Origin of the sequence: Enterococcus canintestini, assembly GCF_001885735.1 — a bacterium.
GTDB lineage: Bacteria > Bacillota > Bacilli > Lactobacillales > Enterococcaceae > Enterococcus_C > Enterococcus_C canintestini.
Window position 1 is genome coordinate 1 of sequence record NZ_JXKG01000014.1, and the last position, 57,671, is coordinate 57,671.

Genomic DNA, 57,671 nt, shown 5'->3' on the forward strand with positions numbered 1-57,671 from the left:
AACTCTTATATCTTATCAGCTGATGTTTTTTTTGTCAACTATTTTTTTTAAAAAGTTTTAAAAACTTTTTGAAATGATATTTCATAAAAGTGCCGCTCACTAAGCAACTTCGTTAGTTTACCAGTCGTTTTGACGACTGTCAACAAGTTTTTTTGTTTTTTTCAAAACTTTTTTTCTTGCTGCGTTTAAATTTCTACGTCGCTAACGGACAAGTAATAATATACCAACTAAATCTTATCAGGTCAACGATTTTATTGATATTTTTTCACTTTTTTTCATATCCGATTAATGTATAGACATACTAGCAAAATCATTCGGCAATAAAGCTTTTTCAGTTTTATTATCTTGCTATTTTTTCATTTCATAAGCAAAAAAAATAGATGTAGAAAAACCAATATTTATCGGCTTTTCTACATCTAGACTTTTTAACGCATCGTTGGGAATAATAAAACATCACGAATTGATTGCGCATCGGTTAAAAGCATCACCAAACGGTCAATACCGATACCTAAACCACCAGTTGGCGGCATACCGTATTCTAAAGCTTCTAAGAAGTCTTCGTCTACACCATGTGCCTCATCATCGCCAGCTTCTCGTTGTTTTTCTTGATCTTCAAAACGAGCCCGTTGATCGATTGGGTCGTTTAATTCAGTAAAGGCATTCGCAAATTCACGACCGACAATAAATAACTCAAAACGGTCAGTAAAACGTCCATCTTCTGGATTTTTCTTCGCTAGTGGGGATACTTCAACTGGATGACCATAAATGAACGTTGGTTGAATTAAAGTATCTTCGACAAATGTTTCAAAGAACTCATTAATAATATGGCCAACTTCCATTGCATCCGTAATCTCAACATTATGTTTTTTTGCTAAAGCACGGGCATCTTCTAGTGACATTTCTTGCCAGAAATCTACACCAGTTTGTTCCTTAATAGCATCTAGCATGTGCATCCGTTTGAATTCAGTATCCAAATCAATAGCTTGACCATCATAGTTAATTTTGCCTGTACCTAAAACTTTTTGGGCAGCGTTACGAATGATGCCTTCTGTTAAATCCATAACATCGCGATAATCTGTATATGCCGTATAGACTTCAATCATCGTAAATTCTGGGTTATGGGTTGTATCGATCCCTTCATTACGGAAGACACGACCGATTTCATAGACTTTCTCCATACCACCAACAATTAAACGTTTCAAGTGTAATTCTAAAGCAATTCGTAGATATAAATCCATATCTAACGCATTATGGTGCGTAATAAATGGACGTGCAGCAGCACCGCCGGCTTGATTGTGTAAAACAGGCGTTTCCACTTCTAAATAGCCTAAGCCATCTAAATAGCGACGAATTTCACTGATAATTTGGCTTCGTTTGGTAAAACGTTCAAAACTTTCGCGATTTGAAACTAAATCCAAATAACGTTGACGGTAACGTTGTTCAACATTGGTTAGACCATGATATTTGTCTGGTAAAGGACGCAACGCTTTTGATAACAAAATAAATTCACGCGCTTTAATAGAAACTTCACCAGTGTTAGTTTTCATGATTTGACCTACAACACCATAAAAGTCACCTAAATCAGCATGTTTAAATAATTCATAGGCCTCTTCACCGACTTCATCTTTACGTACATAAATTTGCACTTGGCCTTCGCGGTCTTGTAAATGGGCAAAACCAGCTTTACCTTTGCCTCGTTTAGTCATCATTCGACCTGCTACACTAGCAGATAAATTCATTTCGCTTAGTTCTTCTTTAGTCCGTTGATCAAACATTTCATGTAGTTCTGCGGAATTATGAGTGCGTTCGAAACGTTTTCCGAAAGGATCGATTCCATCGGCTTGCAGTGCTTCCATCTTCTGGCGACGCACCAGCATTTGATCGTTCAATTCTTCTTGGGTTTGTTGCTGTTGTTCCTCAGTCACGCGTTTTCCTCCTTGATTTTTAGTTGAAGTAGCTATTAATAAACATCGCCATGAAACTTCGATTCTGCTAGCTACTATAACTCTCTAGTCTATTCTTCCTTATAATGCCAATGAAACCAAAAAAAAGCAAGCCGAAAATCAGCTTCGGCTTGAAAAAAAGCTTTAATTCTGTGCGTTTGCCACCAGATTTTGCTCTTTTGTTTTTGCAATAAAATCATCCAAAATTGTTACAATCGTTGCCTGGTCTTCAGCTTGGTTAATGGCGACTTTGGTTTTAGCCGCTCGTGAAATACCTTTTAAGTAATAGGCAGCATGTTGGCGAAACTCTCTAGCTGCCACCATTTCACCTTTTAAATCAACTAAACGTTGCAGGTGAACTTTGGCTGTTTCAATTTTTTCAACCGGTGTGGGCTCATCGATTAATTCTCCAGTTGCTAAATAGCGTTCAGTTCGGTGAATCATCCAGGGATTACCTAAAGCCGCTCTACCAATCATCACACCGTCTGCCCCGACTTCATCTAGCATTCGTTTTGCATCTTGCGGTGTTTTCACATCACCATTTCCCATAAATGGAATGCTGATATTTTTCTTCACTTCTTTTAAAATATCCCAGTTGGCTTTACCTTCGTACATTTGCACGCGCGTACGCCCATGCATCGCAATGGCAGCTGCCCCACCAGCTTCTGCGGCTTTAGCATTTTCCACTGCAAAAACATGTTCATCATCCCAACCAATTCGCATCTTAACTGTAACAGGGATATCTACTGCACTTGTGACAGCAGATACCATTTCATGCACTTTATTAGGATCTAACAGCCACTTGGCTCCAGCTTCTGCTTTAATGACCTTATTTACTGGACAGCCCATATTAATATCAATAATATCTGCCGTGGTGTTTGCTGCGACAAATTGGGCAGCTTCAACTAATGAATCTTTATTGCCACCAAAAATTTGTACACTTAAAGGATGTTCCTTTTCATCAATATAAAGCATCTCCAATGTTTTCTTATTGCGAAAATGAATACCTTGATCACTAATCATCTCACAAACAACTAAACCAGCACCAAATTCTTTGACGGTAACCCGAAAAGCTGCATTGGTAATGCCTGCCATTGGCGCTACCACCACACGGTTAGGAATTTTGATATTTCCAATTTGCCACGTTTGATCTTGCATTATTTTGTTGCCTCCTGCATTAAAGCAGTTAAATCCGCTTCGGTATATTCGTATTTATTGCCACAAAAAGCACAGACTGCTTCTGCACCGTGATCTTCTTTAATCATCGCTTCAATTTCAGCTGGCCCTAACGCAATAATTGCTTCAGCAAACTTATCTTTTGAGCAATCACATTTAAATTGGACCGGTTTTTCTTCTAAAATCATTAAATCAGTATCCGGCAATAATGTATCCAAAATTTCTTCTGGCTTTTTACCAGCGTCTAATAAATCAGAAACTTTAGGCATATTGGCCAAATTCGTTTCAATTGCAGTCACAATTTCTTCAGTTGCTCCTGGCATCATTTGTAACATAAAGCCACCAGCAGTTTTAATGCTATCATCAGTATCTACTAATACACTTAAGCCCACCGCTGAAGGAATTTGTTCTGAAACTGCTAAATAGTAGGTGAAATCCTCACCTAATTCACCAGAAACAATGGGGGTTTGTCCAGAAAATGGTTCTTTTAAACCTAAGTCTTTAATAACTGTGAACATCCCGTTTGTGCCGACTGCTCCGCGGACATCAATTTTCCCTGCCTCATTTAAAGGCAAACTCAAATGTGGGTTTTTAATGTAACCTTTAACATCCCCATGACCATTACTATCAACAATAATCGCCCCGGCCGGACCATCGCCTTCTACTTTGACGGTTAATTTATCATCACCTTTTAAAGTGGCTCCAAGCAACAAACTCCCCACCAACGTTCGGCCTAATGCAGCAGAAGATGTATTCCAAGTATCGTGTCGTTTTTGCGCTTCTGTTACTGTTTGGGTAGCATCCACTGCGTAAGCCCGCACTAAACCACCATATGCTAATGCCTTAATTAAATAATCACTCATGATTTTGCTCCTTTTATCGTTTCATATTCGCAACAAGCTAAAGATAATCTCTCACTTAGATCAGCCAACAACGGCTAACATTGCATTCATTTTTGAATCATACAAGGAAGTTTCATTTTTTTCAACTTTCTGTGGTTGAATTAATAAAAAAGTATGAAAACTCAAATAAAAAAGAGACTACAACAAATCCTAATTTTGTCATAGTCCCTTTATTAATTTAGCTTATTAAGTAGAAGCTGAGGCGGCCGTAGCATCATCGTCTGCTTTCACGCAATCAATCGCTACTACTAAGGCAATGATCATTTTTTCATAACGCTCATCTTGAATCGTAACCTCATAAGTATCTCCAAAAGAAACCCAACGTTTATGAATCTCCGCAATTTGCAGGCCGTCTTTTACCACCTCAAAATCCATATCCCACCAGTTTCCTTGTACACTAATACCTTCTACTTCAATGTGATAGCGGGCTTTAAACAAGGTCAATTCTTTTTTGATGACAATATCAGAGTAACCGTCAATTGTAACGGTAAATTGGGGCAAAAGTGCTAATATTTTTTTAGTAATCTCACCAATAATTTGATCATTTCGATCATAAATCGTAAATTGCTTAGGGATCTTCAAAAAGCTGCCTTGAACGTGATAAATCATTTCTTGATTTGCATCGGTCACGTTAAATTTTTCGCCGATACTAAAAACTTTTTGCTTAATATAAAGCTTACGCATAACAACATCTCCTTTTCAAAGTTTTTAGACTAAAGGGTTTTAATCGCCAAAATTAGGATGAAAAAAGACGCAATAGCCAAAAACTATCACGTCTTATTTTTTAATAAAGATTACGCATCTTTATCTGTTTCATCTTTTTCTTCTTTTAATTCATCCTGCACTTCTTTTGTTTCTTCTTCAGGATGAAGTTTTGTTTCTTTAGCCTCAGCATCAAAGTAATCTTTCGCTTCTTTGAAATCTTGTTTTTCTTCTGCTTGTTTTTGTGCATCTTTTTCTTCTAAAGCACGTTTTGCTTCTTCGAAGGTTTGCGCTTTTTCAGAAGGATATTCTTCTGTTTCAGTTCCTTCTGGCATTTTGCCTTCTTCAAACAATGATTTAATCGCTTTGGCATCTAATGTTTCATATTCTAATAATTTTTCAGCAATCAATTTATGTTGCGCCCGGTGTGCTTCAATAATTTCATGGGCTTTTTGATGTGCTTCGTTTAAAATTCGACGTACTTCTTGGTCGATTTCATAAGCCACTTGTTCAGAGTAGGCTTTAGTCTGACCATAGTCACGACCAACAAAGACTTGATGGTTTCCTTCGTATTGAACAGGACCTAATTTATCACTCATACCATATTCAGTTACCATACTACGAGCAAGACCAGTTGCTTGTTCAAAGTCATTGGAAGCTCCGGTAGATTTCACGCCGAAGATGATTTCTTCTGCTGTTCGTCCCCCTAAAAGGCCAACGATTTGTTCAAACATATCGTCTTTTGTCATTAGCATTTGATCTTCTTTTGGTAAAGCGATCATGTAACCACCAGCGCGGCCACGTGGGATAATCGTTACTTTATGGACGATACGCGCACGAGATAGCACTAAGCCTACAATTGTATGCCCAGCTTCATGGTAAGCCACCATTTCTCTTTCACGTTTGCTGATGACTTTGTCTTTTTTGGCAGGTCCAGCAATGACGCGGTCTTCTGCTTCATCGACATCGGAAGCATCAATTTTTTTCTTGTTACGACGAGCTGCCACTAAAGCTGCTTCATTTAATACATTTTCCAAATCAGCACCGGCAAAACCTGGTGTTTGTTGGGCCACAACTTTTAAGTCTACATCGTCAGCTAGCGGTTTGTTCCGTGCGTGAACCCGTAAAATGGCTTCACGTCCTTTGACATCAGGACGTCCAACTAAAATTTGACGGTCAAAACGACCTGGACGTAACAAGGCTGGATCTAAGACATCAGAACGGTTGGTTGCAGCAATAACGATAACACCTTCATTGCCATCAAAACCATCCATTTCAACTAACAATTGGTTTAAGGTTTGTTCACGTTCATCGTGACCGCCCCCCATACCTGCGCCACGTTGACGACCGACAGCATCGATTTCATCAATAAAGATAATCGCAGGTGCATTTTTCTTGGCGGTTTCAAACAAGTCACGTACGCGTGATGCCCCAACACCGACGAACATTTCAACAAAGTCAGAACCAGAAATAGAATAAAACGGTACGCCCGCTTCACCAGCTACGGCTTTAGCAAGTAATGTTTTACCAGTTCCGGGAGGTCCTTCTAATAATACCCCTGCTGGAATTCTAGCGCCTAGTTCCACAAAACGCCGTGGATCTTTTAGAAATTCAACGACTTCAACTAATTCTTGTTTTTCTTCTTCGGCACCGGCTACGTCAGAAAAACGCACACGGTTAGCTTTTTTATCTGCTTCTTTGGCTTTTGATTTACCAAAGTTCATGACACGGCCGCCACCGCCGCCACCGCCGCCTTGTTGTCCCATCATCATATAAAAGAAGAAAATGATGATTACAAGAGGCAAGAAGGTCATTAATAATGAAATCCAAAGACCACTATTGGACTCTTCTTTGATTACTGTTTTCACGTCTTCTTGATCCGCTAGGGCAGTAACTTCTTTTAGTGTATTGTCGTTAGGTAAAATCGTTGTGGCAAAGTGTGTTGATTCACTACTTGTTTCGCCCCAAACTGTTAACCCACTGTTGTTTTCTACTTTTTGTTTGTCTTTGTATTCCCCGGTAATCTTATACACTCCATTAACCGGTTGTACACTAAACGACTTCACTTTGCCGTCTGCTAGTTGTTGACGGAAAGTAGAGTACTCGATATCTGGCGACTGTTGGCTATTATTTCCAAATAAGAAATAAACCACCGTAATCATGGCCAAAAGCACGAGTACATAGTATAAGGTATTTTTTAACATACCATTATTACCTTTTTTGTTCATGCTTGCCCTCCTTAATTAATTGAAAGCTTTTTTTATGATAAAACGTTATTTCAAAACGACGATTAACCAATAAAAAAAGGTCTTTCAAATACTTTTTGTGTGATTTTTATCAATCCTGACCATTTTATTGTATCACAAGTCATTTCAATTAGCGGATTAATTTGATTCATAAACGCTAGGTTTTAAAACGCCTACATAAGGCAAGTTCCGATACTGCTCCATGTAGTCTAAACCATAGCCGACGACAAATTCATTTGGCACGTCAAAGCCAACATAATCCGCTTCAATATCGACTACGCGGCCTTCTGGTTTGTCTAACAAGGTTACAATTTTAACTGAGTTGGCTTTGCGGTATTTAAACAAATCCACCAAGTAAGCTAAAGTACGACCACTGTCGATAATATCTTCGACAATTAAAAGGTCACGCCCTTCAACATTTGTATCCAAGTCTTTTAAAATTTTGACTTCCCCAGAAGATACGGTTGCATTTCCATAACTTGAAACGTCCATAAAATCTAATTCCAAATAGCAATCCATTTCACGACAAATATCTGCCATAAAATTAATTGAACCTTTTAAAACGCCAATCACAAGTGGATTTTTATCCTGATATTCCATAGCGAGTTGTTCCCCTAGCTCTTTACAGCGGGCGTTGATTTCTTCTCGTGTTACAAGCACTTTTTCAATATCTTTTGCTAACATATCGGTCTCCTTATTTACTATCACCAAAGATAGATTATTGGTATTTATAAAGCAGTCTGTAGTGTATTTTATCAGTTTCTACAGCAATACTCAAATAAGAAAAAGCAATTGACAATACTGCCAAAACGTGATTGTTCACATCGGTTATAACCCAGGTTTTCTCGCGGATATCATTTGGGACTTTTTTATCAATTAAAATCCGACTAACCTTTTTGCGTAAACTTTTAGTCAGTTGGATCCGATCCCCATCAACTCGTTTTCTGATAATCACCTCATTGGGGAAGTTTAATGCCAAAGGTTGACTGATTTCTGACCAAAGTTTGACTTTTTCGGGAAGATTGACTTTTTCTGTTATTGGCACAATGGCTAGCCACTCATTTTCCGATAAAAAACCACTCTCACCTACTTTAAAATGAAAAGTTTTAGCGCTATGATTGCTAATTTTTTTACCAATCGTCAGTTTTTCATACATTTTTACCACCCGCCAGCCAGCCGCTATATCTAATTGCCACTGGGCTTTGTCTTCTCCTAGTAGTTTTACAATTTTTTGTAAATTATCTTCACTAATGGATACATCATATTCCCGTTTGATTTTTTGGGCTAAATATTGCAACGTAAAATAGCGCTCTCTTTTTGGTAAGATCAAAAAATCTTTAACAGCAAAACTTATCGTCGCTTCTTGCTCGGTTAGATATTCAGAACACCACTTGCGCGCCTTTTCTTCAATTATCTCTTCAGCCCAAATTAACTGTTGTGAAAACTGTTGGAAATGAGCTAAGATTTGAGGATTTTCACTTTTCAACAAAGGCACCACTTGTTGGCGGAGTCGATTGCGTTGGACATCTAAATAGTAGTTACTTTCGTCTTCAAAATAAGGCAAGTTTTCTAAGCTAGCATAACTATAAATTTCTTCTTTACTAAAAGATAATAATGGACGAATTAATTTTCCTCCAGCAAAAGCCTGGCGCATTTTAATTCCCATTGCGTTTTTTAATTGACCATCACGAATCATCTTCATTAACATTGTCTCTAATTGATCATCCGCATGGTGGGCTGTCATCAGTGTATCAAAATAATAATCTTGCATCAGTTCTTCAAAAAAAGCATAGCGAAAAGTCCGGGCTGCCTCTTCAACGCCCGCATGGGGAACATCTTCCCATTTGCGTTCATAAAAAGCAATCGCATGTTCTTGGCAATACTGAGCCAAATCTTGCGCTTCTTTAGTTGAACTTGGCCTTAGTTGATGATTGATATGGGCCACCCCGATGAAAAAATCATATTTTATGCGCATCTTTTCCATCAGCCGCAAAAGAACAAAAGAATCCGCCCCACCAGAAACCGCCAATAAAATTCTACTGCCTTGTTGCCAAAAGCTGTTCTTATTGCCTAGTTGTTCAAATTCTCTTTCCATCTTTGACTCCTTTATATTTACAAAATTCACCCTTTAAATAAACCCCACTAAAAAGTGTCTATTTGCTAATTGAAGAAAAACTTTTCATTCTTGTCAAAAAGCAATTACAAAAAAGATATAAAATCATAAATAAAATAAGAAAAGCTGCACAGCCAGATTGGCGGTACAGCTTTTAACTAAAAATTAACTGCGACGGCCGCCACGACCACCACGTTTGCCTTCTGTGTTACGTCGTAGTGAAGATAGGCGATCATCACTATCTTTTAAAAACGAACTCATTAATGAATCGAAGTCTTCTTTTTTATTGGCGTTTGCACTTGGCCCTTTAGAAAATGGCTTCTTAGGAGCTGGACGACGATTTGGTTCTTTTTTGAATTCTTTTTTCTCTGTTTGTGGTTTATCTAAAGCTTTCCGAATGGATAAACCAATCTTGCCGTCATCCCCCACAGATGTTACCAACACCGTTACTTCATCACCGACTTTTAAGACATCATTAATATCTTTTACAAAGCCATCTGATACTTCACTGATATGCACCAAACCAGTTTTACGGTTGCCCAAATCAATAAAAGCACCAAAATTGGTAATCCCCGACACTTTTCCTTGCAGCTTAGCTCCTACTTCGATTGACATAAAAGAATTGTTCCTCCTAGTTTAAACCTGAAATTTATATTTACTACTCTTCAGCAGTAGATGACCCATTAGTACGATCGATGGCTTTTTCCACTTTGGCATCTTCTTGCTCGTTTGTATTTTGATTTTGGCCGGCAATTGGATAAACTTTCTCACCATCTTTCGAGTAGTAAAAACGGCTACGGGCAAGTTTTGCTACGTAGTCTTCATCTTTTAATAATGCCACCTCTTTTTTTAGTTGTGAAACATTATCTGAGACGACTTTATTATCAGCTACAGCCTCTTGTTTAATTTCTTCTAACTTCACCAGTCGTTGATGATCTGAAAAAAGTTGAAAGCCTACAAAAATAAAAATTAAGCAAGTAATTGTTAAAAGCAACGTTAACCGACGACGTTTAAAAACCACTTGACGATGTTGTTCTTGATATTTAGCGATTTGTTTTTTGACATACTCGTTATCAAGCTGTTCAACATTTTTATCGCGGCCATTTATCACGTCTGTCACGCCCCTTCTCATACCTTAGCAAAATGGATAATCCAAAATTAATTATAGCAACTTAAACTAGGCTTGTCTAATGAATTTCTAGACATTTTCAATTCTTGTTTCGCTTATAATTTCATACATTTGTGCAGCATCTTCTTTTTTAGTTGATTCGTGTAATTCCAAGACTTTAATTTCTAAAGTTTTATTACCAAAACCAATTTTTAAAATATCGCCAACTTTTACCGTACTAGAAGATTTTGCTAACTTGCCATTTACTTGAATACGGCCTTTATCTGCAACTTCTTTGGCGACAGAACGCCGTTTAATGATTCGTGAAATTTTTAAAAATTTGTCTAAACGCATAACTTTTTCCTCATCTTCTTCCCACAAAATTTTTTCGTTTATTTTTTTAATTGTAATAATTTTTTACCAAAAGGCAGTAAAAGCCACTCTCTTAAGGTGAAAAGATCAAATTTTATCGCAGCTTTTAGAAAAGCAAAACCGCCCACCACAACTGCCAGTAACGTGACAAAAAGCGCACCAAAACGCGTATTAAAGCCACCTAAGAAAGCTACACCCAAATAAAAGAGCATCACTGCCCCACTCATAACCAATAGACACTTACAAATAATTTTAATAAATGCCCGTTCTTTCCAAAATAGATTAATCTTTTGATTTTCTGCTTTAATTAAACGCCACAACGTCGCCGCCAAGCCCAAAAGAGTACCTAAACTTGCGCCTAAAGTGCCCATTGAAGCTGTTAAAATAATGGTCGTGCCCAATTTGACGACTAAACCTAAAACAGCTGCTTTTAAAGCCGGACGGAAATGATTTTGACTTTGAGCGACAGCTTGATAGGCTTGAATTACGGCCATTAAAAAGACCGAAAAAACAAAAACTTGTAAGACGTCATTTCCCGCTTGATCTTTAAATAATGCATAGTTTAAAGAAGGCATCACTAGTGCTAACCCAAATGAAGCAGCCAGAGAAATACTTGTCGTTAGACGCAAATAGATTTTAGCTGAATTTTGAAAGAGGCGCTCGTTACGCGCTACTAAATATTTGGTTAATGCTGGTAAGAATGTTGAACTTAAGGCAGCCGCCACCACTAAGCCTAATTGTACCATGGGTTGCCCTCTATCATAAACACCCTTAGCAACTTGAGCTGCTTGTGTGTTAAGCCCAAACGTTTGTAACTCATTTGCAATCACAAAAGAGTCAATTAATTGAAATAAAATTAAAAAGCCCGTATAAATCGACAACAAGCCGCCTTCAATGACAAAACGGCGCAGTAATTTTTTGTCCACTTTACCAAAGTGAAAATCTTTTAATAGGTTCAAACTGACACCACTGATTTTCTTTTGGTAATAAACTAACAGTATCACCGCACCCAATCCGCCTGCGACAGCGCCACTCATTGCGACAGTTCCCGTTTCATACACATCTAAAAAGCCATCTTGAAACAATAAGGCTGCAGCAATGATTACACCGACACGCACAAACTGTTCTGCCACTTGTGAAACGGCACTTGGTACCATTTGAAGTTGACCTTGGAAGTTACCGCGATAAAAGGCTAAAAAAGGCATTAGTAAAAAAGTAAAGGAGACTACCCGAATTAAAGGTGCCAAAAGATTATTACCCATAAGAGCGGCAATAATCTCTGCGCCAAAAAAGGTCCCGCCCCATAAAATCACACCACAATAAAAGACAACCGGAATTAATTTTTGAATCGCTGTTTTCTGTAGCTTTATGCTGTTAATTTCCGCGATATATTTGGAGATAAACTGGGGTAAACCTGATAACGCTAGCGTCATGGCTAAGCCGTAAATTGGATAGACTTGTTGGTATACATAAAAGCCTTGATCGCCCACTAAATTTTGTAACGGCACGCGATAAATCGCACTTAAAACTTTGGCGATAAAAGAAGCGACAGTTAGTACAAAAGCTCCTTGCATCATTTTTTGCATTTGATTTTTATTATCCTTTGTACTTTCTGTCTTCATCTTTTCACCTCTTTAGCTTGACGTTTTTTATAGTGTGCCTGACTTTTTCTTTAAAAAACATAAAAATTCAATTTCTTTAGCGAAAATAAAGCAATTTTAAACTTTACTAATTTATTTTTCGACAATCGCTTGTTTATATTTTTCTTCTCGTAACGCTTTGATGAATTCTTGAATTTCGTGGAGCCAGATTGCCTGAGTCATTTTAGGACCAATCGTTAAGGTAATAGTCATTTTTTCTTGATTAACTGCCATAGCAGCTTTCATTTTAGTAGCAGACAACGCTTCAAATAATTGTTCTACAGTATACGTTTTAGTTCCAACTTTACTCAATGTAACTTTTATTTGTTGGCCGATTTTACGAATACTGTCCAATAAAGCACGATCGCCATCCATTTTAATTTGCCCAATGGTCAATAAGTGGGCAACTTCATCGGGATATTCACCAAAACGATCCAGTAAATCATCTTGTAATTCATCCAGTTGTTCTTCATTTTCTAATTCACGAATACGTTTATACACTTCAATTTTTTGCCGTTCATCGGTGATGTAAGTTCCTGGTAAGTAGGCATCAATCCCTAAATCAATCTCCACTGATGTCTTCTCACTTTGAATATTTTTGCCTTGTTTGCGCGCTACTGCTTCTTCTAACATTTGCGAATACATGTCAAAACCAACCGCATCAATAAAGCCATGTTGTTGCGCCCCTAGTAGATTTCCTGCCCCGCGAATCGATAAATCTCGCATAGCAATCTTAAAACCTGAGCCAAGTTCGGTAAAATCTTTAATCGCTTGCAGTCGTTTTTCACTGACCTCATTTAAAATCTTTTGCGGTTCATACATAAAATAAGCATACGCTACGCGATTACTCCGACCCACACGTCCCCGCAATTGGTATAAAGTCGATAACCCCATGTAATCCGCATTTTCGACAAACAGTGTATTTACATTAGGAATATCTACACCTGTTTCAATAATGGTGGTGGTGACTAAAATATCGTATTGTCCTTCAATAAAGTCTAACAAAGTGTTTTCCAATTGAATTTCAGTCATTTGCCCATGGGCATAACCAATTCGTGCTTCTGGAACGAGGGCTTGTAATTCATCCACCTTTTTCTCAATCGTCTCCACCCGATTATACAAATAAAAAACTTGCCCATCCCGCGCTAATTCCCGCTGAATTGCTTCTCGAATAGCACCAGGATTTTTTTCCATCACATAAGTTTGAATTGGATAACGATTTTCCGGTGGGGTTTCAATGACAGATAAATCTCGTACTCCCAACATGGACATGTGTAACGTTCTAGGAATTGGGGTTGCCGTCAAGGTTAAAACGTCTACTTGTGAGCGCAATTGTTTTAAGCGCTCTTTATGTTTTACGCCAAAACGTTGCTCTTCATCAATCACTAATAAGCCCAAATCAGAAAATTTCACGTCTTGTGATAATAAACGATGCGTTCCTACCACAATATCCACTTGCCCGGTGCGAATTTGTTCTAATGTTTCTGCTTGTTGTTTTTTAGTCCGAAAACGGCTAAGTAAGCCAATATTGACCGGAAAACCTTCAAATCTATCTAGCATCGTTTCATAATGCTGTTGCGCCAAAATTGTAGTTGGCACTAAAAACGCAACTTGCTTACTTTCTTTAATTGACTTAAACGCGGCGCGTAACGCCACTTCTGTTTTGCCAAAGCCAACATCTCCGACTAGTAGGCGATCCATCGGCTTTGGTTTTTCCATATCCCGTTTGATTTCAGCCGCACTTCTTAGCTGATCATCTGTTTCAGTATAAGGAAAAGCATCTTCAAATTGTTTTTGATATGCGTCATCTGGCCCAAAAGCAAAGCCCTTTTCTGACTCTCGTTTGGCGTATAGTGCAATTAAATCGTCTGCGATATCTTCAATTTTACCGGAAACTTTCCGTTTAGTTTTACTCCATTCACTGCCACCTAATTTATTAATTTTTGGTGTTTTTGATTCAGAAGCCACATATTTTTGAATTAGATTTAATTGCGTGACTGGGATAAATAATTTGTCATCATTTTGGTATAAAATCGTGATGTAATCCTGGTGAACGCCATCCACTTCTAGCGTTTCCATGCCAATGTATTTACCAATCCCGTGATTAGCGTGAACGACATAGTCCCCTGGTTTTAATTCGTTATAACTTTTTAGACGTTCCGCGTTAGTAATAGTTTGGCGACGAGCCCGTTTACGTTTTACTTTTTGAAAAATTTCTTTTTCTGTTACCACGACTAAGTGATCTTGTGGCATTTCAAATCCGCTTTGTAAGCTGCCAACGACAATTTGGCTGCGACCGGTAATCAATTTATCAGCTTTAGTGACTGGCGCATAAATCTCATGGTCACGAAAATTATGATCTAATTTTTTGGCCCGTTCATCATCTGCCACTAAAAAAAGGACGGTCTGTTGTTGTTTTTCCCACCGATCCAATTCGGCCTTTAACAAGCCCATCTGACTGAAAAATTGTTGCATTGGGCGATATTGAAAATTCCAAATTGCGCCAAAACGCAAATTGCCCATTCCCTTTTGAAATAAGGCAAAAAAGCTGGTGGTAAACAGTTCTTTTTGGAAAAATTGATGCACATCAATGCCGAATTTTTGTTCACTAAAAACCCGCAACTCGCTGATTTTTTGAACTTGCCACTCGCCTTCTTCTCGTTCAATCTCGCGATTGGTTTCCATAATACGCGGATAATCATCCACCATTAATAGTGTATCTTTATTAAAGTAATCCACAATCGTTGTGGGTGTGTCATAAATTAAATCGAGATAAAAATTGACATTTTCCCCCGGTTCGCCTTTTAGCCATTCATTTTGTAATTGACCAAAATACTCGCTTAAAAATTCTTGGTCTGTTTTTTCCTTGGTAACTGCCAAGCGTTTTTCTAAGACCGTTTGTAAATTTTTGGCACCATTTGCTAACTCTTCTGGGGTAAAAACCAACTCACTGGTCGGACTAATAGCAACTTTTTTGACATTTCCTAATGAACGTTGGGTCTCCACGTCAAAATAGCGCATGGAATCAATTTCAACATCAAATAGTTCCATCCGCACCGGATATTCTGCATTTAAAGGATAAATATCAACAATACTGCCACGAATACTAAACTCGCCAGGTTTTGCAATCATACTTTCTCTTTGATAGCCCATTAAAACTAACTGCGCTGGCAGTTGGGCCAAATCCAGTTCGTCGCCGATTTGCCAATGTAGTTGGTAGTCTTTCCAAGTCTTAGGCGCAGGTAAATATTTGCGTAATGCCGCAACTGGCATAACATAAATTCCCAGTTCATTTTGCGAAATCGCATTTAGCGTTTGGACGCGTTCTGCTTTGGCTTCTGGCGAGGCAAAGGCCATTTCTGCTGACAATACTTCATCAACCGGAAAAGCAAAGACCGCTTCTGTCAAATTACGTAAATCTTCGACTAACTGATTGGTATAATATAAATTCGGTGTTACAACTAAAATCGACTTTTGCAATTTTTTAAAAGTACTAACAAGCGCTAAAGTTTTAGCCGATCCAGAAAGACCTGTTAACAACTGGCGTTTGCTATTTTTTTCTAACTGTTCTTGCCATTGGTCGATTTGGGCTACTTTATCAAACAAACCCAGCAAATCCATTTTTTTGCCTCCTTAAGCAGTTTTAACTAATCATTTTATAAGCAGGATCAGACAAATTAACTTTCATTTTTTAATTGAAGCTATTGTCATTCACAGCTAGATTAGCTTAAAACTCGTTTTTTTGCTCCACATTAAAAGATTGCCTATAAAGCCACAAGACCCTATCCTTATTACTTCTGCACTACTCTATTTAGCTTTAGGTTACTTGTAACACTTTATCGCGAGTGAGCAAATCTTTTTAAACTTATTTTGCTGAATTAAATTTATTCATCGTGTTAATAAAATCATCGGTTTTTAAATAGTCTTCTAATGCAGCGACAGCTTGGTCAATACTTGTTTCAATTAAAGGTAAGTCAGTTTGTGAAAAAGGACTTAGTACATGATTAACAACTGTCATATTTTGTGGCGGTCTACCAATGCCAATTTTAATTCTATCAAAAATTTGGCTTCCTTTTAAATGTGAAATAATGCTCTTAATACCATTATGACCTCCGGCTCCTCCTTTTTGGCGCAAGCGAATTTTTCCCACCGCTAAATCCAAATCATCATAAACCACAACTAATTCTGCTGGTAAGACCCCCAAATAAGTCATTAGTGGTCCTACTGCTCGACCAGAATCATTCATAAAAGTTTGGGGTTTTAACAAAATAATTTTTTCGCCCCCAACAAAAAACTCCCCTTGTTCTGCTTCAAAACTATTCCGCTTAAACGTTACGTTGTATTTTTCCGCCAAACGATCCACAGTCATAAAACCGACGTTGTGTTTTGTTTTTGCATATTTTCCCCCAGGATTTCCCAGGCCTACAATCATCTTCATTTTTATTCCTCACTTTACTTTTACGAGTAAAACACGCCAAAAGGCCAGGCGATAACTTATCCCCTAGTCTCACTTAGCATTTAAATTGCAATAATCAAACTGCAAATCATTTCGTTAATACTACATTAATTAAAAAGTTTTTATTACTGTACTGTTTTAGTATTATAACACAAACCAAAAAATTCACTAAAAGATGCAAGCGCTCTTTAGCTTTTTTTAGAGATATTTCGTTTAAAACCCTTTGCTCAAATTAAAACAAACTTTTCGTTTAATGTAAGTGCTCACAAAAAGAAACAGGCAAAAAAACTGTATTATATCGAGCTAAAATGGATGACAAACGCAAGATGAAATGATAGGATTGCTTGTGAAGGAAATAATCTGAGAAGGGATGAAACAAACATGACAGAAAAAAGTGCTTTATTGAAAGACCACCAAAAAGTTATCTTAGTAGGTGACGGTGCTGTTGGTTCTAGTTATGCTTTTGCACTTGTAACTCAAAATATCGCCCAAGAAGTTGGGATTGTCGATATTAACGTCAAAAAAACTGAAGGCGATGCATTGGATTTAACTGATGCCCTAGCTTGGACTTCTCCTAAGAAAATTTATTCAGCTACTTACGCAGACGCACACGATGCCGATTTAGTTGTAATTACTGCTGGCGCACCTCAAAAACCAGGTGAAACTCGCTTAGATTTAGTTCATAAAAACTTAAAAATTAACCGCGATGTTGTTACTCAAATCGTCGCTTCAGGCTTTAACGGTATCTTCTTAGTTGCCGCTAACCCGGTTGATATCTTAACTTACTCAACATGGAAATTCTCAGGTTTTCCAAAAGAACGCGTAATCGGTTCTGGTACTTCACTAGACTCTGCTCGTTTCCGTCAAAAAATTGCGGAATTGGTTCATGTTGACGCACGTAACGTTCACGCCTACATCTTAGGTGAACATGGTGACTCTGAATTTCCAGTTTGGTCTCATGCCAACGTTGCCGGCTTACAAATTTACGAATGGATCAAAAATAATCCAGACGTCGATGAAGAAGCAATGGTTAACTTATTCTTTAGCGTTCGTGATGCTGCCTATACTATTATCGATAAAAAAGGTGCAACCTTCTACGGTATCGCAACAGCCTTAGCTCGTATCACTCGCGCAATCTTAGATGACGAAAATGCCGTCTTCCCATTATCTGTTTACTTAGAAGGACAATATGGCTTAAACGACATTTATATCGGTGCTCCAGCTGTTATTAACGCACAAGGGATTCAACAAGTAATTGAAATTCCATTAACTGATTCTGAACAAGATCGTATGAACGCTTCTGCGGCTCAATTGAAAAATATTGTCGATGAAGCATTCAAAAAATTAGAAGAAGAAGATGCAGCTAAATAATTTCTCATAAAAAATATATTTTTTATTTTGCCTGACGATATTTTTTCGTCAGGCTTTTTTTAGCTTCATTTCAACGTCCCCCTTCTGTTTTATTTAAGGGTCTTTATTTATTTTATTAAAGGTAGACTTAATAAAAAATATATTTCTAAATTTTTTATTGTCTTTTAAGCATAATCTTCGCTTTTTTCACAATCTATGCTATGATATTCTCGATATAAATTATACATTTATTATAAAATAAACGCTTTAAGGAGATATCTGATGACTAGAGCTTCTCGCCACAAAAAACATACTAAAGTGATTCTTGCTATTTTTTTAGCCTTGCTCGTTATTGCCGGCGGTGCTTATGCCGTGCGCAGCTTCCATTATAGCGATCACTTCTTACCCAATACTAAAATTAATGAAACAGATATTGCCAATCTGACTGTCAAACAGGCCAATGAAAAACTAAAAGGTGCTGCCGATGAACAGACTTTTGACATTCAAGACAATGGGCAAAATTGGCAATCCATCAAAAAAGTGGATCTCGGCTTAAAAACAGATTACACCAAAGATTTAGAAAAAATCAAAGACGCCCAAAACCGTTGGAAATGGGGCGTAGCTTATGTTTTTGCCGATAGCGATGACAAATTAGATGGAATCGCAGTCGACCAGACGCAACTAGATAGCGCCATAAAAACAATAGAGACCCAATTAAATGATTTAAATAAAAATCGGACAAAAACCAAAGATGCCACTTTAACAAAAGAAGCAGACGGCTTTACCATTACTCCAGAAGTAGAAGGTAATTCCATTAATGTTGCAGCGGTGGTAGCAGATATCAAAAAATCAGTCAGCAGCAATAAAGACAATCTCGAGTTGACTGATTACACCGAAAAACCAAAAGTTACCGCTAATGATACGAATTTACAAGATGAACTTAACGCGCTAAATAAAGTGGCCCAAGTTCAGGCAAACTACTCCATTAACGGCACAGATTTTCAAATTCCGACTGAAACAATTATGGACTGGTTAGAATATAAAGACGGAAAAGTTACTTTAAATAAGGAAAAAGTTACTAATTATGTTACTGATCTTGGCAAGCAATACAATACAAGTAGTAATCCTACAACTTTCAAAAGTACGCGCCGAGGTAATGTCACTGTGCCAGATGGTACTTTAAGTTGGACTATTCAAACCGATCAAGAAGTCGCTGCTTTAACTGAACAACTAATGAAAGGTGAAGACTTTACCCGTTCACCAATTGTTCAAGGTAGTGCAACAGCTGATAAACCCCTTGTGGGCAATACGTATATCGAAGTCGATTTAGAAAATCAACATATGTGGTATTACAAAGATGGTGCAGTAGCACTGGAAACAGATATTGTTTCTGGTAAACCAAAAACACCTACCCCAGCTGGTGTTTTCTATGTTTGGGATAAAGCCCGCGATGAAACATTGCGAGGTAAAAATGATGATGGCACCAAATATGCGAGCCCGGTTGATTACTGGATGCCAATTGATTGGACTGGTGTTGGCATTCACGATTCTGATTGGCAACCTGCCTATGGTGGCGACCTTTGGAAAACTCGTGGTTCCCACGGTTGTATCAACACACCACCTGATGTTATGGCAAAACTTTACAATATGGTGGAAACTGGGACACCTGTCCTTGTCTTCTAGTAAAAAAAACCTCTTCTATTTTAAGAAGAGGTTTTTTAATCGAGAAAAATAAAACAACAACTTTATATTATAAGCGCCAAACTAAGCTCACTTTAGAAGCAGTTTCTAAAGTGGGCTTAGTTTATTCCTGATGATAAATCGTCAGCCCCAATACACCAAATAATAATAGTGCAACGAGCCAGATAGCTTTGCCTGCAAAAAAAGTAGCAGAAAGCGTGCTTAAAATCGCTCCGAAACAAAAAGAAAAAACAATCGTAGCAGTATATTTGATTTTAAAACTGGCCGTCGGATCTTTTTTGAAAAGATATTGGTAAAGGTAATCTGCTATCGAACGCAAATTTCCTGTTGTCATGGTTGTGGCGTAAGGTAAACCCGCCAAACGACGATAAGTCGCAAATTGAATCGCCGCAAAAAATGACAACGCAGCGTTAATAAATAAATTATGAGCAGAGTCTGAAAAAACACCGACACAAAATATCCCCACCGCTTCAATTGCCACCGCAACATTTTGCCAAACGAGGCGCTTATGGGCAAAACGAAATTTCAAGATATTAGTAAAAAAAATCCCCAGTAAAAACATGGCAATGGGAAGGACATAACGTAAAATACGGCTAAAATTACCTTGTGCTAAATTTAGGCCTAGCAAAATTACATTTCCTGATTGCATACTTGCAAAAACTTCTCCGTGAAATAAATACGTATAGGCATCTAAAAAACCGCCAGCCATCGCTAACATTACCCCAACCGGTAAACTTTCATGAATTGCAATGCGATCGTCTAGAAGTTTAAATTTTGGCAACTGCATCTTTAATTTTCCAAACTGGTAAAGACTTCTGAAACATCGTCATCATCTTCTAATTTCTCAACTAATTGTTCTAATTTGGCTTTTTGTTCATCGTTTAAAACAATCGTCGTCTGAGGTACCATGGTCAATTCCGCTTGCGCTAGAGTGAAACCGTCTTTTTCTAATTGATCGCGCACAGTTGTAAAATCTTCTGGTGCAGTATAAATTTCAAATACTTCTGGTGAGGAAATCAAATCTTCTGCCCCTGCTTCTAATACATCTTCAAACATCGTCTCTTCACTGACTGCTAAACCTTCACGTTCAATGGCAATGTAGCCTTTGCGATCAAATAAATAATTTACTGAACCCGTTTCACCTAAATTGCCACCATTGCGGGTAAAGGCAACCCGAACATTGGTCGCTGTACGATTTCTGTTATCCGTTAAAGCGTGTACTAAAATAGCGACGCCGCCCGGACCATATCCTTCATACGTTACTTCGTCATAATTGGCTTCATCAGCAGAACTAGTCGCTTTTTTTATCGCCCGCTCGACGTTATCATTAGGCATATTAGCAGCTTTAGCCTTATCTACTGCTAAGCGCAAAGCAGGATTCAGCGCTACTTCACCACCACCGGCTTTTGCTGCCATATAAATTTCTCGTGATAATTTTTGGAAAATCTTGCCTCGTTTTGCATCTTGGGCATTTTTTCTACCTTGAATATTATTCCATTTACTATGTCCAGACATTCTTACTCCTCCTTATCCATCTTGACCTAACTTACTAGGCTCACCTCTTTATTGTAGTCTTTTCCTTTTAATTTTCAAATTCAAACCCACTGCAAGCAATAAACAAACTTTCTAAAGCAAAATTGTGGCTCAAATTTTTACGAAATTTCAGCTTATTTAAAAATCAGCTGCTTCTTTAACACTGTTTGTAAAAAAGAAGAAGTTGTGACAGAAGCGATTAGCTGCAAGAAAGAAGACAGAACTCCCGAAAATGTTTTTAAAATTTTTGGGGAATTCCGCCTTATTTCCAAAGAGAAGCCGTTTCTGCCATACCGTTTATTCGTAAAAAAAGGTGTAACAAACTTTTTGCCACACCTTTTGTCTGATTTAACTTAAGCGTTTTTTAGTCAATAATAGGTAACCTAAAATAATAAGTGCTGCTGTAAAAGCCCCAGTCATATCCAAGATGACATCTTGAAAAAGTGGCGTTCTATCTCCTGTCAACATTTGATGAAATTCATCTAAAGCCGCATACCCTGTCGCGCTTAAAACGCCAAAAAAACTCCCCCACCAAAAATTTTTCTGTTTATAATATAGCGCTAGCGTAAAACTGCCGCCCAAAATAAAATACGTAATAAAGTGCGCGCCTTTACGAATAAAAAATTCCACAAAAGAAAAGTAACCTTTAGCGGCAATACTGACCTCACTACCAGCATAGTTAAAAGCAATATTGTGCAAACTGTTTTTCAGTGGTTCATTTTTCAATAATTTTTCTAACAACCCCACTTGCGATTGTTGCTGATAGGTCTGAGAAGAGCTGATAAATAAAACAGCCATGGTCGCTAAACCAATCAAAAGATATAAATACGGATTTTTAAAATTGCGCTTCATTTGACTTACCTCCAGTTCAATTTTTTATTTTACCATAGATTCTAAAGCATAAGCGCATTCTGCTTTACTCTCTTTATTTCCAATTTTAGAATCATAAGGACGTTAAAATTGTAAAATTCAAAGCTCTCAGAAGGTTCTGAATACTTTTAGTGTGCTATACTAAAAAAGATAAAATGAATAGAAAGAAGTGTTGTCAATGTACGCATTAACCTGGGATTTAGACAGTATTTTCCCCGGCGGTAGCCAATCAAAAGAACTTACTGCGCGGATGGATCTTTTGGCAGAACAATTAAACGAGTACCAAACCAAAGTTAAAAACTTTGCTGTAAAAGATGACGCAGTAGCAGAAAACCTAACGAATCTCTTAAATTTACGAGAAAAAATCGCCAACGGTTTTTCACAATGCAGTTCGTTTTTAAACGCCTTGATGTCTGCTGATGTTACAGATGTCGATGCCAAAATCCGTTACAGCAAATTAACAACTTTGTCTCCAATTTTTCAATTAAGTGAAACCATTTTAGCTAAAAAATTCACCGAAATTGACGATGAAAACTGGGCATCACTTTTAGAAAAAGATACTTTAAAAACGGTCGCTTTTCGTTTAAGCGAAATTCGTCGCGACGGTAACGAATTATTATCAGAAGAAGCAGAAAACATTATTAACACCTTATCTTTAGACGGCTTAAATGCTTGGAGTCAACACTACGACACCTTAGTTGCGACTATTGAAATTCCATTTACTGATGAAAATGGTAAATTGCAACAATTATCTGCAGGACAAGCATTCAATAAAATGATGGGAGATCCTAATCCTGAGGTGCGGGCAACATTATTTGCCACTTGGGAAAAGGTCTGGGGTGAAAAAGCCGAATTATTTGGCGACACTTTAAATCACTTAGATGGTTTCCGTTTATCTACCTATAAATTACACGGCATAACTGATTATTTAAAACAACCTTTGGAATATAACCGCATGTCAAAAGCAACTTTAGATGCAATGTGGTCTACGATTCAAAAAAATAAACAACCAATCGTCGACTTTTTAACACGTAAAGCGCAATTATTCGGCAAAGAAAAAATGGAATGGCAAGATCAAGATGCACCAATTATTTTAGATGGTATGAAAGAACGTACTTTCACCTATGACGAAGCTGCGGCTTTCATCTTGGAAAATTTCCGCAAATTTAGTCCTAAAATGGCAGATTTTGCTCAAATGGCATTTGAAAAAAGTTGGATTGAAGCAGAAGATCGCCCCGGCAAACGTCCTGGTGGTTACTGTACTGAATTACCTGAAACACAAGAATCACGTATTTTCATGACATACAGTAACTCCATTAATGAAGTTGCTACTTTAGCCCACGAATTAGGCCATGCTTTTCATAGCAGTGTTTTATGGGACATCCCTCGTCTAAACCAAGATTACGCGATGAATGTTGCCGAAACTGCCAGCACTTTTGCGGAATTAATCGTAGCCGACGCTACATTAAAAGGAGCCACTTCAAAAGCAGAAAAAATCAATTTATTAGACGCTAAAATGCAAAACGCGATTGCAATGTTTATGAACATTCACGCTCGTTTTATTTTTGAAAATGATTTTTACACTGCTCGTCAACAAGGGCTAGTCGCACCAGAAAAAATTACCGAAATGATGACTGCAGCTCAAAAAGAAGCCTATGCCGACGGTCTAGCAACATATCACCCTCATTTTTGGGCCGCAAAATTGCACTTCTTTATTGATGATGTGCCATTTTATAATTTCCCTTATACTTTTGGCTATTTATTCAGCATGGGAATTTACGCTCAAGCAATGAAAAGCGATGGCAATTTTGAAGATCAATACATTGCATTATTACGTGATACAGCAGCCATGACCACTGAAGAATTGGCGCAAAAACATTTAAACGTCGATTTAACCAAACCAGACTTTTGGCAAGCAGGAATTGATATGGTCTTACATGATATTGCTGACTTTATGGACTTAACTAAAGAATATGTAGAATAATGATGATTACTTTTCTTTTACACACGCCTTTTTGGGCGTGTGTTTTTTTCCATCAAAAAAGCAGACCTTCAATCATGTCTGCTAAAATAGTAATTATTTCGTTAAATCGATTTTTTGTCCTACTTGATACAAGATAATACCGCCAATTGCCATCGATAAGAATTCACCGACAGCAATATATCCCCAATTAAGCCAAAATGGCATTTGATATAAAATCGTCAGTTGTCCTGCAACTGTAAACATGGAAAAAGCAAATAAAAGCGTCGTGATGGCTATTTTTACCCTCATGTCAGTAAAACGCGCAGATACTTTGCGACAAATAAGCAACACGAAAAACGTGCAGACACTCCCGACAACAACATCGATGATCCCATTTGGCGAGGCAATATTGGCAATGGCGCATCCAATCGTCACCGACCATACATAGCGTTTGTTGTATAAAGCCAAAAAGTTGAACATTTCAGCTACGCGTAACTGCACTTGTCCAAAACTAAAGGGAGCTAAAAAAACCGTAATGACCACATACAATGCCGCGACCATCGCCATTTTAGCAATTTCATCTGTTGTCCAGTGAACTGAACGTATTTTTTTAATTTGATTATCCATTTTTTCTCTCCTTTACAAGGTATAAGACCTTGGTAATAAGCTGCACCCAAAGGATTGAAGTGGTGCAGTGGGAAATCTTCCCTGACTCTAACTATAGCAAATACTCCCCGTAATGCAATACTAATTTTAGCAGGAGTTAACTGCCAATAAATTTTTATTTCAATAACCAACCGCCATCAATTGGTACGATATTCCCTTGTAAATAACGCGCTTTAGCACTAGCTAAAAATAAGGTCAAATCAGCAACTTCTTCTGGTTGAGCCCAGCGTTTTACGGGCGTTTCGTTGGCTACCCAAGTTGCCATTTTACCATCACCGGCAAAGTCGGCAGCATTCATCGGTGTTTGAATCGCCCCTGGCGCAATCCCGACAACGTGCACATTTTCAGCATAATCTAAAGCGAGTTGTTTTGTAAAACCCGCAATCGCGTGTTTACTACTGGTATAACTAATCCCGCCTCCACCTGCGATTAAACTTGCAATCGAACACATATTAATAACAGTGCCTTTGGTTGCAATTAAAGTTGGTAAAACAGCTTTGGTAATATAGTAAATACTATTTAAGTTAGTTGCAAAAATTTCTTGCCATAATGCATCATCTGTTTCAAGTAAAGGTTTATAGTCATCCAATTTACCCGTAGTATTTAATAAAATATCAATTTTACCAAAATTATCTAAACATTTTTCTACGGCTTTTAAGCAGTCAGCTTTTTGGGCGACATCTCCTACAAAACCAATAAAACGACTGCCAAACCTCGTGAACTGACTAGAAAAATCCGGCTGGATATCCATACCAAACACCTGAGCGCCAGCCTGTAAAAATGCTTGTGCCTGCGCGCGACCAATCCCAGAAGCTGCGCCTGTCACAAAAACCACTTGATCTACAAATTCACTTTGACTATAGTCTGTCATTTTACAATTGCCCAATCATTAGCCAAAATATCACATACAGTCGGTGCAAAACTTGAAAAACCTTCGTCTGCTGTTTTAATCAAAAAATAAGGTGTCACAGGTGCTCCATCATAAGTCTGCTCTTCCACCAAAGTCACATACAACTCAAAACCACTCCAGCCTTTGCGAATAATTTTTTCACCTTTTTTTAAATGCGGTAAAATTTCTTCAAATGTCATAATCCATCTCTCCGTATCTTAATCTTTTGAACTTTTCCGTAAGTGATAATCCAGCAAAATACGCGGGTTTACTCCTTCAAGCAACCACTATAACGCTTAAAGCTACTTCATAAGCGAATAAATAATTATCTTGCAATAAATCAAACCTACTGTAAAAGTTCATGTCAAATTTTCCCTTTTTACTTTAGCACGCTTTATACCACTTGACTACTAGAAAAGCGAAATGAACTCGCCCAGCTCTCAAGCAATAAGACGAAATCGGAATAAATTTTCTCTTTAATTTCTTACGATTTTGGCTTATTGCCGTAGAGAGCTAGTTCATGAAGCTAGATCTAAAGAAAAGCAAAACAAACGTGGGTAACTCTCAAGTAATAAGATGGAATTTTAATAAATTGCTTTCCAAATTTCTTCAAATTTCAGCTTATTACCGTAGAGAGTTCGTTTGTGTGCTAGATCAAAGAAAAGCTAAAGGCAGTGGGTAACTCTTTGGAAAAATCTCAGAAATTTGATTTCTGGTGCTCTTTGCCAGAAACTAATTTTTGAATTTTTCCCGAAGAGTTGCTGACTGTGCTGGATCACAGAAAAGCGAAATGAACTCGCCCAGCTCTCAAGCAATAAGACGAAATCGGAATAAATTTTCTTTTTAATTTCTTACGATTTTGGCTTATTGCCGTAGAGAGCTAGTTCATGAAGCTAGACAATAAGAAAAGCAAAACAAACTCGCCCAGCTCTCAAGCAATAAGACGAAATCTTGTTAAATTGTTCTCCAAGCTAAAAACCGATAAAAAAACACGACCTTCAAAATGAAGATCGTGTCAAAGTCTTATTGATTACATCCGTACTGCAAATTGTGGTGCGTAGTTAGAAACAGAGCTAATTGAAACTGATTGACCAGGTTGTGGTGCGTGGATATAACTACCGCCACCCATAGCAAGCGCTACGTGATATGAACTACCTGGTGAACCCCAGAAGTATAAGTCACCAGCTTGTGCTTGGCTCACTGGAATAATAGTCCCTGCTTTTTCTTGTGGTACAGTCCAACCACCGATTTCACGACCTGCTGCATGTTTGTATACGTACCAAACAAAACCTGAACAGTCAAAGCCAGATGGTGATTTTCCACCCCATACATAAGGAACACCAATAAATTGTTGTGCGTAACCTACAACACCGCCACCTGAAGGCGCTGGGATATTTGGTTTTGGAATTTCTGGTTTTGGTGTTTCAGAAGAAGAAGAACCGTTACCACTATTCCCACTATTACCAGTAGATGAACCTGTATTGTTACTATTACCGGCATTTGATGAACCAGAATTACCATTATTGTTTGTGTTATTTGATGAGCTTGAACCTGAACCTGAGTTACCAGTCGCACTACTTGAAGAACCTGTTGAACTTGAAGTTTGACCAGATTCATTGGCTACAGGCGCTTGACTTGATGAACTTGAGTCCGTTGCAGTTTCAGACACAGCATCTTGGGCTGCTTGTTCTTGTGCTTGTTGACGTGCAGCTTCCGCTTGTCTTTCTTGTTGGCGAATACGTGCTTGTTCTGCTTCTGCTTCTTGTTTTTCTTTTTCTAAACTAGCTTTTTGACCTTCAGCAGTATTTTGTTGTAAAGCAAGATCTGCTTTCATTGCATTTAAATCTGCTTGTTTTCCTTGAACTTCTGCTTTTTGGCTTTCAAGTTCAACTTGATTGGCTTGAATTTGCGCTAATTTTTTGTCGTTTTCAGCTTTTTTGTCTTCGACGGCTTTTTTATCCGCTTTTTGTTGTTTTACTAAATCGTTATTGGCTTTGACAATTGTTGTCATGGCTTGAACCCGGCCAATGGCATCTGTTAATGAATCTGATTCCACAACAGCATCGATAAAGTTTGTACTTTGTCCGTTCACTTGTACGTCACGGGCTTGTTTTTTGATTGCATCTTCGCGTTTTGCAATCCGTTCTTTTAATGTTGCAATTTCTTTTTGCAATTTTTGTGTTGCTTTATTTAATTTTACTTGATCTTTTACTAAGCTCTCAGCTTTTGTTGTAATGGCAGCAACTTCGCTTTCAAGTGCATCGATTTGCGCTTGAGCACTAGCTTGTTGGCCTTTCAAGTCATTGATTACTTTATCTTGATTTTCAATTTTTTGATCGATAGTATCTGCCGCGGCTACGCTGGGAGCTGCAACTGCTGTAAGTGTTAATGAGCAAACTAATAATGCTGATAACAAACTCTTCTTCACTCTTCATTCCTCCGACTGGCTAACTTTGAATTTTTTCTAAACTATTCGAGAATTTTTTTAGACCTTTCCCGACGACATGAAAATTGTAACACAGCGATATGACATTCAGATAAATGAAATGTTACAAGTTTGTTTCAAATGGACTTTTTTGTATGACAAATTCGTTCGTATAAAAAGCTAAAAGATCAGCTTAGCTTTCAAGCACTAAGCAAAATTTCAATTCATTATCTTTTCATTTCTTATGACTTAACTTAACTAACGTAGAAAGTTCATTCGCATTGCCATAAACTAAGACCTTAATCCGCCCACTGTACCACTTATAAAAACAATTTATTAGCCACAAAAAAACCTTCAAGAAACTATTTGATAACAAATAATTTCTTGAAGGGAAAGATAAAGATAATGAATAAAAGCATATTAATTAATAACGTTGGCCCTAAAAAACGACTGATAAAAAATGTATCACTCACATCAGCTAATTTAAAGAGCATTTGAATACCCAAGGTTACCAGTTCAAAAAAAGTCACAAAGATAATCATGCCAAAAAACATGGTAAAAACGTTGCGGTATAACGTATCTGCCAAGGCGTACATCAGCCAAACACTCAATGGTAACGCGACTGTATAAATGCCTAAAACCCCAACATAATACATATCAAATAACAAACCTAAAACTATTGCCGTAATCACCATATAGCGTTTGGATAACACCATACAGCCACACAAGACTCCTAGTAAAAGTAAATGGGCATTGGCGATATAATAATTACGACTCCAATTTTCCAATAAGCGCGTAAACTGACCATCTAGTAACATTAGGATAAAAAACGTTGGCGCAGCGTAGTACTTTACTGTATCTTTTGTAAGCATTACTCGCTATCACCTGCCGCTCTTTTCACCACAGTCACAACAGACATATCATACATATCAGCATAAGGTTTCACATAAACTTGTTTATCTAAACCATAATCATCAGATTTTGATTCAACCACGGTTCCTACTGGTAAATCTGCTGGTGAATTTCCCCCTAAGCCTGAAGTTTGTACAACATCGCCTGCTTTTAATTTTTTCTCACCTGTCAATTGGTTCACGATTAAAGTGCCCGTTTTTTCATCGTAATTGCGCAATAGGCCGAAAGTTTCCCCTTCTTTACCCGAGATACGCACTGGAAAATGATCGGAGTTTTGGTTGGCAGAAGTTAGCAATTCAACTTTAGCAGAAGTTAAATTGACTTCGATAACGCGACCAACTAAACCTTTTTGCGATAATACCGCCATATTGATTTTCAACCCATCTTTGGAGCCTTTATCAATGACTAACATATCTTGCCAGGCATCCGGCGAGCGGGTAATCACATTGGCGGATACTTTTTCAAAGTCTGTTAGTGTTTCGTTTAACTTTAGTTCTGCTTGTAATTTTTTAATTTCCCGTTCTTGATTTTTGGTCTTTTGGGCCAATTCATCATAAGAATCAATTTTATTTTTCAAGCGTTCATTTTCGCTATAAGTCACAAATAAATTTTGGACATTGCTAAACGTATTTTCAACAAATTTCACCGGTGCACTAATGACACGATCAACAATCGAAACACTGTCATTGGCAACAGATTGCGCCAAATTTGTTTTTTGATTATTTGCGCGTCTTGCCGCTGTAATGCTTATGACAGAGACTACGACAATGACTAAAATCAAGGTAATGATAATATTTTTATTTGGATTAAATTTCTTCACAAGTACACCCCTCAAGAAAAAAGCCGGCACGATTTTATCGTGCGACTGATAGTAATGATTTTACCACTAAAATCTTTTAAACAAAAGGCAGGGGGCGACTCTTAAGATATTTTTTGTAAAATCTTCTGCTTTTAGACAATTTATCGTTTTGCTATAATTTTTGTAAATTCCAACTGATTGTCATAATGCGCTAATTTGAAAAAAGAAATTGCTACATCCGTCTTACTCTGCCCTAACTTACCTACTTTTTCCCAACAAAAAAATCGGTTAAAAAAACCGATTTAATCGCGACTTTGGATGACTGCAACGACACCGCTAGTAAACTCTATTTCCGCTATATCCCCAACAAACTCATTACTAGCATAAGAAGTTGGTTGCAAGACGTCGACTTGTTGCAAAGTATATTTACTTTTAGTTAAGGTCAACTGGGAAACTGGCGTTAAACAGCAATAAGCTAAATACTTCATCCCAGAAATCTTCTTTATTATATGTTTTCCTGCTGGTAAATAACTCAAATGATTTTGATAATCACAAAGGGTAATCTGTTGCATAAAAGGAGCAAAACGCGGTTCTACTCCTAGCCAGATATTTGCTAGTAAGTGATCCAAGCGACCGCCAGTCGCTCCAATCAAAGTAATTTGCGCCTCAGGATATTGGGTAAAGATAGAATGCAGTGCCAGTTGCGTATCCGTATCATCTTTTTCCGCCGCTGCTGTCACTACCGTTTCGGCTTTTTGAAAGACGAATTTTTTTTCCTCAGACGTTAAAGAGTCAAAATCTCCTACTGCCAAAGTGAGTTGTTTTTTTTGCTGCACTAAAAAAAGAGCACCGCGGTCAATTCCGACGTAAAGATCAAAGGATTCTGCCATAATCGCTTGTGGCCACAGCTTTTTTTCTCCTCCGGCTACGAGTAAAACTTTCATTGGGTTAAAGCTTCTTTCAAGGTCGCAATGCGATCTTCTGGATCAGGCGCATTGTAAATATAAGAGCCCGCTACAAAAACATCTGCACCAGCAGCTTGACAGATTTTTGCCGTCTCGGGAACGATACCGCCATCTACTTCAATTTCATAATGGTAGCCAAATTCTTCTTTTAGCGCTTTTAATTCTTTGACTTTTTCAACTGCTTCAGGGATAAATGCTTGACCACCAAAGCCAGGATTGACAGTCATTACTAAAACTAAATCTGCCATTTGTAAAACATGCTGAATCGCTGCAACTGGTGTGCCAGGATTAATAGTGACACCGGCTTTAACGTTGGCATTTTTAATCATCTGAAGCGCCCGATGAATATGCGGAGTAGCTTCGACGTGAACGTTAATAATATCCGCACCGGCTTTAGCAAAATCTGGAATATAATTTTCTGGCTTTTCAATCATCAAATGACAATCTAACGGTAATTTTGTTACCGGACGAATTGCTGCCACAACAGCCGGTCCAATGGTAATGTTGGGCACAAAATGGCCATCCATTACATCCACGTGAATATAATCAGCGCCTGCTTTTTCAACTAACTGAATATCACGGGCTAAATTGGCAAAGTCCGCGCTTAAAATTGATGGTGCAATTTTCATAAAAACTCCTCCTGACAATATAACTTCGCATTAATTATTTATTTTTCTTATATACCGGTCGTCTTTTTTCAATCTCTGAAAGAAATTGCAAATAATTATCGTAACGTGTGGTAGCAATTTCGCCTTTTTCCACTCGACGCTTCACTTCACAGCCTGGTTCATTCACATGTTGGCATTCACGAAACTTACAAAAAGGTGCCGCTTGTACAAATTCTGGAAACATACGCGGTAACTCTTGGGGGGTAATCTCTTGAAATTCCAGCGAACTAAACCCTGGTGTATCAGCTACTAAACCTCCGCCTATTTCTAATAATTCTACATGTCGGGTGGTATGTTTTCCCCGTCCTAAATAATCAGAGATAGCAGCTGTGGCTAAGTTTAGATTCGGTTGGATTTTATTTAATAAAGTAGACTTCCCTGCGCCAGATTGTCCCATAAATACGCTTAGTTTATCATGAAATAGTTTTTTTAATAGCGCGATATTAGCTGCTGGATCTGCTAGTGCTACTACTTCATAACCAATTGCTTGGTAAGTGTCGACAACTTTTTCTACTTGTACTTTTTCTGTCACTAAATCTAACTTACTTAAATAAATGACAGGTTCAATATCTTTATATTCTAAATTCACTAAAAAACGATCCAACAAATTATAAGAAAATGCTGGTTCTACCATACTGATCACGACAATGCCCAAATCAACATTGGCTACTGGCGGACGCACTAATTCATTTTTGCGAGGCAATAAATCTAAAATATATCCATCTGTTAAACTACTACTTTCAAATTCGACCCAATCTCCCACCAACGGCGTTAATTTCCGTTTACGAAAATTTCCCCGCCCACGGGTTTGATAAAGAGTATCATCTGCAGTAGCGACATAATAAAAGCCACTTAAAGCTTTTCTGATTTGACCTTTCACCCATTGTCCTCCTAATAAATTAAGACTGTACTCTGTCATTTTACCATAAGTTTTCCCTTTGGCTTAATGGGAAAATCTTTTTCTACCTCTATGAAAAGTAAAACAATAAAAAGCACGAGGTCGTGGTTAACTCCGTAAAATCTATCATCTTTTTACAAAAAAAGTGATGAAAGCCGAAGACTTCATCACTTTTAGCAAGTATTAGACTAAATAAACCTGACGATGTGACAAAAGTAGCTTCTGTCACACTCTCTTTTTTGATAATCATTTTTATTGTTCTTTTTTATGGCTGGTTTTTGTTTTTGCGATGGCGCAAAATTAAGCTAAACAGCAACAAGACAACACCTAAAAGGATGAAAGACTGTCCCAGTATTTCACCTGTACGGGGTAGGCGTCCGCGGGGTGTTTCTTTTGAAGTTAACAATCCTGTTTGTTTGTTTGAATCTTCCTCACGATTTGTCGTACCGGTCTTTTCCTGATTATATACGCGAGGTTCGCGTTTTTTTCTTGCTTCTTCTGTTATATTTCCATCATCATCTTCTGACATGATATAACCATTAACCGTAATCGGTTGAAGTTTTCCTTCTTCATCACTTGAACTATCTGGAATAACCACTTTAATTGCATGGGCATCTTGTTTTACATCAAAACCTGCGACACCTTGAAGCTCGTCAAAATAATAAGTTCCTGCAGGTAAATAGTGCTCGGTTAACAAGACCAGTCCATTTTCATCTGAAACAAAACGAGCAACATTTTCATCCTTGGCCGGATCATTGGTCATAAACCATTTATTTTTCACATTAGTCGTAGGATTTTTATGCAAGTATTCTTTTTCGTTTTTACTATTATAACGGTATAAACCAAAGACAACATTTTGCAGTGGAACCTCTGAGCCATCTATTTTTTTACCAATTTTATAAAAATAAGGGCTGCGTAAATAGTTTAAATTCTTTGGATAAAGATGAATAGTTGTCATCTCCTGTTGCGTTACTGGGTCTAGTAACGGTAAGACGAGTGCAAACGGACGCGCCCGTTTTAAATCAACAGTAATACCTGTCGCTGGATCTACGCCGGTTTCGACAATTAAATAAGCAGCATCACTTTGAAGTTGTTCGTTATAACGCGGAACCTGAAATTGTGCAACACCTTGCTCATCTGTTTTACCTGTTGCTTTATAATTTTGGATTAACGGCTTTATTTGACGATTAGACAAGTACGCGATAGCTTCTTGGCAACTCATCTCATTCATCCGGTCTAAAAAATCATTTTTATCCAATTTGCTTTCCAAATATAGCTGGGTAATGTCATAAATATCAAAATACGCACCTTCTAAAGGAGTGGTTTTGGTATAGATATCCGCTGCTTTTTCAGCTTCTGTGCCGTCATTTTGATGTGGGTCAAATTCAGCCATATCCGCTTGTCTTAAAAGACGGTTGTGCAAGATAATTGTCACTTCATCAGTTGTTTGTGCAAAGCTCTTTGTGCCCTGAAAGAAAAAGATCGCTACGAACACGGTTGCCAGCAAACAAATGAGCAAGCGATAACCATTTTTTTTATTTTTCATCATTTGTCTGGCTCCTTTCAAATTTAAGCTCTCTTTCTTAGAAAATAAACTCTGATACCAATTAGAATCAGCATGATTGCAGCGGTGATAAGCGCGGCTATAATAATTTTACGACTCTCTTGGGAACTTTTAATCGGTTTTATTTTTTCTTTATCCGCTGGAGTATAATCAGTTCTAACCCCTCTTACTAATAAACGATGAGAGTTTACCCCATAAGGCGTACATGTCAGTAATGTCACGTGATCTTCACCAGGAATAAGTCGCAGTGCATCTGTTTGTTCGGGTAAGACAACTTGAATTTGGTCAACTTGATAAGCTAGTGTCTGATTTAAGACGGTTATAAAAAACAAATCGCCTTTTTTCATCTCCGTTAAATCCGTCAACATCTTTCCAGCAGTTACCCCAGTATGGCCAGTTAAGACAGCATGGGTATTTTCCCCCCCCCACAGGTAACGAAGAACCTTCTAGATGACCAATTCCTTTTCGCAAAGTGGAGGACTTGGTGCCATGGTAAATCGGCATTTCGACACTAATCTTAGGAATTTCCAATTTCCCCATCATTTCATCAATATTTAACAGATCATAGTAATTGGTTTGAATGGCATAACCTGAACCTTCAAGAAACGGGTCTTTCACCGGATTGCCAGCTAATGAATTATTAAAATCAACCGCTTTTTTCCACTCTTTATCCAGTACTGCTTGATCAATTTTAGCGACTTCTTCTTGATATTTCTCCATTACATAACTGCTATTTTTATCGGCAAGATATTTACTCACCACAGGATAACCCAAAATCCCTACGCCTACTAAAAGAAGACAAACAGCTAAAATTATTCGTTTCATTTCATCCGTCCTCTCAGCAGTTTTATGTACAGTAGCGAAGAAATCCTTCGCTACCAAGTGTTGCTTTTATGAATGACGTTTCTTAGGTAACACTACCATTACAGCTAGACCAATAATTACGATTCCAGCAACGATTAAAGCAATTAATCCCATGCCCCCAGTTTCAGGAAGTTTAAAGCCGTTTGAGTTGACTACTTCTTCTGAGTAAACATATTTTGCAGCTTTTTCATCTTCAGCGTTGTCAAATTTCACGTTGAATGGATCGCCAAGTAAGTTGTAGCCATCTGGCGCTTTTGTTTCCACTACCCAATAATCAATTGGTACTTTCAAACCAACAAAGCGCGCTTTACCATCTGCTTTATTGGTTTCAATTTCATAATCAACAAAATCTGTCGTATCCTTATCGTAAGCTCCTTGATCATCAGTTGGATAAGCTACATCCACAACTTTGCCATTCTCATATTTTACCTTGATAAATGCTTTTGCTTTTGCAAATGCTTCACTAGTACTAATTTTAAATTTCGCTGTATCACTTTTAATAGGATTGTCATCTTTATCTACTTTGGTTAACTCAATTTCACCAACTTTGGTTTCTGTCTCGTTAGTTTCTTTGTCTGTCGTCTCATCACTTTTATTCTTGTACACTAGTTTCCCTTTATTGGGGATGATATTCCCAGTTGGGTCACTATCCGGCACAATAACTGCATTTTCATTAATTTTGGCTTGGAATTTTACGACAACTTTTTTAAATCCTTCATCTTCTAAGTGTTTAAGTCCAGCAGGGTTAAAAGATACTTTAAATCCACGAGCTGCATCTTTCCCCTCAATTGGCTCAATAGTATAGTATTCCTGACCAATCTCAGTCGGATTTACAATTGAACCGTTTGCACCATACACTTTTACACTATTAGTAACGAGATCTAAAGCATTATCCAATTCATCGGAGATATCATATTGTTTATATTCCGAAATTTTTTCTAATACTGTCGATGTGATAGTAAAGTTTAGTACGTCACCAATACTTACACCTTCTGTTTTATCTACCTCTTTTTCTGCTACGACAGCATCATTTTTAGGAAAGACATGGACATCAGCATTCCAACCAGTACCATTTTCAATTGACATTGGAACAGCTACCACAAAGTTCGGTGTTTTCACATCGATTGTTACGCTTTCATCTGCCTCATTTTTTGCACCAGAAACATTTGACTCGACAACTAAATATTGCCCTTTAGGTAAACCTGTCCATTTCGCAGTACCGTCAGTTCCAGTCAGTTTTGCAGATTCTTCAGCAACGTTATAAACATAAGTGTCTGTTCCATCACTTGCAGTGACTTGATCACCAGCATCATTTAACGTGTACGTCCAGCCATCTCCACCCGGAATAATCGCAGGACCACCTGCTGTCGGAGCTCCTATTTTATAAACAGTAAATTCTACTCCCTGTAATTTTTTTGCCGTATCGGGAACTTTTAATGCATCACTGGCATCACCAGTTCCTTCTGGTCCGGCAACATCATCTGTTAGTAGATACTTATGAATCGTCAAATCCCCTGTATCTGGCGCGATAGGATCATCTGCTGCTGCCAGCGCTCCAAAACCGCCCACTATGATGGACGAGACCATCAAGATTGCTGCCATTATTTTATTTAGCTTTTTCATTTTTCTCATCTTCTTTCCTTTTTTATTTTTTCAATTTGTCGATGACAAACCTGACACCCGGTAAAAATTGCTCTTTGTAGATTTCCAACAAAACGATTGCAGCTAGCCCTAAAAACATAATACCGATGCTGACGATCACGTGAAGCCCTATCCCTCCTGCTTTTGGCATGACAGTTGCACGATAATTTGGCAAGTAATATTGATTATCTTTTTTATAGAAAGCTGGTGGTGGTGGATCCGTGCTACCACGAATTGTAACTTCTCCTCCATTAGAAACAGTAAGAATCCAGTAACCCTGTGGCAACTGATATCCCTCTACTGTCTTAGTTTCTAGTAAAAGGTATTCTCCTGTTACGAGCCCTTGAAAGAAGACGGTTCCTAGATTGTAGGTATCCATACTACTGGTTGCTTCTCGATACGGTTCTTCTGTGATATCCCAGCGTGTATTTTGGTCATTGGGGTTCTCACTTCCTGTCTCTGATTTTGCTTTATATAAAGCAAAAGAAACATTTCCTAGCGGATTTTGCTGCTCATCCTCTTTAATAAAAGAGAAGTCGTGGGCAGGTACGCGACTATTTTTAAGATACGCTTTTCCATTAAGCAATTTATGATATTCTGTATCCTCATCATTCGTAACAAGTTCATTATTTTCAAAATATTCGATACTAGTTACATTATTAACCTTTGCATTTGGATCCCAAACTAATTTAACCACCCAGTAACCTGTATGATTATTGTAATCTGTCATCCCTTTAATTTCTTTTATCCCGACAATTTGTTCTTTAACAACTTCCGTGCGCCCGATTTTATTCTCTAAGGTATCATCTTCTGTGAATAACTGCCCCAATCCGTCACCATCAAATGAATCGGCTAAAACATCAGAAGATATCTTCTTCCATGAAGAATCACTCAATGGGGTTGTTTTGTAATCCCCTGAGCTTTGATACAAATAGGCTTCAAATTGAAAATTCTCTGCTGAACTTTGCCTAATTGGATTCAAATTTTCGTCCACTTTAAAAATCGGAATTTCAGTTAATTTTCGATTTTTTAAATAGATTCCCGATGGTTTCACCTCAAATAATGTCGCTTTTTCATAAAAATTAGCTAACCATTGGGAAGGTCTCGCATCGACATAGCCACTCACGCCAGATGACAACTGCAAATTACCACCTAGGCTAACCAACCAGTGATTCGCTCGGTCAGGAGTAAAGGATTGATTATTAGGCAACTGATACCCAGCAAGTGTTTTTGTTTCAATGAAGCTATAAATTTTATTATCATCTAACACAATTGGGTTATTATCAGTATCAACAATCTTCCCTTGTGCATCCGTCTGATATGGCGAAGCGCCTAATTTCTGCCAATTAGCCTTGTAAGCTGATGCTAAAGGATTATTAAAGTCTCTTACTTCATTCGTTACTTTATCTGGACGAATATTATCTGGACCAATATATTCATAGACATCAAATTCCACCTTTTGTGTATTATCTGAGGCCATCGGATTATCATCTTCATCAACTTTGTAAATAGTAGGACTCACTTCAAAACGATTAGGAATTGCCCAGTAATTAATAGCCGATCCTTCTGGTTTATATTGAACTTTTCCAGTCTTTTTGGTACCGTATCCTTCCACCCAGTCAAAACCGGTGGGATTTTTTATTTGCACAACCCAATAATTATCTGTGATTTCTGGTATTTCATAGTCTGAGTGCGTATTTTCCACTTCTACTAAGGCTAATCGTGCTCCAAAATCTGTACTGTAGACCAAGCGCTCATCGCGAATTCTACCTAATTCATCGGTCGTTAACTCCAGTTGCTTAACAAGATCCGTGTCACTAGGTTTAGTCGCTTGGGAAGTAAGTTTTCCAGTTGTTTTATTTTCTACAACATACGTCCAATACCCTTTCGCAATATTTTCAGGCGTTGGAGGTGTATTTTCCCATGTAGCCTCTGGTGGCTGCTTTCCATACATCCAACGATATAATTGAAAGGTAACCTGCTCTGTTTCTGTTTTTCGTAAAGGTTTACCATCTATTCCTAACTTATAAAGAGTAAAAGGAATCACCTTATCTTTTGTATAGTAGAGTTTTAAGACAAGTTCTGGATCACCTGAAGCTGGATCAGGTACTGTGCCACTAAGCTGGCCATATTGAGAAGTGAAACTTGCGTTATAGTAGTGCGTTATTTGTAAACTATCTAGCGGCTGTCCTTGTACCTTATCACCGGCTAGTGCTTCTTTTTCCTCTGTATAGGCGAGTTCAAAATCATCCGTACTACTACCTGGAGTATTATCTTTTTGTATCCAATGCTCCACTTTATAGCTGGCTTGCTTGTGACGATTCCACACCGTCACGACCACTCCTGTACTAGAGTTATTTAAAGTAAACTCGTCTGAGACGATGGCCTGTGCTTCATTACTCCAGTTAGGTGAATCACGGTCACTAAATCCTGTCGGTGCCTTTGTTTCCACAAAGCGAAAAGTATCCGTTAATTTGGCACCAGAATCACCTATTATCGTTTCAATATTGAGTCGAATCATCCCTGCAAGTTGTTTTTCATTTTCCTCTTCAATGTAAGAAATGTTATCCGTTGTATAAATAGAGTCGCCTATGTCTTGCCAACCGTTTTCCACTTTTCTTTGCAATTTAAACTCTGCCCCATTAATTCCGATATAATCACCATTTTCAGTAAAGAGGTCGGCATCTAATTTTTGCAGTAACACTTCTGTACTTGAAAGTGTGATATGCCCAATTGGATTACGTAATGTTGTCGTGGAACTATTTGCTTTAGGCATTCTTTCTGGTACTGTACGGTTTAGTGTCAGTGCACTATGGTTATAAATATTTGCTGTATTCATAACTGCTCCAGTTGTTTCTGGATCATATCGCACATTTAAAGAAATATTGTATGCTGCTATTGCCCCTTTTATGGCATTTGATTCACCATAAGTTAAAGTAAAGTAGCGTTCCAATAAATCGCGATCATCATTTGTATAACCGCTTCGCTCATCATTTATCGTCTTTTGCGCCGCTTCCACAGCAAATTGTGGAATTGTATGTTCTTTCCCATCTTTATCTTTAAAAGTTTTATCAGAATATTCTTCGTTTGTCTGATCTTGTAGTCTTTCTTGATCGTTATCCGCTTTTTTTAGACTACCAAAATGAATCATCACAGTTTTCCTGTCTGAGCTATCTTGATAAATCCCATATTGGTAAGGTTCAGATTGTACACGATTTTTAAAATCTGATTTTGTTTCGCCAGGATTTTGTTTTAATAATTTGAAGCCGGTGTTTTCCTTAGGTTTTAAAGTACCTGTATCTCCATTCTTTCTATAGGTTGGTCCATTACCATAATCGGCCAATACGTATGACTCGTATGCTGCAGTCGTAGAAGGAATACCACCTACTTGATTTGTTAAGTCGTTAGCAGATAGCCCGATTGGCAAGTTAATAAAACTAGAAATTGTGAATTCCGTAACCGTTGCACCTGGCGGTAATTCATCTTCGATATAACCGCCGTAGTTATCTTCTGTCCCTTGATTATTAACCTCTGGTGACCAAACATCCGTGTAGTTTTCTCCCCACTCATGCCAGTTTTCTGGTTTTCGCAACGGATTATCCAGATAAAACCCTTGATAAGGATTTCCTGCGCCACCGTTGACTTTATAGTTAACCTCATCACCAGCAAGCTCAAGATTCGCGGCTTCATTAAAGCGGATGCCCCATTTTACGGAGTTGTTTGAGACTGCTGTATTAAATTTAAACGAAAAACCATTCGCCATTTTTAATTCGTTAATTTCAAACTTCATGTTCTTTGTAAATGGTTCGTCATTTTCATTTTTACCAAACGTAACAGGAAAAACACCGCTTGTTTTAACAAAGTTAGCTAACATTCCTGGAAGTTCTAAATCGAGTTCAACTGTTTGCAAAGATGTTTTTTTTATTTGAAATTTAATTTCTTGGGTATTTGCCCCCGGCTTTTCTTGAATTTTATAAGTATAGACTACTTCATCACTATCATCTTTAACCTCGATTTCATTTGTTGCCTGCATATACCAATGATCATTGTCCTTTGAAGTACCACCTACTTGCGGTATATCAATTGTAAAAGTATCCCCTGCTTGCATACTCCCAAGTTGCAATTTAAAGACTAAATCATAGGCACGATTGGAAACCGCCGCATTACTTTCGGAAATTTCTTCATTTTGTGCATCAATAATAGCCCAATCAAGTACTTTGACCGCACTGGAAATATCCGCTCGTGATTGTCGTTTAGCTATATCAGCTGCCGTTTGTTTTTTTGGTTCGCTTTCTTGGGTAGATTCTTCTTCCAAAGATGATGCGTCATCTTTTTGTTTTGCTTGATTACTTTCATCAGAAGCAGAAGTATCGGTTTTTCCATTTTGATTACTGGCTGCACTATTTGATAAGGTCGTTTCCTCAGTTGACTCTTGTGTCACTTCGGTGGAATTAACCGTCGAATTATTCGTTTGCAAAGAAAAAGCAGAAACAGAAGGAGAGACAATGACAGACAAAAACAAAGTAAGTATTGTGAATAAATTCCCTATCTTTTTCATCTATATCACTCCTCTCTGATAATTGTTTCTAAAGTTAACCTGTATACGAGATACAAGCATCATTTAGATTTAATTAATTCATTTAACAACCAAGCATAACAACAGTTCTCTAATTAAACTTTTCACTATTAAAACTAAATGAATAAAAAATAACTTTTTAATCAACTAAAAAATAACAAACGTAAGTCCAAAAAAATTATTGCATTTTCTTTTCTTGTTTTTTTAAATTTAGTTTTATTTACCAAAAACCCACAAAATAAAGTTCACAAAAACTAAAAAACAGATATTATTTTATTTTAAAATAGTAATAAATAAATTATTCTCATCATCTACAATTTCATTTTATAACTTTTTATCATCAATTTCAAATGATTTATTAAAAATAAAATTAAATAATTTTAATAAAATGAAAAATTAACTTTTAATACACTCATATACTACCCGCAATAAAAGAACTTAAGTTATTTAACTTTTATCACTTTTTTTAAAATTTTTGATAAAATATGGATTGATCACCCTTTGTGACAGCTACAGTTTCTTTGTGCATTGTTTGACAATCATAAGTAAAAAAACAAATTACAATTTCGACAAATTAAGTTAAATAACAAGCAATATAATACTTATTATTCAAATATTTAAATTTTTCTAAAAAAAGTGATAAAGTTGTCATAAAAATCACAATTTATTTTTGTTTATGGCCTACCAAATGCTTTTTTTGATAATACTAAAAAAATATTCTCTTCTATTGTGAAACTAAACACAATTCATTCTTTATTTATTTATTTTGTTTTGACATATTTTATGATTCTTAATTTCAGACATTATTTATAGTTGAAAAACTAAAAACACTTACGCTACACAGCAGTCGTAAGATAAAATTTTAATAGTTGGTAAAGAGCTGTATTCCTTACAGAAGATAGATAAAAAAGAGCTGCGACAAAAACTTGTCACAGCTCTTTTACAATAATGGAAGTTAAGAAACAACTTCTTAACTAACTACTTCTGTTACGCTTTTATTTTATTTTATTTTATTACGGAACCTCAATATCTCCAGCTTTATCAACTGCTAGGCTATTTTCGTTGCCGTCATCTCGTTGGAAATAAAAAGTAGCACTTTCGCCTTTTTTAACCGTCACATCAATTGCTTCTTTGTGGGTATCATTCGGCGCTAAGGTAAAGTTGGCAACTTCTTTTTTCGTACCATTTTCATCGGTTAAATAAACTTTCACTTGTTGGTTTTCAGAGTCTGAACCAGTGTAACTGGCCGTTAAATTAACTTTAAAAGTTTGTGGCTCATCACTTTTATCTGGTCCTTTTGAAATAATAACCTTGACTGTATTGCCGATTTTGACTGTTTGACCAGCCCCAGGGTCTGTGCGAATGACTTGATCTTTTGCCACACTATCAGAAAATTCTTCTGCGGCTTCATACTCCAAGCCGTAATCTTTTAATGTGTTTTTGGCATCAATGTCTGATTTTCCAGCTAAATCTGGCAAAGTAATTTTGTCAGTTCCTAGACTAACCGTCAACGTAATTTGCGTTTTATCAGGAATTGCTTCTGCACCTTCTTTTGGTGTTTGGGCAATAATTTGATTTTCCGGCGTAGTATCACTGTATGTCTCTTCTTTTTTAATCTGGCTTTCTTTAATTCCTTTTTCCATTAAATCATTGACAGCCTCGTTATACGTATAGCCACTATAATTCACCATATTAACCGGTTCGACACCACGACTAACCGTTAAGACGACTTTTTGTGATTCAGGGGAAACTTTTTCTCCTTCTGCTGGATCTTGGGAAATGATTTTTCCTTCTGCAACATCATCACTATATTCCTCTTTGCGACTGATATTACTTTCTTGGAAACCAAGATTTTTTAACGCTCTTAAGGCATCATCGTAAGTTTCATCTGTGACATCTTTCATTTCAATCTTTTCTTTGCCGATACTTTCATAAATCGTGATTTCACTGTTTTCTTTGACCACATTACCAATGGCAGGATCTGTTTTTACCACCCGATCGGCTTCAACAGTTTCACTTGGAATTTTTTCTACCTTGCCAGGTTTTAGTCCGACTTGTTGCAGTTTTTCTTTTGCTGCTGCTACTGTCATTTCACTGACATCTGGCACTGTAACTTCTCCTCTGCCACCGGAAAAGAAGGCATAAGCTAGTCCGCCACATAATAATAAAAATAGAAAAATTGGTAATAGCCACCATTTTCTTTTTTTCTTTTTAGGTTTTTCCGGTTTTGTTTCTTCTACCGGCGCTACTTCTTCTTTTTCTTCGACTTTTGTAATCAGCTCTTCTGGAATTGGCGTTAACGCTTTGGTGGCGTCATCCATGACATGTGGTTGCCAACGCGGTTCATTTAATCGTTCCGGATTTAGCACCGTCGCTAGGTCTTCACGCATTTCATCTGCTGTTTTATAGCGGTCAGCTGGATTTTTGGCCGTCGCATGTAAAACAACATTTTCCAAAGACTGGGGTAAGTTATGATCGAAAGTGCGAATGGAAGGCATTTCTTCTTGGAAATGTTTCAAAGCAATTGTCACTGCCGACTCGCCATCAAATGGAACGCGTCCAGTCAACATTTCATATAAAATAATCCCAATCGCGTAAATATCCGATTGATTAGTCGCCATACTTCCTCTTGCTTGTTCTGGAGAAAGATAATGGACGGAACCTAACATAGTGTTAGTTTGTGTGATAGAAGTTTCCGTTAAGGCAATGGCGATTCCAAAGTCAGCGATTTTCACCACACCATCTTCATTAATCAAAATATTTTGCGGTTTTAAATCACGATGAATAATCCGGTGTTGGTGGGCTAATGCGATTGCGCTTAAAATTTGTTGCATAATTTCCACTACTGTCAAATACGGAATTGGATAATTTTTCTTAATGTATTGTTTTAAATCCATCCCTTTGACATATTCCATCACCAAATATTGCATGCCGTCTTCTTCGCCGACATCATAAACGGTAACAATGTTAGGATGAACAAGTTCTGTTGAAGCTAACGCTTCCCGTTGAAAACGGCGAATCGCATCTTGATCGTTTTGAAAATCAAAACGTAAAATTTTAATTGCTACTTCCCGATCCAAAATCAAATCTTGGGCTAAAAATACATTGGCCATGCCGCCACTACCAATGTTACCAATAATCAAGTAGCGTCCGCTTAATTTTTTACCAATTTCAATCATGGGCAGTGCCTCCAATTTCAATTAGTAAAACTGTAATATTATCCGCACCACCGGCATCATTGGCACCAGAAATTAACTTTTGTACTTTTTCATCTAAAGAAATCGGCTCATCGATAATCCATTTAATGACATCATCAGTTAACATATTGGTTAAACCATCAGAAGCTAACAACAAATAATCACCGTCTTTATAAAAATGACTGGCAATATCAACTTCTACTAAGCCAGGCATCCCAACAGAACGCGTTAATACATTGCGACGAGGATGGACCGCGGCCATCTCTTGGGTAATTTCACCTGAACGTACCAACTCATTTACTAATGAGTGATCTTCTGTTAACTGGGTGATTTCATGATCTCGCACCAAATACATGCGACTATCTCCTACATGGGCTAACGCAAATTCTTCAGCAAAAACGGCAACACACACAATTGTCGTCCCCATACCTTGTAGTTCTGGTTTTTCTTGTCCCAATTCATAAACTGCATCATTAGCGGCTTGAATCGCTGTGACAAACCACGAGCACGCTTTTTCTGGCGAATCAATTGCCGTTTCTTGCCATTTTGCTCCAATGCCTTCTACCGCCATTTTACTTGCAACGTCACCGGCCTGATGCCCGCCCATGCCATCGGCTAAAATTGCTAATGTAATAGCAGCTTGATTTTTAAAAACGGCGACATAGTCTTGATTGCTATTACGCTTTTTGCCTACATCCGTTTGAAAACTAATCTGCATTTTGCCACCTCATTTTTCCTTTTTCAGACAACTAATAAAAAAGCCGTCAGTCATAAAGTCCTGTGGATATAATGTCAACATCTCATCTACTAGTTTACTTGTGATTAATTCATTTGCAATCACTGGCACCAATTTAAACTCTGGATGATCTTGTAAAAAGCTTTCTACTACATCTTGATTTTCTTCTTTCAAAATCGTACAAGTACTGTAAATGAGTAAGCCACCAGGTTTTAATGTTTGTGCCACACTGTCGAGAATTTCTCTTTGAATCGTCGGCAAACGGGTAAAATCACTGGCTTGTTTTTGATACTTAATATCTGGTTTACGCCGCATTAATCCTAAACCTGAACAAGGAGCATCGACTAAGATACGATCAAAAGAAGCCGGCGCAAATTCCTCATGGGCTTCTCTTGCATCTAATTGTTGCGTAGTGACTACATCTTCTACTCTTAGACGAGCAGCGTTTTCTTTAATAAGTTGGACTTTTTGTTGATGAATATCTAGTGCGGTGACTTTTCCACCGGCTGCTGCATCAAGAAAAGTCGCAATGTGGGTTGTTTTCCCACCAGGAGCTGCACAGGCATCTAACACTTTCATTCCTTTTTCAACTTGCAAGGCCGGTGCCACTAACATCGAACTTTCGTCTTGGACTGTTAATACACCATAACGGAAAAGCTGGCTACCAGCTAAAAAGCCTTTTTTTGCAACAATCCCAAAAGGTGAAACGATACTTTTTTCGGCTTCTATCCCATCTTCTGATAAAGTTGCAATCGCTTCTTCGCGGGTTACACTTCGCAAGTCTACCCGCGCTGAAACATGACTGACTTCAAAAAGAGACAAGCCAAGTTTTAGAGTTTGTTCGCTACCAATTTGTTGCACAAATTTTTCTGTCAACCAGACAGGCATACTAATTTCTGTTGCCAAACGTTCCAGCGGATCTGCAATTTCTGTAACCGCCGGGACACCTTTTCGTTGTACGTTGCGCAAAACGCCATTGACGAATTTGCTAATTCCGATATTTCCTCTAACTTTAGCGATTTCTGTCGCTTCATTTAAAATTGCATGAGCGGGTACTTTATCCAAATAAAGCAGTTGAAATAAAGAAAGGCGTAACAACAAGCGGACCCACGTATCAACTTTTTTTGCCCCTTTTAAAAATGGTGACAAATAATAATCAAGTAATAGCTGACGAGAAATCGTGCCGTACACCAGACCGGTTAAAAGGCGAGCATCTTTATCAGAAAGCTGACCTTTTAAAATAGCATCATTAATTAATAGATTGGAATACGCGCCGCCTTTTTCCACTCGTTCTAGCGCGTGTAATGCGACATAACGAACCGATTTTTTCATGGATTTGGGTATTTTATTACTCACCTAATTTTTCTCCTTGTACTACGTTTTGTCCTACCCCATTTAAAAAGGCCTGAATTTCTTGTTTGCCTTTGCCGGCAGGTTGTAATTCATTAAGCGCTAAAACAGTCTGTTGACCACAAGCAACAAGTAATTCGTGTTTATCTTTTTTGATAATTGTTCCAGGTGTTGCATCTGTCGTTTCAGCTAGTGGGGTCACATCCCAAATTTTAAAACGGACACCACGATACGTTGTAAAAGCAATTGGCCACGGGCGCATGCCCCGCACTTGATTATCAATTTGAACAGCCGTTTTTTGCCAATCAATCGCTTCTTGTTCCCGAGTAATATTGGGTGAGAAAGTCACTTTGGCTTCATCTTGCGGTGTTTTTTCTAGCGCACCATTAATTAATGCTGGTAGAGTGTCTAATAGCAACCCTTTTCCCAGTAAGCTCAATTTTTCAAACATGGTACCAACATCATCCGTTTTTGTAATTGGAATTTCTGCTTGGTTATATATGGCACCGGCATCCATTTTTTTAATCATTTCCATAATCGTAACACCCGTTTTGTCCTCGCCATTCATAATGGCATAATGAACAGGAGCGCCACCGCGATATTTTGGTAATAATGAAGCGTGGACGTTAATGGCACCAAGTCGCGGAATTTGTAGTAATTTTTCTGGTAAAAACTGACCAAATGCCGCTGTTACAATTAAATCTGGCGCAAGTTCCGCAATTTTTGCCATTTCAGGTGAGCCGCTAATTTTTTCTGGTTGTAAAACTAATAAATCATGTTTTAAAGCGGCAACTTTTACCGGTGGTGGTGTGATTACGCGTTTACGTCCGACTGGTCGATCTGGTTGGGTTACTACAGCTTGAACCTGATAGCCGGCTTCTAATAATCCTTCTAAAATCGGAACTGAAAAAGCAGGTGTTCCCATAAAAACTATTTTAGTCATCTTCATGCGCCTCCATATATGCTTCTAAGTCTTCTTCTTTAATGTAATCAATAACTTTATCGGTAAATAAGATGCCGTGTAAATGGTCGATTTCATGTTGAATCGCCCGTGAAAGATAGCCATCTGCTTCTACTTCCAACTCGTCACCTTCCCGATCATAAAACCGAACTGTAATCAAATCCGCTCTTTTGACGGTACCATAGACATGCGGGATACTCAAACATCCTTCAACATCAATTGTACTACCTTTTTGGGCAATGATTTTGGGATTGATCATTTCAAATCGTTCTGCTTCTTCTAATTCAACAATCGCCACTTGCAGATTTTTTCCTATTTGGGGGGCTGCGATACCGATGCCATCATGTACCACCATGGTTTCATGCATTTTGTCTAACATCATCACCAAATCATCGGTAATTTCTGAAACTGCTTTATTTTCTTGGCGTAAGCGGCGGTCTGGGTCTAATAAAATTGGATAAGGCATATTTACTCCTAACTTTTCTTGTAGTGTTTGAAGCTAAAAATTAACTTGAAACAAGCTACTGGCAATGGCAACTAAATAAAATTCAAAGGTTCATTATCAATGGACACATAAAGTCCTTTACGTTGATCAATTTGACTTTCGGTTAAAATTTGCGCTAGCAATGGTTTTAAAGCTGGTTCATGTTTATACTTAATAATAATTTGGTAATAATACCGATTTTTAATTCGCATGATTGCACTTGGTGTAGGCCCTAGCAGTAAAGCAGTCGGGCTTAATGCCGTTTGTAGCTGCCGTGCTAATTGAAAACTCTTTTGAGCTGCTTGTCTTTCTGTTTCATGACTTACTGTTAATTTAACGGTGAAATAATATGGCGGATAACCTGCCTCATGACGCATTTTCATCTCTTGTTGGTAAAAACGTTCATAGTCTTGGGACTTGGTTAAAGCAATCGCGTAATGTTCTGGATTAAACGTTTGAATAACTACTTCTCCTGTTTTTTGTCCGCGCCCAGCCCGTCCACTCACTTGCGTCAACAACTGAAAAGTACGCTCACTGGAACGAAAATCGGGTAAATTTAGCGCTGTATCAGCATTTAAGACCCCTACTAAGGTAATGTCAGGAAAATCCAGTCCTTTCGCAATCATTTGTGTCCCCAATAAAATATCCGCTTTCTTTTCTCCAAAAGCCGTTAGAATTTTTTCATGGGCTCCTTTTTTACGGGTCGTATCAACATCCATTCGTAAAATACGGGCCGCTGGTAATAATTCTTTTAATTCTGCTTCGACTTTTTGAGTACCTGTACCATAATAACTAATCTTTTTACTCCCGCATTCTGGACATTTTTGCGGAATCTTTTCTTCATGGCCACAATAATGACAACGCATCGTTTTGGTATCCATGTGTAAAGTCAATGAAATATCACAATTAGGACAATCCAATACATAACCACAATGACGACACATCATAAAAGAAGAGTAGCCCCGCCGATTTAACAGTAAGACAATTTGCTCGCCTTTTGCTAAGCGGTCACGCATTTTTTCTTGGAGGCTTTTAGAAAATGAAGTCATATTGCCTTGGCTATATTCATCTTTTAAATCAACAATTTCAACTGTTGGCAACTGCGCGTTGGGATTAGCACGTTGATTTAACGGCAAAAGCGTATAAACGTTTTTTTGCGCCCGCGCCCGTGACTCTAAAGAAGGCGTTGCACTACCTAAAACAATCGGGCAGTGATGGTAACGACTACGCCAAATAGCTAAGTCCCGTGCGTGATAACGAGGGGCTTCTTCTTGTTTATAAGTCGCCTCGTGTTCTTCATCGACAATAATTAAACCGATATTTTCTAATGGGGCAAAAATCGCAGAACGAGCGCCTACCACAACTTGCGCTTCTCCTCTTTCGATTTTACGCCATTCATCATAACGTTCTCCTTTTGACAGGCCGCTATGTAAAACCGCCACCGCATCACCTAAGCGACTTTTAAACCGTTCGACCATTTGCGGTGTTAATGCAATTTCAGGCACTAACATCATCGCGGTTTTATTATCGGCTAAAACTTGCTGAATAGCTTGTAAATAGACTTCTGTTTTACCACTACCGGTAATTCCTTCTAATAAAAAAGTCTGGGCTTTTTGTTGTTGGTAAGCTGCTAGAATTTTAGCAACTGCTGCGGCTTGTTCTTCATTTAAGACAAAATTGGTGGTGGTTTCAAATTCATGTTCTGCAAAGGGATCACGATAAGTTTCCGTTTCAAAAAGTTCAAGCCAGCCATCTTTTGCCCCTTGATTCAAGTGAGCGGTGGTAATGCCCAATTCAGTAAAATACTTTACCGGTAAGGCTTCTTTTTGTTGGGCTAAAATTTCTAATAACTGCGCTTTGCGTAACGCTCCTTTGCGCAAAGTATCGCGGATTTGCGCTACTTTATCTTCAGTCATTAAAGAGTTGACCATCCGGATAGTTTTCACCCGATTTTTATTATGAACTTCATAACGAATATCGACTAACTTTTCTTGGCGTAACTTCATTAATTGGGGTAACACGCCATTTTTTTGCGCTTCATCATAATCAAGCTCCCCATTTGCTGGAAAATAGTCTGCGGCTACGCTTTTTTCATCCAACAATAAAATCGTCTTTTTGTATTCTGCTTTCATCACACTTGGGAGCATTGTTTGCAGGCAGGTAATTTTAAAAGCATAGGTTGTTTCTTTCATATAGTCAGCTAAAGCGAGTAATTCTTCGTTTAAAACAGGGGCAATATCTAAAACGCGAATGAGTGATTTTAAACGTGGGTCTAGGGTAGTGGTTTCACTTAAACCGACTACAAACCCTTGGATATGTCGATTACCATTACCAAAAGGGACTTCAACACGCATCCCTTTTTTTACCAAAGATTGCAAATTTTCCGGAATCAAGTAGGTAAATGGCTGATCGGTTTGCATTGTCGGTACATCGACAATAACTTCTGCTAGAGGATACATGTTTCCCCCTCCTTCTTCGCTATATTCTACTAAAAATAAGAAATTTTGTCTGTTAAACAAAGGAAATTTTAAAATTATCTACTTTGATCTAAAATGAAACTGACAAAAAATGTGGCACATTGTGATAAATCACAACATGCCACATCTTGACTATAACTGGTTCAAAATCTGATTTTGGCTAAAATCAGTTTTATTTTATAGGTTTTGTTCTTCTCTGATTCGCGCTTCTAGTTCTTGTTGTTCACGTTTTTGAACCGCTTTGTTTTCTTCTTGTTCCATTTTTAAACGTGCCCGTTTGATTTCAGGATGCGGATCATTAATTAATGTTTCAGCATCGATTTCTTCTAACGCACGACCGACATTTTTGACAGAATCAAATTGATCTAATGTTGGTTTAGCGCCAGCATCTAATTCATGAGCCCGCTTAGCGGATAAGATAACTAAAGAATATTTTGAATTTACTCGGTCTAACAATGAGTCAATAGATGGGCGTAGCATCATTTTAACTACATCTCCTTTAACATTTTAATATATTTGCCGATCACACGATCGACTCTGAAGTGTTCACTTGCAATAATATCTTTGATGCGCTCCACGGCAAGAGGAACTTCATCATTCACTACCGCATAGTCATAAAGTGCCATCATCTCGATTTCTTCTCTGGCAACTTTCATTCGTTCTTCGATAATTTCAGCGGCATCTGTTCCGCGACCAACAATACGGGATTTTAGTTCTTGCAAATCCGGCGGTGTTAGGAAAATAAAAACGCCGTCAGGTACTTTTTCTTTTACTTGGCGGGCTCCTTGGACCTCAATTTCAAGAAAGACATCTTTGCCTTCATCTAATGTTTTATCCACATAAGAAAGTGGCGTACCATAGTAGTTGCCGACATATTCAGCATACTCCAACATCTGCCCAGCTTCGATTAGTTCTTCAAATTCTTCTCTGGTCCGAAAATAGTAATCGACCCCATCAACTTCTCCTTCGCGCATTGGACGGGTGGTCATCGAAATCGAATATTGAAAGTCATTATCATCACTTTCAAAAATCGCTTTACGCACAGTCCCCTTACCAACACCTGAAGGCCCTGATAATACAATTAATAAGCCTCGCTCTGACATACTGACGTCCTTTCACTTCTTGTTTGCTGGTCAACATTTTAACTTAAAATTTAACAGTGATTCTATTATAGATGCAAATGTCTAAAATTGCTACCTTTGAATGAAGAAAAAAAGATTGTCTTATAAACTTCAACTGTGGCTAAAAGCCCATATTAGATAATGTATTAACAATCGTTGTAAATTCATCTTTACGTTTTTGATTTGTATCGACTGGGTCTGCTACTTCTTCAACATCTGTTCTGGTGATAAATTTTCGTTCTAAAATGACATTTGTTTCATTGACCATTAGAAATAATTGATCGGCTGTAATTTTGACACAAGCATCTTCCCATGCGGCAAAAGGTGCCTTTTCAGAAGGAACCGCCCGTTTAATTACCGCCCGTCCTGATACTTCATGAAACGTAATATCGTAATATTTCATTTTACTCCATCCTTTCTAACAACCAATTTTGTGCTACTTTATTCTACATTTTGCACTTGTTCGCGAATTTTTTCAACGATTGTCTTCATTTGGACGACAAACTCCTTGATTTCAATCGCATTACTTTTAGAACCAATCGTATTTATTTCACGATTTATTTCCTGAATCAGAAAATCCAATTCCCGTCCCACCGCAGAATTTTTTTGTAAAATATCGGCAAATGTTTTTAAATGAATGAAAAGACGATCCAATTCCTCATTGATGTCACCCCGCTCAATCAAAAGCGCCATTTCGGTCAGGAGACGTTCTTGATCTACTTGCGCCCCTAGGTAGTCTTGCAATTTTTGTTCAAAACGTTCTTTAAATGTTTGCTCAAAAGTCGTATTGAATTTTTTTAATTGTGTCAATTGTTCTAAAAGCGCCTGTTCATTTTCTGTTAAGACCGCTAAAATCCCACTACCTTCTTGACTTCTGCTTTTGTTTAAAGCTAACGTCGCTTCACTGACTGCCTTTGTCACAAGAGTTTCCAATTGACTAGTGTCACTTTTCTCTTGTTTTACTTCGACATAATCTGGCACAGTGACAATTTGTTCTAAAACATTCGCAACAGCAAGCTCTGTTTCACCATAGCGGGCTGCAGCTTCTCTTTTTAATTCGGTAACGAGCTTGTCTACTAGCGGCCAGTGGATTACCACCTCTTTATTGGTATCAGCCAATTCATTAATGGTCACGAATACTTCAACGCGTCCTCTTTGGACCGTTTTTTTGATAGTTTGTCGAATCTTATTTTCCAACTCGTTAATTTGTTTTGGATTGCGAATTTGTAAATCCAAAAAACGATGATTCACACTTTTTATCTCGACTTCCACTTGATAATCACTATTTTCAGCGCTTGCCTTACCAAAACCGGTCATACTCTTCATCTGCTCACCTACTCCATCTCTTTTAAGGCTTTTTGTAATGCCGCAAATTCTTCGTTACTCAATGTGATGCCTTTGCCCATTTTTTCATGCTCTGGACCCCAATCTCTTAAGTCAAACTTAGGCGGACGACCATTCCAACTGACAATATTCAGTTCTTTGCGCCACCCTTTATCATTTTCTGATAAAACAGCTATTTCTTCTAAAATTTCATATGAAAATTCTTGTGCCATGCTTTTACCTCCAATTAGTTGCTTTTAATCAGCTATTTTTCTAAATAATGCAATTGTCTTTCACTTAAATAAATACGCTCTTTTGGCTCACTTTGTTTCTGTTTGCCACAAAAATTTACTAAACTCAGCTGCGACAAGACTCACAGCAAAATTTTCCCATAAAATTTGTGGCACTGTAAAAGATAATTGACTAACTTGTAAAAAAGAAAAGAAAAGGCGCGCATCAGACCACGCGAAAAGACGTTTTCGGTATAAGTTTAACCACTCTGCTACGGATAATGTAGCATTAAGCTCTTCTTTGTGTCCGCGACTAACTTCTTTTACTTGGGTAATAAACTCTTTTTTAGTAAAGATTTCTGTTGGTAAAATATCCGCCCAAACGCCGCTTAATTCAACCAGCGCCAGCCCTGCAACTTCAAATGCCACTTCTTTGCCATAAGTATGGCGCAATTTGCGCCAAAAAGCTTGCGATTTAATTAATTGCCATAAAGGATGTTGCTGTTGCCGTAATTGCTGGCAAAATTTACGCCAATAAATATTAAAGTCTGCTGTTTCTTCTGGTATAAATGTATACCAAAAACCTAGATAGCGGTTAAAATACTTCATTGTCTCCAAATATCCCAAGCGTAAATTGGTTTTCGAGCGCCCAGGATCAAAAACCAAAAAACTTCCCAATGTCCAAGGTGAGCTTAGGGGTAGCTGAACGACATTTTTTGGTAGACGATATTTTTTGGTCAAGCCGGGACCTTTGACATCGACTACAATACATTCAGTAGCGCCCTTTTTTACCGCCACATCAACAGGAACATTGTTGCGATAACCACCATCAATATAGAGTTTCCCAGCAATTTCTGTCGCTTTCATTGCCGGATAAAAAGAAGCCGAGGCACTCAACCACGAAATGGCAGTTGCTAAATCCTCTTTTTGAAAATGATAGATTTCTTCACTAAAATCTGGTAGCCGCGTGCTGCACACGTATAATGACACTGGACTTTGCAACATTTTTTCACCATCAAATGTCTGCGTCATTATTTGTTGGAGCGGCTTAGTGCTGGCCCCATTTTCTTTTAAAGCTGTCATCGTCAAAGAACGAATTTGACGTAACAATAAGCGCAAAGCGTGATTATCTGCCGCAGCAGCGGGAAATTGCAATACTTGATCGGTACTTAAATTTTCCCATAACTTACGTGCAGCCTTTTGATCATTTAATAAAATAAGGCCGCCATTTAGCGCACCGACAGAAGTGCCAGTGACGATTGAAAAGTTAATCTTCAATTCTTGCAACGCTTGCCAAACGCCAATTTGATAAGCTCCCCTTGCACCACCACCGCCCAATACGAGCGCGGTGTGATAGTGACACCTGCGACTAAAACTGTCTCCTACCTTTTGAAAAGCATTGTCTAACAGCCAATCACAAAGTGCCGTTGTTTTATTTTGGGAGCTAATTTCAAAGCGCAAGCCGGAAAAGAAATGCTGGCGACAAAAATTATCCAGTAGTTGTAGCATTTGTTTTTGACGAATATTGAGATCGTAATATAAAAAATTTTCCAGTACAAAAAAATTATCTGCTGCTAGTTTCCCAGCTAGATAAAGCGTCGTCTCCTCTTCATTGATCTGCCAGACTTGTTGGCTAGTAATTGCCTTTAACATCACCTTTTGCGCTTTGCTGTTACTGTTAAAAAAGGGCAGCCACTGCTGACTATTTTGAAAAGTCAATTTTGTTCCGATAAAATGAGAAGGATAGATTTTTGTAATGCGCACTTTTTCACCTCGTATCAGTAGTCTATACTTTTTTATCAGCTTAATTCCAGTATAACAAAACTTCCTCTGTCTTCTCCTTTTAAAACTAGTATCGTATGCTACTTTTCATAAAAAATAGACCATAAGTATTCTAGCCTTTCGTTGGCTGAAATGACTTATGATCTGATAGCATTAATACGTTTTTGATTGCAATAAAAAGGCATCCCGCATTTCTTTTGTCGCCTCATTTACTGGTGTTACTTCTTTTAACTCTCCTTGCACAATCGTCCGCGTGATTCCTTCAATTTCGCCACACGTAATCAAGGTCACCAATTTTTTTCCTTTGATGACATCTAAATATTGGACCTCTGTTGGTTGTACTCTGACAATAATTTTCGTTTCATAAGTGTAAATATTTTTTAAGTCGGTTAAATAAATCAAATCCCCTTTTTTGACCCGCTCCAATGGCGTAAAGAGCAGATCTGGTTCATAAGCGCGATGTGAAGCTAAAGCGTAATTACCTTCTCCCATTTTTTGATTGGGTTCTAAAGTGCCTGCTCCCCACAATAATGCTTCATTGGCCAAACCTTTAAAAATAGGCAGATTAATCCCCACTTTGGGAACCGCAACACCACCGATTGTCGGCAAATCTCGATTGGTGAATTGCGCTTTAAAAACCGCTTGGCTGCTGGAGGGAACAACCGCATCAAAATCAAAAGAAGCCGGCTTTTTTTGATTTTTTTCAATTTCAGCTGCTGTTACTTCTGAAACAGCATACTTTTCACTATTTTTTTCAATTAAAAAATTTTTGATCTGATTGTTAAACGTTAAGCCGAGTCCGACGAGTAGTAATAATAACAACATTATGTTAATGAGCCAGTTTTTAAAACGCGACTTTTTTTTCATGTTATTTTCTCCTTGATTTCAAAAATTTTCTTATCCATTTTCCGGTGCAACTTTTGTCTTTTTATTTCATTATCAAAAATTTTTTTTAAAAAATCGTTTTCTATAGTCATTTTAGCATATTTTAGCATTGTTTTATACTTTCCCACGCATTTCAATAAACCCACCATAAAAAATAGCCGATTTAGCTTCTTTTATGCCGAAAATTATTACAATTGGTTTGAGATAATTGCAAAAATGTGTTCTTGTTGTAACATAATTTTAAAAGAAAAGATACAAGCATTTTCGCAGCGTTTATTGTAAAATAACTTAAAGTGGGATAAAGGAGGATTGGGAAAAATGCCGGAAATGGTCTATGTACATATTGATACAACAAGCAATGCGATTTTAGCCCGGGGAATTACCCCGGCGGATTTTGTTCATGGCATTGTTCATTATCCAAGTAACTTACTGCTTTTAGACCCTTCCTCAAATTATGGCGAATTTGAAGCTCATACCGGTATGAAAATTATTCGAGGAAATGAAAAAGTCGATCGTTTTTTTGATGAAGTTCGCAAAGATAGAATTAACGAAGATTTAAAATGGATTGATTTTAGTGATGCTGCGATGTTAAAAGAACTGACCCCTTTAGAAATCTCAGAGTTATTGTATTTCGGTCATATGAAAACGCATTTACACTCGCCATTTTTTTATAAGTTACAAAATAATTTTGTCTTTTTTGATTTACAAGATGGCCTAACCCGAGTGTATTATCGTTACCTCGATGAGTTTTATCGCATTTTAGCAGATAAAATCACACAATCTGCTTTAGGTAAATTGAATGATCGTCGTAGCTTTTTTAGAAAAACCACACCTGTTGAAAAATTGGATTTAGCCCTTTTAAAAGAGATGAAGGCTCTTTTTCAAGAAGGAATTATTTTTTGTCTGAAAAATAGTGAAATAGTAAATAAAGAGTTTCATCTGCCCATTTATTTAGTAGAAGAAAGTGGCTTACGCCAAAGCGTAACTTTGGGCTATGATAAACCAGAAATGCTCGTTGCCACGCTTATCTACAATAAAGCAGAGCGACGCTGGCATGTAGAATATGAAGATAACGATTTATTATTTATGCCAAATTAAAAGAGGTTGTGACAAAAGCGACCAGTTTCAAGAAATAAGACGGAATTTCCGAAAATTGTTTTTCAAATTTGGGGGAATTTCGTCTTATTTCCGAAGAAGCTGCTTCTGTCATACCGTTTATTCGGAAAAAGAGCTGTGACAAAAATTTGTCACAGCTCTTTTTCCAAAAATAAACGATTGTGCTAGAAATAGATTCTGGCACAATCGGTTTTTTCTATTCACAAGTAGACTATTGCCTGATTACTTAAACCACACACAACATCTGTTTAATTTTTACTATTTTGATTTTACAGGTGAGCTAAAATGGCTGCGTTTTGGGATAAATAATTGTGGTGCTACTTTAACTAAAATTCCTAATACCACCGCTACATAAATCGCGTTAGCTAAAGCTGAAGCACCATTAAAGACAAAAGAGTAAAGGTAAGGGTTCATTCCTTCTGGTGCATAAGCTCCCCAAACGAAAACACCCGCCCAAAAGTGCCAAAACCAGCGAGCTAAAGCGGCAACAACGCCACCTAAAGCAATATAATAAACCGTCATATTGCTATGGGTATGAATAGCGTGTTGAATTTTTTTGGCAAATAATCCCCCAAAACCACCAAAAGCAAAAGCAAAAGGATATTCAAAAATAATTTGTGGCACTGAAACAAAATTTTTCATAGCAGTTCCCACTACGATACTTAATAAGCCCCAAACAAAACCTGCTGTTAACCCTGGAACAAAGCCCCGTCTATAAGAATATAAAACTAGTGGTACCATTCCCAAAGATAAATCAAATGCTGAGTTTGCCGTTTGCACCGGAATAAACGATAGTGCCATTGCCGCAGCAGCTATCACTGTACCTTCCACCCAAACTTGTAATTCCATTTTTTTTGCCATAAAAAAATCCTCCTTTAGAACCGTCACGAAAAAAGCAGACAGCAGGCAAAACACCGCCGACTTTTATAACAGGACAAAGGAGAAGTATCACTTCAGACTTGTCACAATTCCTACGCTCGAATGATCGATACAGGTACGAAGGGTTTAGTAGTCTACAATCTCAGCCAAAACGGCTCCCCTTTGTGAACGAGTTCTATTTTATTTTT

The 57,671-nt window shown here is 37.8% G+C and carries 48 protein-coding genes and 1 riboswitch; of the genes, 4 read left to right on the forward strand and 44 right to left on the reverse strand.

From position 1 onward, the window contains the following. Positions 1-425: 425 nt before the first annotated feature. From lysS to pth, 13 genes are all read right to left on the reverse strand, one after another. On the reverse strand, positions 426-1,925 hold the full coding sequence (gene lysS / locus RU96_RS08765) for a lysine--tRNA ligase (RefSeq protein WP_071865159.1): 1,500 nt from the start codon (positions 1,923-1,925) through the stop codon (positions 426-428). A 162-nt stretch (positions 1,926-2,087) separates the two neighbouring features. Continuing rightward, on the reverse strand, positions 2,088-3,101 hold the full coding sequence (gene dusB / locus RU96_RS08770; protein ID WP_071865160.1) for a tRNA dihydrouridine synthase DusB: 1,014 nt from the start codon (positions 3,099-3,101) through the stop codon (positions 2,088-2,090). After that, entirely contained in the window at positions 3,101-3,982 is an 882-nt protein-coding gene (hslO, locus tag RU96_RS08775) for an Hsp33 family molecular chaperone HslO (protein WP_071865161.1), read from the reverse strand. Before hslO ends, dusB begins: the two co-directional genes overlap by 1 nt. Before the next feature lie 225 nt (positions 3,983-4,207). Continuing rightward, positions 4,208-4,705, reverse strand: coding sequence for an LURP-one-related/scramblase family protein (locus tag RU96_RS08780; RefSeq protein ID WP_071865162.1), 498 nt, complete (start codon positions 4,703-4,705; stop codon positions 4,208-4,210). 110 nt (positions 4,706-4,815) lie between these two features. Beyond that, on the reverse strand, positions 4,816-6,951 hold the full coding sequence (gene ftsH / locus RU96_RS08785; RefSeq protein ID WP_071865163.1) for an ATP-dependent zinc metalloprotease FtsH: 2,136 nt from the start codon (positions 6,949-6,951) through the stop codon (positions 4,816-4,818). Positions 6,952-7,107: 156 nt separating this feature from the next. Then, positions 7,108-7,653 carry a hypoxanthine phosphoribosyltransferase gene (hpt, locus tag RU96_RS08790; protein WP_071865164.1) on the reverse strand — a complete coding sequence of 182 codons (546 nt, stop codon included), beginning with the start codon at positions 7,651-7,653 and terminating at the stop codon, positions 7,108-7,110. A 34-nt stretch (positions 7,654-7,687) separates the two neighbouring features. Continuing rightward, positions 7,688-9,064: a tRNA lysidine(34) synthetase TilS gene (gene tilS / locus RU96_RS08795; protein ID WP_071865165.1), complete on the reverse strand. Its 1,377-nt coding sequence runs from the start codon at positions 9,062-9,064 to the stop codon at positions 7,688-7,690. A gap of 183 nt (positions 9,065-9,247) precedes the next feature. After that, positions 9,248-9,697 carry a S1 domain-containing RNA-binding protein gene (locus RU96_RS08800; protein WP_071865166.1) on the reverse strand — a complete coding sequence of 150 codons (450 nt, stop codon included), beginning with the start codon at positions 9,695-9,697 and terminating at the stop codon, positions 9,248-9,250. A 43-nt stretch (positions 9,698-9,740) separates the two neighbouring features. Then, positions 9,741-10,202: an FtsB family cell division protein gene (locus RU96_RS08805; RefSeq protein WP_379923959.1), complete on the reverse strand. Its 462-nt coding sequence runs from the start codon at positions 10,200-10,202 to the stop codon at positions 9,741-9,743. A 78-nt stretch (positions 10,203-10,280) separates the two neighbouring features. Continuing rightward, on the reverse strand, positions 10,281-10,544 hold the full coding sequence (locus RU96_RS08810) for an RNA-binding S4 domain-containing protein (protein WP_071865168.1): 264 nt from the start codon (positions 10,542-10,544) through the stop codon (positions 10,281-10,283). A gap of 38 nt (positions 10,545-10,582) precedes the next feature. Continuing rightward, the gene (locus RU96_RS08815; RefSeq protein ID WP_071865169.1) at positions 10,583-12,184 is read right to left on the reverse strand and encodes a putative polysaccharide biosynthesis protein; all 1,602 of its coding nucleotides are present in this window, start codon (positions 12,182-12,184) and stop codon (positions 10,583-10,585) included. Between the two features lie 111 nt (positions 12,185-12,295). Then, positions 12,296-15,823 carry a transcription-repair coupling factor gene (mfd, locus tag RU96_RS08820; protein ID WP_071865170.1) on the reverse strand — a complete coding sequence of 1,176 codons (3,528 nt, stop codon included), beginning with the start codon at positions 15,821-15,823 and terminating at the stop codon, positions 12,296-12,298. Positions 15,824-16,067: 244 nt separating this feature from the next. Continuing rightward, positions 16,068-16,640 carry an aminoacyl-tRNA hydrolase gene (pth, locus tag RU96_RS08825; RefSeq protein ID WP_071865171.1) on the reverse strand — a complete coding sequence of 191 codons (573 nt, stop codon included), beginning with the start codon at positions 16,638-16,640 and terminating at the stop codon, positions 16,068-16,070. Positions 16,641-17,039: 399 nt separating this feature from the next. Here pth and RU96_RS08830 point away from each other — a divergent pair, with 399 nt between their 5' ends. Both RU96_RS08830 and RU96_RS08835 read left to right on the forward strand, forming a co-directional pair. Then, positions 17,040-18,029, forward strand: coding sequence for an L-lactate dehydrogenase (locus RU96_RS08830; RefSeq protein ID WP_071865172.1), 990 nt, complete (start codon positions 17,040-17,042; stop codon positions 18,027-18,029). 261 nt (positions 18,030-18,290) lie between these two features. Further along, entirely contained in the window at positions 18,291-19,691 is a 1,401-nt protein-coding gene (locus RU96_RS08835) for a L,D-transpeptidase family protein (RefSeq protein WP_071865173.1), read from the forward strand. Between the two features lie 121 nt (positions 19,692-19,812). On the opposite strand, the gene RU96_RS08840 is transcribed toward RU96_RS08835, so the two are convergent. From RU96_RS08840 to RU96_RS08850, 3 genes are all read right to left on the reverse strand, one after another. Continuing rightward, entirely contained in the window at positions 19,813-20,496 is a 684-nt protein-coding gene (locus RU96_RS08840) for a YoaK family protein (RefSeq protein ID WP_071865174.1), read from the reverse strand. A 2-nt stretch (positions 20,497-20,498) separates the two neighbouring features. Then, complete coding sequence (locus RU96_RS08845; protein WP_071865175.1) at positions 20,499-21,224, reverse strand: YebC/PmpR family DNA-binding transcriptional regulator; 726 nt, start codon at positions 21,222-21,224, stop codon at positions 20,499-20,501. A gap of 366 nt (positions 21,225-21,590) precedes the next feature. Continuing rightward, a complete protein-coding gene (locus tag RU96_RS08850; protein ID WP_071865176.1) occupies positions 21,591-22,094 on the reverse strand; it encodes a VanZ family protein in 504 nt (167 codons plus the stop codon). A 196-nt stretch (positions 22,095-22,290) separates the two neighbouring features. Here RU96_RS08850 and RU96_RS08855 point away from each other — a divergent pair, with 196 nt between their 5' ends. Next, positions 22,291-24,096, forward strand: coding sequence for a M3 family oligoendopeptidase (locus tag RU96_RS08855; RefSeq protein WP_071865177.1), 1,806 nt, complete (start codon positions 22,291-22,293; stop codon positions 24,094-24,096). Between the two features lie 93 nt (positions 24,097-24,189). On the opposite strand, the gene RU96_RS08860 is transcribed toward RU96_RS08855, so the two are convergent. The 27 genes from RU96_RS08860 to RU96_RS08985 all read right to left on the reverse strand — a co-directional run bounded on the left by RU96_RS08860 (position 24,190) and on the right by RU96_RS08985 (position 55,470). Further along, positions 24,190-24,702: a QueT transporter family protein gene (locus RU96_RS08860; protein WP_071865178.1), complete on the reverse strand. Its 513-nt coding sequence runs from the start codon at positions 24,700-24,702 to the stop codon at positions 24,190-24,192. Between the two features lie 154 nt (positions 24,703-24,856). Further along, entirely contained in the window at positions 24,857-25,612 is a 756-nt protein-coding gene (locus RU96_RS08865) for a 3-oxoacyl-ACP reductase (RefSeq protein WP_071865179.1), read from the reverse strand. Next, complete coding sequence (locus RU96_RS08870; RefSeq protein WP_071865180.1) at positions 25,609-25,830, reverse strand: DUF2829 domain-containing protein; 222 nt, start codon at positions 25,828-25,830, stop codon at positions 25,609-25,611. The genes RU96_RS08865 and RU96_RS08870 overlap by 4 nt, the downstream gene beginning before the upstream one ends. A gap of 830 nt (positions 25,831-26,660) precedes the next feature. Further along, positions 26,661-28,058, reverse strand: a complete 1,398-nt coding sequence (locus RU96_RS08875; RefSeq protein ID WP_071865181.1) for a C40 family peptidase — start codon at positions 28,056-28,058, stop codon at positions 26,661-26,663. 359 nt (positions 28,059-28,417) lie between these two features. Continuing rightward, positions 28,418-28,927 (reverse strand): rod shape-determining protein MreD, encoded by a 510-nt coding sequence (mreD, locus tag RU96_RS08880; RefSeq protein WP_071865182.1) that lies wholly within the window; start codon positions 28,925-28,927, stop codon positions 28,418-28,420. Further along, positions 28,927-29,787 (reverse strand): rod shape-determining protein MreC, encoded by an 861-nt coding sequence (gene mreC / locus RU96_RS08885; RefSeq protein WP_071865183.1) that lies wholly within the window; start codon positions 29,785-29,787, stop codon positions 28,927-28,929. The genes mreD and mreC overlap by 1 nt, the downstream gene beginning before the upstream one ends. A 281-nt stretch (positions 29,788-30,068) precedes the next feature. After that, positions 30,069-30,710 (reverse strand): thiamine diphosphokinase, encoded by a 642-nt coding sequence (locus RU96_RS08890; protein WP_071865184.1) that lies wholly within the window; start codon positions 30,708-30,710, stop codon positions 30,069-30,071. Beyond that, positions 30,707-31,360, reverse strand: coding sequence for a ribulose-phosphate 3-epimerase (gene rpe, locus RU96_RS08895; RefSeq protein WP_071865185.1), 654 nt, complete (start codon positions 31,358-31,360; stop codon positions 30,707-30,709). Before rpe ends, RU96_RS08890 begins: the two co-directional genes overlap by 4 nt. A 34-nt stretch (positions 31,361-31,394) precedes the next feature. Next, the gene (gene rsgA, locus RU96_RS08900; protein WP_071865186.1) at positions 31,395-32,318 is read right to left on the reverse strand and encodes a ribosome small subunit-dependent GTPase A; all 924 of its coding nucleotides are present in this window, start codon (positions 32,316-32,318) and stop codon (positions 31,395-31,397) included. Between the two features lie 244 nt (positions 32,319-32,562). Next, positions 32,563-33,846, reverse strand: coding sequence for a pilin N-terminal domain-containing protein (locus RU96_RS08905; RefSeq protein ID WP_071865187.1), 1,284 nt, complete (start codon positions 33,844-33,846; stop codon positions 32,563-32,565). 20 nt (positions 33,847-33,866) lie between these two features. Continuing rightward, the gene (locus tag RU96_RS13220; protein ID WP_249024173.1) at positions 33,867-34,229 is read right to left on the reverse strand and encodes a sortase; all 363 of its coding nucleotides are present in this window, start codon (positions 34,227-34,229) and stop codon (positions 33,867-33,869) included. After that, positions 34,147-34,686 carry a sortase gene (locus tag RU96_RS08910; protein WP_249024174.1) on the reverse strand — a complete coding sequence of 180 codons (540 nt, stop codon included), beginning with the start codon at positions 34,684-34,686 and terminating at the stop codon, positions 34,147-34,149. Before RU96_RS08910 ends, RU96_RS13220 begins: the two co-directional genes overlap by 83 nt. A gap of 66 nt (positions 34,687-34,752) precedes the next feature. Next, the gene (locus RU96_RS08915; RefSeq protein WP_071865188.1) at positions 34,753-36,348 is read right to left on the reverse strand and encodes a SpaH/EbpB family LPXTG-anchored major pilin; all 1,596 of its coding nucleotides are present in this window, start codon (positions 36,346-36,348) and stop codon (positions 34,753-34,755) included. A 22-nt stretch (positions 36,349-36,370) separates the two neighbouring features. Beyond that, the gene (locus RU96_RS08920; protein ID WP_071865189.1) at positions 36,371-40,924 is read right to left on the reverse strand and encodes a prealbumin-like fold domain-containing protein; all 4,554 of its coding nucleotides are present in this window, start codon (positions 40,922-40,924) and stop codon (positions 36,371-36,373) included. 1,031 nt (positions 40,925-41,955) lie between these two features. Beyond that, a complete protein-coding gene (gene pknB, locus RU96_RS08925) occupies positions 41,956-44,121 on the reverse strand; it encodes a Stk1 family PASTA domain-containing Ser/Thr kinase (protein ID WP_071865190.1) in 2,166 nt (721 codons plus the stop codon). Continuing rightward, entirely contained in the window at positions 44,114-44,857 is a 744-nt protein-coding gene (locus RU96_RS08930) for a Stp1/IreP family PP2C-type Ser/Thr phosphatase (protein WP_071865191.1), read from the reverse strand. Before RU96_RS08930 ends, pknB begins: the two co-directional genes overlap by 8 nt. A 9-nt stretch (positions 44,858-44,866) precedes the next feature. Next, the gene (rsmB, locus tag RU96_RS08935) at positions 44,867-46,231 is read right to left on the reverse strand and encodes a 16S rRNA (cytosine(967)-C(5))-methyltransferase RsmB (RefSeq protein WP_084035483.1); all 1,365 of its coding nucleotides are present in this window, start codon (positions 46,229-46,231) and stop codon (positions 44,867-44,869) included. Beyond that, entirely contained in the window at positions 46,224-47,168 is a 945-nt protein-coding gene (gene fmt / locus RU96_RS08940; RefSeq protein WP_071865192.1) for a methionyl-tRNA formyltransferase, read from the reverse strand. The genes rsmB and fmt overlap by 8 nt, the downstream gene beginning before the upstream one ends. Continuing rightward, on the reverse strand, positions 47,161-47,652 hold the full coding sequence (gene def / locus RU96_RS08945) for a peptide deformylase (RefSeq protein WP_071865193.1): 492 nt from the start codon (positions 47,650-47,652) through the stop codon (positions 47,161-47,163). Before def ends, fmt begins: the two co-directional genes overlap by 8 nt. Before the next feature lie 71 nt (positions 47,653-47,723). Further along, positions 47,724-50,129 carry a primosomal protein N' gene (priA, locus tag RU96_RS08950; RefSeq protein ID WP_071865194.1) on the reverse strand — a complete coding sequence of 802 codons (2,406 nt, stop codon included), beginning with the start codon at positions 50,127-50,129 and terminating at the stop codon, positions 47,724-47,726. Positions 50,130-50,324: 195 nt separating this feature from the next. After that, positions 50,325-50,630, reverse strand: a complete 306-nt coding sequence (gene rpoZ, locus RU96_RS08955; RefSeq protein WP_071865195.1) for a DNA-directed RNA polymerase subunit omega — start codon at positions 50,628-50,630, stop codon at positions 50,325-50,327. 5 nt (positions 50,631-50,635) lie between these two features. Next, entirely contained in the window at positions 50,636-51,250 is a 615-nt protein-coding gene (gene gmk, locus RU96_RS08960) for a guanylate kinase (RefSeq protein WP_071865196.1), read from the reverse strand. Positions 51,251-51,389: 139 nt separating this feature from the next. Beyond that, positions 51,390-51,671 carry a hypothetical protein gene (locus RU96_RS08965; RefSeq protein ID WP_071865197.1) on the reverse strand — a complete coding sequence of 94 codons (282 nt, stop codon included), beginning with the start codon at positions 51,669-51,671 and terminating at the stop codon, positions 51,390-51,392. 38 nt (positions 51,672-51,709) lie between these two features. Beyond that, complete coding sequence (locus RU96_RS08970) at positions 51,710-52,594, reverse strand: YicC/YloC family endoribonuclease (RefSeq protein ID WP_071865198.1); 885 nt, start codon at positions 52,592-52,594, stop codon at positions 51,710-51,712. 8 nt (positions 52,595-52,602) lie between these two features. Then, positions 52,603-52,824, reverse strand: coding sequence for a YdbC family protein (locus tag RU96_RS08975; RefSeq protein ID WP_071865199.1), 222 nt, complete (start codon positions 52,822-52,824; stop codon positions 52,603-52,605). Between the two features lie 87 nt (positions 52,825-52,911). Then, the gene (locus RU96_RS08980; RefSeq protein ID WP_071865200.1) at positions 52,912-54,585 is read right to left on the reverse strand and encodes a patatin-like phospholipase family protein; all 1,674 of its coding nucleotides are present in this window, start codon (positions 54,583-54,585) and stop codon (positions 52,912-52,914) included. Positions 54,586-54,756: 171 nt separating this feature from the next. Further along, the gene (locus RU96_RS08985; protein WP_071865201.1) at positions 54,757-55,470 is read right to left on the reverse strand and encodes a class A sortase; all 714 of its coding nucleotides are present in this window, start codon (positions 55,468-55,470) and stop codon (positions 54,757-54,759) included. Between the two features lie 336 nt (positions 55,471-55,806). Here RU96_RS08985 and RU96_RS08990 point away from each other — a divergent pair, with 336 nt between their 5' ends. Further along, positions 55,807-56,586 (forward strand): hypothetical protein, encoded by a 780-nt coding sequence (locus RU96_RS08990; protein ID WP_071865202.1) that lies wholly within the window; start codon positions 55,807-55,809, stop codon positions 56,584-56,586. Positions 56,587-56,862: 276 nt separating this feature from the next. On the opposite strand, the gene thiT is transcribed toward RU96_RS08990, so the two are convergent. Further along, a complete protein-coding gene (gene thiT, locus RU96_RS08995) occupies positions 56,863-57,465 on the reverse strand; it encodes an energy-coupled thiamine transporter ThiT (RefSeq protein ID WP_071865203.1) in 603 nt (200 codons plus the stop codon). A 90-nt stretch (positions 57,466-57,555) separates the two neighbouring features. Beyond that, a riboswitch (TPP riboswitch) is annotated at positions 57,556-57,655 on the reverse strand. Positions 57,656-57,671 lie beyond the last annotated feature (16 nt).

Coding starts and splice junctions, on each gene's coding strand:
- dusB (WP_071865160.1), bottom strand. CDS start 3,101: ATGCAAGATCAAACGTGGCAAATTGGAAATATCAAAATTCCTAACCGT.
- hslO (WP_071865161.1), bottom strand. CDS start 3,982: ATGAGTGATTATTTAATTAAGGCATTAGCATATGGTGGTTTAGTGCGG.
- RU96_RS08780 (WP_071865162.1), bottom strand. CDS start 4,705: ATGCGTAAGCTTTATATTAAGCAAAAAGTTTTTAGTATCGGCGAAAAA.
- ftsH (WP_071865163.1), bottom strand. CDS start 6,951: ATGAACAAAAAAGGTAATAATGGTATGTTAAAAAATACCTTATACTAT.
- hpt (WP_071865164.1), bottom strand. CDS start 7,653: ATGTTAGCAAAAGATATTGAAAAAGTGCTTGTAACACGAGAAGAAATC.
- tilS (WP_071865165.1), bottom strand. CDS start 9,064: ATGGAAAGAGAATTTGAACAACTAGGCAATAAGAACAGCTTTTGGCAA.
- RU96_RS08800 (WP_071865166.1), bottom strand. CDS start 9,697: ATGTCAATCGAAGTAGGAGCTAAGCTGCAAGGAAAAGTGTCGGGGATT.
- RU96_RS08810 (WP_071865168.1), bottom strand. CDS start 10,544: ATGCGTTTAGACAAATTTTTAAAAATTTCACGAATCATTAAACGGCGT.
- RU96_RS08815 (WP_071865169.1), bottom strand. CDS start 12,184: ATGAAGACAGAAAGTACAAAGGATAATAAAAATCAAATGCAAAAAATG.
- mfd (WP_071865170.1), bottom strand. CDS start 15,823: ATGGATTTGCTGGGTTTGTTTGATAAAGTAGCCCAAATCGACCAATGG.
- pth (WP_071865171.1), bottom strand. CDS start 16,640: ATGAAGATGATTGTAGGCCTGGGAAATCCTGGGGGAAAATATGCAAAA.
- RU96_RS08830 (WP_071865172.1), top strand. CDS start 17,040: ATGACAGAAAAAAGTGCTTTATTGAAAGACCACCAAAAAGTTATCTTA.
- RU96_RS08835 (WP_071865173.1), top strand. CDS start 18,291: ATGACTAGAGCTTCTCGCCACAAAAAACATACTAAAGTGATTCTTGCT.
- RU96_RS08840 (WP_071865174.1), bottom strand. CDS start 20,496: ATGCAGTTGCCAAAATTTAAACTTCTAGACGATCGCATTGCAATTCAT.
- RU96_RS08845 (WP_071865175.1), bottom strand. CDS start 21,224: ATGTCTGGACATAGTAAATGGAATAATATTCAAGGTAGAAAAAATGCC.
- RU96_RS08850 (WP_071865176.1), bottom strand. CDS start 22,094: ATGAAGCGCAATTTTAAAAATCCGTATTTATATCTTTTGATTGGTTTA.
- RU96_RS08855 (WP_071865177.1), top strand. CDS start 22,291: ATGTACGCATTAACCTGGGATTTAGACAGTATTTTCCCCGGCGGTAGC.
- RU96_RS08860 (WP_071865178.1), bottom strand. CDS start 24,702: ATGGATAATCAAATTAAAAAAATACGTTCAGTTCACTGGACAACAGAT.
- RU96_RS08865 (WP_071865179.1), bottom strand. CDS start 25,612: ATGACAGACTATAGTCAAAGTGAATTTGTAGATCAAGTGGTTTTTGTG.
- RU96_RS08870 (WP_071865180.1), bottom strand. CDS start 25,830: ATGACATTTGAAGAAATTTTACCGCATTTAAAAAAAGGTGAAAAAATT.
- mreD (WP_071865182.1), bottom strand. CDS start 28,927: ATGCTTACAAAAGATACAGTAAAGTACTACGCTGCGCCAACGTTTTTT.
- RU96_RS08890 (WP_071865184.1), bottom strand. CDS start 30,710: ATGAAAGTTTTACTCGTAGCCGGAGGAGAAAAAAAGCTGTGGCCACAA.
- rpe (WP_071865185.1), bottom strand. CDS start 31,360: ATGAAAATTGCACCATCAATTTTAAGCGCGGACTTTGCCAATTTAGCC.
- rsgA (WP_071865186.1), bottom strand. CDS start 32,318: ATGACAGAGTACAGTCTTAATTTATTAGGAGGACAATGGGTGAAAGGT.
- RU96_RS08905 (WP_071865187.1), bottom strand. CDS start 33,846: ATGATGAAAAATAAAAAAAATGGTTATCGCTTGCTCATTTGTTTGCTG.
- RU96_RS13220 (WP_249024173.1), bottom strand. CDS start 34,229: ATGTTGACGGATTTAACGGAGATGAAAAAAGGCGATTTGTTTTTTATA.
- RU96_RS08910 (WP_249024174.1), bottom strand. CDS start 34,686: ATGAAACGAATAATTTTAGCTGTTTGTCTTCTTTTAGTAGGCGTAGGG.
- RU96_RS08915 (WP_071865188.1), bottom strand. CDS start 36,348: ATGAAAAAGCTAAATAAAATAATGGCAGCAATCTTGATGGTCTCGTCC.
- RU96_RS08920 (WP_071865189.1), bottom strand. CDS start 40,924: ATGAAAAAGATAGGGAATTTATTCACAATACTTACTTTGTTTTTGTCT.
- pknB (WP_071865190.1), bottom strand. CDS start 44,121: ATGATTGAAATTGGTAAAAAATTAAGCGGACGCTACTTGATTATTGGT.
- RU96_RS08930 (WP_071865191.1), bottom strand. CDS start 44,857: ATGCAGATTAGTTTTCAAACGGATGTAGGCAAAAAGCGTAATAGCAAT.
- fmt (WP_071865192.1), bottom strand. CDS start 47,168: ATGACTAAAATAGTTTTTATGGGAACACCTGCTTTTTCAGTTCCGATT.
- def (WP_071865193.1), bottom strand. CDS start 47,652: ATGCCTTATCCAATTTTATTAGACCCAGACCGCCGCTTACGCCAAGAA.
- priA (WP_071865194.1), bottom strand. CDS start 50,129: ATGTATCCTCTAGCAGAAGTTATTGTCGATGTACCGACAATGCAAACC.
- rpoZ (WP_071865195.1), bottom strand. CDS start 50,630: ATGATGCTACGCCCATCTATTGACTCATTGTTAGACCGAGTAAATTCA.
- gmk (WP_071865196.1), bottom strand. CDS start 51,250: ATGTCAGAGCGAGGCTTATTAATTGTATTATCAGGGCCTTCAGGTGTT.
- RU96_RS08965 (WP_071865197.1), bottom strand. CDS start 51,671: ATGAAATATTACGATATTACGTTTCATGAAGTATCAGGACGGGCGGTA.
- RU96_RS08970 (WP_071865198.1), bottom strand. CDS start 52,594: ATGAAGAGTATGACCGGTTTTGGTAAGGCAAGCGCTGAAAATAGTGAT.
- RU96_RS08975 (WP_071865199.1), bottom strand. CDS start 52,824: ATGGCACAAGAATTTTCATATGAAATTTTAGAAGAAATAGCTGTTTTA.
- RU96_RS08985 (WP_071865201.1), bottom strand. CDS start 55,470: ATGAAAAAAAAGTCGCGTTTTAAAAACTGGCTCATTAACATAATGTTG.
- RU96_RS08990 (WP_071865202.1), top strand. CDS start 55,807: ATGCCGGAAATGGTCTATGTACATATTGATACAACAAGCAATGCGATT.
- thiT (WP_071865203.1), bottom strand. CDS start 57,465: ATGGCAAAAAAAATGGAATTACAAGTTTGGGTGGAAGGTACAGTGATA.